We start from the raw sequence: 41616 nt of genomic DNA on the forward strand, positions 1-41616 counted from the left end.
GTGCAGCTCGGACAGCAAGCGACGATGGAGCCGGTCCCAGACTCCGGCCTCGCACCAGCGGCGGAACCGCCTCCAGCAGGTGATGCCGGATCCGAAGCCGAGTTCGGGTGGCAGGTGCTTCCAGTTGATCCCGGTATAGAGCACGAACAGGACGCCTTGCAGGCACTTCCGGTCATCCAACGGCACCGGACCACGTGACCCGGGGCGATGCTCAGGCAACAGCGCCGCGATCCGCGCCCACAGGCCTTCATCAATCTCCCAAGGCTTCGCCATGCCCGTTCAACGAGCAAACCCGAAACCCTGCACCGGACAACCAGTCCGATCGCCAACGAACTTGAAACCAGTTCTATGGCTCAGGCTCGTCCGAGTCGTCAGGGGCTGATGCCCGAGCAGCCCAGTTGAAGCCGCAACGCCGTCTTCCAAATCTATTCGCCCAGTGTTGCCAGCGTCTCCTTGACGGACGCGCTCACTGGAAGGTCGTCCGTGACCTCGCACCATTGGAAGTCGTCATGCTCGGTCAGAGCGACGGGCTCGATGGCACCGACCTCAATGGCGAAGTTGAACTGACGGCTCAGCTTGCCGCTGCCACTGGTGTAGTCGAAGTGGCCGAGGTAGGCAGTCACTTCGGAGAGGTCAAGACCGGTCTCCTCCTTGGCCTCACGGGCGAGAGCGGTGTCAAGTCGCTCGCCGGGGTCAACTTTCCCGCTGGGGAGTTCCCACAGGCCGCCCATGAAGTCGTCGGCCGGACGCTTCAGGAGCAGCACCTGGTCGCCATCGGCGATGACGGCGCCGACAACGAGCCGGGCGATCCCGTCCTGTTCGGCTGCAGCGGTGAGATTGTCGACCAACTGGTCATCCATGTTCGGCTTCTGTCTCGATGAGATCGGTGTGGTGGGCGCTGACTTTCCGGAACGCCTCAAGGTAGGCATCGGCGGTCTCCTCGCCGTCCTCGCAGTGCCAGACGGGGAGCTTGATGATGCTGCCATGGAAGGTCTCAGCTTTGGGGAACTGCCCTGGAGCATAAGCGAAGCGGCGTGAGAGGGCAGGGAAGAGCGGGCCGGGTTCTTGGAAGAGCGGCAGGAGGTTCAGCGGGCAGGTCGAACCGGGCCTGTCGGCCTCGGTCGCACCTTCCGCTTGTAGGGCGGCGAAGTAGCGGTCGAGCGGGTCCGTCCAGCTGCTCGGGCCGGTAGCGAAGGATCAGGCCGTACCAGGAGGAGCGATCGCTCTGAGCGGGAACGATCGGCTCAACGCCCGGTACGTCCCGCAACCGTTCGCACAGGTAGTCGGCAATCCTGTGGCGGCCGGCGAGGTAGGTGTCGAGGTTGCTGAGCTGGTTGAGGCCGATCGCCGCGGCGAGGGGGTGGATGCGGTGCTTGAGGCCCATGCCGGTGACCGCGTACCGGTGGAGCGGATAGGTTTCGGGGATCTCGTTGCGGCAGCGCTTGTTGTACTGGCCGTGGAGGAGCGCGCGGTGGTAGACCTCCGCATCATCAGTGAGGAGAAACCCACCCTCACCTGCTGAGAGAGGCTTGGGGCCGTTCATGCTGAAGGCCGCCGCATCGCCGAACGAGCCGACCCTGCGGCCGGAGACGGTCGCGCCGTGGGCATGGGAGCCGTCCTCGAACAATTTGAGCCCGTGCTGATCGGCGAGGTCGCGAAGCTGAGCGACCTGCGCTGGGGTTCCCCACATATAGGTGACGGCGATGGCCCTGGTGCGGTGGGTGATCCGGGGGGCGACGTCGGCCGGGTCGAGATTGCCGCGGTCGTCACACTCGGCCAGGACCGGGTCGCGCCGAGGTGCAAAAGCGGTGTGACCGTGGCGAAGAACGTGTAAGCCGGGACGATCACCTCCATGCCCGGCCCGATCCCGGCCACGGCGTACATCGAGTACAGCGCGGCCGTCCCCGAGCTGGTGAGCACTGCGTAGCGGACGCCGAAGTAGTCGGCGAGCGCGTCTTCCAGCTCGGCGACGACGCCGGAGCAGTCATAGATCGACACTGCCCGGTCGAGTTGGTCGGCCACCGCTTTGCGAGTCGCGTCGGTGACCGGCGGCCAGGTGAAGTGCGGTTGAGACATGAGCACAGCGGGTGTGCCGCCGAGCAGCGCGAGCGGGGACGAGGTCACAGCAGCTCCTTCGGGTTGACGGCCGCGCGGGTGCGCGCAGAGGTGTAGCAGGCGGTGATGAAGGCCAGATGCGCCAGGTGCTCGGCCGGGCCGCTGGGGTTGGTTCTGGTGCCAACGATGACACGTGCGAAGTGGTCGATCTGCGCGGTCGCCGCGGCCGGCCAGGACTGCTCTCGGGTCAGAGACTCGATGACCTCACCATGGTTGTCAAGGCGGCGCAAGCGGCCCCGTTCGAGGCTGACAATGCCTCTGGAGCCGACGAGGCGGATCTGCTCGCTCTTGGGACCGATGAACCGCGACAGCAGCGCCGATCCGTACAGGCCGGAGTCGTAGCCGAAGTGGATGAGGGCGGTGCCCTCGGCACCGTAGGTCCGGTCGGACCGGGCGGTCGCGGAGGTGTCGGCCAATACGCGATCGGGCATGCTGCAGCACCACAGGAGCATGTCGATGACGCCGTGTTCGGCGGCGATCTCAATGACTTCGCGGCCGACGTGGTGGGGGACGCAGACCACGACCAAGTCGAGCGCTTCGGAGTCGAGCATTTCGCGGAAGTCGTTGTAGCCCTTGATATACAGTTGGTACTGGAGTTCGCGAACCAGAAGTTCCCCGAGTACGAGACCCTGGAGCCGTTCGCCGACCGCGTCGCGAAGCGCCTGGGCACCATCGAAACCGAGACCGGCCGGGCCGCCACGCCCGCCGAGATCGCAAACGTGAAGCGGGAGGAAGCCTCCCGGCAGCGCACGTCCGTGGTGGGCTACAACCTCGTGTTCTCACCCGTCAAGTCGGTGTCGATCATCTTCGGCCTCCACCCGGATGAACGCGTCCGCACCGCGGTGAAGGCCGCGCACGACGCCGCCGTGGCTGCGGTGATCGACATGCTGGAGCAGCACGCGGCATTCACCCGCTCGGGGTCGGCGGGGTCGCGCAGATCGAGACGAACGGCTTGATCGCCGCCGCCTTGACCACTTCGACTCGCGCGCTGGCGACCCCGACCTCCACACCCACCTCGCGGTGGTCAACAAGGTGCAGGGCAAGGACGGGAAGTGGCGGTCCCTCGACGGATCGGCGCTGTGTGCGCTCGGCGTGGCAGCCTCGGAGACCTACAACTCGGCGGTCGAGGCCGAGATGACGCCCTGGCTCGGGGTCGCCTTCGCGGACCGTCCCGGACCGACGCGCAACGGCCGCCCGGTGCGCGAGATCGTCGGCATCGACCCCGCAATCATTAAGCACTTCTCGGCACGACGCAGCGACATCGAGTCCCGCTACGCCGAACTGCGCTCGAACTACCAGGCCACGCACGGGCGCGAACCGGATGCGAAGGCCGCGTACGAGCTGGCGCAGCAGGCGACGCTGGAGACGCGCGGCGCGAAGGACATGGTCCGCTCACTGGAGCAGATGCGCGCCGACTGGACCGCCAACCTCACCGGCCGATTCGGGCCGAACGCGCTCGACCAGATCACCGCCACGGTGAACGCCGCCCTGGAACCGGTCGCAGCGTTGGAAGCCAAGCAGATCAACGAGCTCGCTGCGCGCGTCGTGGAGGTGATCGGTGAGGCACGGGCGACGTGGACGCGGTGGAACATCCACGCTGAGACGATGCGCCAACTCCGCACCGAGCACGTCTTCACCACACCGCAGGCGCAGCGCGAGGCCGCCGAGCAGATCGTCGCCGCCGCGCTCGGCGAGGGCGTCTCGATCCGGATCGGCATGCCCGCTCCCGTCGAAGTCCCCAAGGTGCTGCGCCGCTCGGACGGCGTCTCGGTGTTCGAGAAGCACGAAGGCCACCGGTTCACCTCGCAAAAGATCCTCGACGCCGAGACCCGCCTGGTTGACGCCGCGAGCACCGCCACCGTGTACTCCGCCAGTGCCGAAGCGGTCCGCGGGCAGCCCGATGCGTTCGAATCCGACTCCGGTCGGACGCTCGACACTGGCCAGCGGCGCCTCGTCGAAGCGTTCGCGACCGACAACCGGCTCCTGGCAGTCGGCATCGGCCCCGCAGGGTCGGGCAAGACCACCGCGATGCGCGCCTACGGGGACGTGCTCGACGCCGAAGGACACCGCCTGATCGGACTCACGCCCTCAGCGAAGGCCGCCAAAGTCCTCGAGCACGAGCTCGGCATCCGCTGCACCACCATTGACAAGTTCCTGTGGGACATCAGCCCCGGCAACCGCCGCTCCGGCCCCGAACTCGTCGCAACCCTTCGGCATGAGGACACCCGCCTCGATGCCGAGCAAGACATGGGCGCGGGCCGGGTGCGCTCCAGCGCGGATCGATCCGCCCCCTTTGGGTCCGGCCAGCTGGGACTGCGCCCCGGAGATGTGATCCTGGTCGACGAGGCGTCGATGGCCGGGACGTTGAACCTCGACCGGGTCACCGCCCTCGCCGCCCACGCGGGTGCACAAGTCCGGCTCCTGGGCGACGCCCACCAGCTCGGCGCCGTCGCCTCCGGCGGCGCCCTCCGGTTGATCGCCGCCAAGGCCGGCGCGACCGAACTCAACGAGCTCCACCGCTTCAAAGACCCGGCCTTCGCCACCGCGTCACTGGAGCTGCGCGTGGGGAGCGGGAACGCCCTCGACTACTTCCAGAACCGCGGCCGACTCGTCGGAGGGACCGAAGACGCCATGGCCGGCGCGCTCTATGCGGCGTGGAAAGCCGACACCACCGCCGGGAAGCGCAGCCTCATGCTCGCCAAGGAGAACAAGGCCGTCTCGGCCCTGACCGCGAAAGCAAGGGCCGACCGAGTCGCGGCAGGCGAAGTCAAGGACCATGGCATCGCCCTGCACGACGGGAACACCGCCGGGCGCGGGGACTGGGTCGTCACCCGCGAGAACGACTCTCGACTGCGGTACTGCCGCGGCAAGGACACCGTCCGCAACGGCGAAACCTGGACCGTCATCCGCACGTTCAAAGACGGGTCCATGAAGGTCAAGAACCACACCTCGAAAGCCACCACTACCCTGCCCGGCTGGTATGTCAAGCAGCAGGTCGAGCTTGCCTACGCCTCTACGGTCGCCCGGTCGCAGGGCATGACCGTCGACACCGCGCACCCGCTCATGACCGCGGGCATGGACCGCAACGCGCTGTATGTGGCCGCGACCCGCGCCGCCGAGACCACCACGCTCTACGCCGTCACCCACACCCCACTCCCCGCCGCACCGGACGACCGGACCTGGCGGCCCGGGTGAGACCCCGACGCCACCGCCGCCCGCGAAATCGCCGAACAGATCCTCAACACGCAGCCCGACGACGCCTCCGCAACGGAAGCGATCGAGCTCGCCGCACACCAGGCCGAATGGCTCTCGACGCTGGTGCCGCAGTATCGGTATGCCCTCGGCCGGATCGCCACCGCCCACTACACCGAGCTCATCGAGCAGAAGGTCAAGCCGCACTTGAGCGCCGACGCTTAGGCCGACCTCCAGGGCAACGGGCACGGCGCGCTCGCCCGCACCCTCGCGACCGCCGAAACCAAGGGCTGGAACGCCGAACAGCTCCTCGACCTCACCTGCCGCCGCACCTTCGACGACGCAATCTCCCCCGCCGCAGTCTTGACCGCGCGGGTCCAGAAGCTCACCACCGACCACCCCGCGCCCCCGCCCGGCATACAACCCGAGGCCCGCGATGTCGTCTACTACGCGCGGCTCATCAACGACCACCACCCACGCATCCACCTCGACCCCGACACCGCGCTCAACCCGCCCGCCACGAAGTACCCCGCGACCGACGCGAACCGGATTGCCGCACAGCCAGATGCTGACCGGTACAGCGCCGAGCTCACCGAAGTCCTCGGCGATCAGCAGGCCTCGCGGATCGGCAATGAGCGGGCCTGGCCCGCCGTTGTCGGGGCGCTCGGCCGGGCCGAAGACACCGGCCAGCACTCCCACGAAGCCCTCCGCCGCGCCCTCGCGCAACGCGACCTCGACGGGCTGGACTCCATGAGCGAGCTCCTGGCCTGGCGGCTCGACCGCCAGACCCGCCTCATCGCTCACGATCCCACCCATTCCGGCCAGGCGCGGCCCGCGATCGCGTGGACGTTGAAGGCATGGGAGACCCGTACCGGGTCCGATGCCGCCTACCTCGTCGACGCCCTCGCCCCCGGCCGCGGACTCGACAACCTCGCCCTCGCAGTCAGTCACGCCACCACCGAATCCATGCGCCGCGAAGCGAAGGACGAGAACCCGACCGGCCTGCCCTGGCTGGCCTACCCCACCCACGTCCTCGACAACGACACCGCCGAAGAAGGCATGCGCGAGTTCGCCGCACACCTCGCCAGCGCCATCCGAAGCCGTGCCGGAGCACTCGCCGAGGCCGCCGTGGACGACCTGCCCGAATGGACTCGCGCCTTCGGACCCGAACCAGCCGACTCCACCGAACGCGAGGCCCGCGAAGCGGCTCTCCGCCTCGCCGCCGCCCACCGCGACCAACACAACATCACCACGGACGACCCCGCCAACTCGCTCGGCCCCTACCCGATCACCGGCCGTGCCGGACACCGCGAATGGTGGGCATCAGCATCCGCCGTCCTCACCCGCAACACCATCGACGAGACAGCCACCCCGACCGGACTCGGTGCCTTCGTGGAGCAGCACCTTGCCGGCGCCATCGCCCACGACCTCTACAAGGCCATCCCCGAAACCGAACGAGCCGAACTCCACGCAAGCCTCGCCGCCAAACTCGACTCGATCACCACCACCGCGCTCGAAAGGGACCCCGAAGCCGTCGTGAACCATTCGGCTGCCGCATCCGCACTCCTCGCTTCACTCGCTGATGCCGGCCACCTCACCCCACGGACCGCCGCCGACCTCGGCATCACCAAACCGCACCTCAACCAGGATCAACCCGACCAAGCCGGAAGTATCACGGTCTCTCCCAATGCGGTGCGGGTCGAAATCGGTGGTCCCGAATTCACCTCCTCGGTCACGCCGATATCGAGCCCTCGGCTTCTCTACTGAGACCATTACAACTCGGTTGCAATCGGTTGGAGCGCGACATGTTCAGCGGGCCACCCAAACTCTCAAATACACAGCCAACCCCCAAGACACCGTTGATTCATCGTCTCTCGAGGCCGGTGGAAGTGAGGTCAGCCGAGTACACAGACCCTGCTCAAAGTCGGTTGCCAAGCACGATCGTGAGAACGACGCGTACTTGGACTTTTCCGGTTGACGAGTGCTTGAAATCTAGGAACCTGAGGCCTCGGAGTGCACTGCGATCCGCTTGGCAGTCGTTGCTCTTCCTACGCAAGGCAGATCGTGAAACAATTCCGTCCGACGCCTCTGGTACACATCGAGTGAGCCGAGAGGTCCCTGACTAAGCCGAACCGAGGTTACAAGTTGAAGCACAAGGTCATCGAGGCGCCGCTACCCGTGGGCGCGACCGACACCGCATTCGCCGGAACGAATTCGGTTCGCCATGATCCGCCCTCTGTGCGCCATATGCGAGTCGATTTCGGCCAGAGCGCCGTCGAGGACGCCGACCAGTGACCGCCTTCGATGACGTGGTTCGGCGCATCACCCTCGCCCCCGACGCCGGGCTGGTCAAGAGTCTCGGGGCCAACCACACCTTGGAATCGGCGATCGCCGACCTCATCGACAACAGCATCGACGCCGGAGCGACGCGAGTGTCGATCCGTCTGCTGACACGTGACGATCGGCTCGTACAGGTTGAGGTTCTCGACGACGGTCACGGCATGGACGACGATGTCATCAACGCCGCCATGACGATCGGCCATCAGCGTGAGTACAACGACGACGATCTCGGCCATTTCGGGATGGGTCTGAAGGCGGCATCCTTCGGCCACAGCGACGCGCTCACCGTGTGGTCGAAGAAGGAGGGGGTCGGGCCAGTCGGACGACGGATCCAACGTGCCGACTTCTCCAGAGACTTCACCTGTGAAGTGCTGTCCACCGACGCCGCAGCGGAGCACTCAGCCAGCCGAATGACGATTCTAGGCTCCGAGAGGGGAACTTCCGTCGTCTGGACCGACGTGAGAAATACCTACCGCGGGCGCAATCCTGACGAGGCCCGCAGTTGGCTGGCGACCTGCAACCAGGCTTTGCGTTCACATCTCGGCGTCACATTCCACCGTCTCCTGACCGATGGCCGCCTCAAGGTCGATGTGCTCGTCGACGAGCTGGAGGAAGCACTCGCATCTCCCGGTGAGCCGATCCTCCCCATCGATCCGTTCGGCTACGCCAGCTCAGGACATCCGAGGTACCCGAAGGTCCTGATCGCCAAAGCCGGCGAAACGCGGGTCGAACTGACGTGCCATGTGTGGCCGGCGAAGGCTGACGTCACCGGCTTCCGGATCGGCGGCATGCCAGGGGAAGCGTTTCAAGGCTTCTTCATCTATCGCAACGACAGGCTCCTACAGATGGGCGGATGGTCGAACACCGCCAACCCGGGCCCTGCACGTCAATTGGCACGCGTCGTGCTCGAGGACAGCACGGCAATCGGGTCGTTCCTGACGATGAACCCGGAGAAGAGCGGTCTCAAGTTCGAACCGATCTTTCACGACGCGATCAACCACGCGGCAGCGTCCGATGGGACCAGTTTCATCGAGTATCTGCAGGACGCCGAGTCCATCTATACCGACGCGAGGAAGCGTCGACGCCAGCGAAAACCCGTGATCATGCCCGACAAGGGCTTCGCGCCGACAATCCGCAGGCGAATCGGAGCCGAGCTCCAATTCATCGAAGATGATCCGATCCAGATCAAGTGGAGGCGGATGGAGGCAGGAGAATTCTTCGACATCGACTTCGCTGCGAAAACGCTGTGGCTCAACAGTCTCTACCGCTCACTGTTCGCTCCGAACGGAGGCAGTCTCAACGACGCCCCGGTCCTCAAGGCCCTGATGTTCCTGCTGACCCATCATGTCTTCGAGGGCAGGCACCTCGGGGCGAAGGACAAGGACGAGATTGCACTGTGGAAGAGCATCCTCGGCGCCGCGGTGGTCGCTGAGGAGAACATGCGCAACAAGTAAGGTCGTGCCCGATGACAGCATCGTCTGACGACGCAAGACACCTCACCTTCACCACCCTCGATGAACTTTGGGGCAGCGGAGTCCCGATGGTGTTGCCCATCAAAGGGGAGCCGCCCTGCCGACTTCAGTTCGATCCCAAGAACAGGATCCTCACGCTCGTTACGCTCTATGAGGCACCTGAACCTGATGTGGCCAGGCTCAAGAACGTCAAGTTCAACGCCTTCGTCTCAGGGGACGAAGACTTGGCCGAGCTGGTCGTCCAGGTCGAGGGCAACGTCCGCGGAGCATACGGACTGCTCGCCGGCATCGCCGACGAGCTCCAAGTCGAGAAACTGCCGTTGGCAGCCGCCGTCGCGACGGGCGTGGCTCGACATCGCAACATACTCGCCGGCCGCGGCGCACTCACGACCGAGCAGGAGGTGGGGCTGTTCGGCGAGCTGTTGTTCCTGGAGTTCCTCATCCACGCGATCGGCCCCGGTCCCGCAGTGTCCGCCTGGCAGGGACCTGCCGCTGAGGAGCACGACTTCACACTCGCTTCCGCGCACATCGAGGTGAAGACAACCACCTCAGAGCGCCGAAGACATGTGATAAACGGACTTGAGCAGCTCGTACCCCTGCGGGACGTGCCGCTGAGCCTGCTTTCAATCCAGCTCACTCGTAGTTCACCTGACGGCGGACGATCGTTGCCACAAATCGTGGCCGAAGTCAGAACCCTGGCCGGCGGGCACCAGGTGATCGTCAACGCCATGCTCGACACCTTCGGTTGGCAGGCGGAAGACGCTGACCTTTACTCGACTCATTGGGCCGTGCGATCCATCCCGAGGGCTTACTCGGTGAACCATGAGTTCCCCGCAATGACCCCCGACTTGATCGGCCCTGTCGTGCCGAACTTCGCACTCCTATCAGACGTCTCATACAAGGTAGATCTGACCAACCTGGACTTCGACACGCTGCCGAAGCCGATAGCTGGCTTCGTAGAACTGAAGGAGAACCGACTCACATGACCTTTCAGCGCCCTACTTGGTCAGATGCGCTCAAGTATGCATTCAGCGCCCTCTCGAACCTAGAACCGGCTCCCCTGTCCCCGATTCTGGACACCATGGCAGGCGCCCCGGTTCCGGACGACGAACTGATCGAGTTCGTCAGGAGCGCCGACGAGAACGATTCAACCCGCACCCAGATCAGAATGGCGCTGGCGAAGTGGGACGCAGACGAGGCACCCGGGCGCGACACTGTTGCACGCTCGGACGCTCGACGTGCGGAAATCTATGCAGCGCTTGGACTCTCTGACTCAGTGGCAGCGGCCTTCGCGGAACACTTTCCCGTCTTCGAGGCACCCGCCATCGTCATTTCCAAGGCATTTCAGCCCTGGTACGCCGATGCACGGAAACGACGCACGAACGTCTACTGGGACGACTATGAGTCCTACCTCCGCGACGTCAAGAAGTGGTCTGCCCCCTCAATCGCGTCTCTCGAACAAACCACCACGGAGATCGTTGAGCGGCTAAGCGATCCGGTCCGTACCGACATCAAGCAGACCAAGGGACTGGTCGTCGGGTATGTACAGAGCGGGAAGACCGCCAACTTCACCGGTGTGGTTGCCAAAGCCGTTGACGCCGGATACCGACTGATAATCGTTCTCACAGGAACGATCGAGATCCTACGTGCACAGACCCAACGACGGATGGACATGGAGCTCATCGGACGCGAGAATATCCTCCGCGGCCTGGACCCATCCGACCCGAAGGTTGCCAGGGAACTGGACTACCAGCATGACGAGGACTGGCACGCCGACAAATTCGTCAGGCACGGTGCGATGCTCGACCAACCGCACGTGGTCCACATCGACCGAGTCACCACACATCGAAGCGACTACAAGCGGCTCCCGCAGGGACTGACGAAACTTCGATTCTTCCGCACGGACAAACAGCGACTGCTCAACGATCCGATCAACCTGTTCAACGCCAACGCCTACGTCGCCGTCATAAAGAAGCACAAGGCACCGCTGGAAAAGCTGCTCGCCGACCTGAAGCCGCATAAAGGAGACCTGGCCCAGCTACCGGTGCTGATCATCGACGACGAGTCGGATCAAGCATCCGTGGACACGACCAATCCAGCGAAGTGGAACAAGGATTCCACCACGATCCGTGAGCGCACCAAAATCAACGAGCTGATCACCGAGATTCTCAAAGTCTGTCCTCGGGCCCAGTACGTCGGCTACACGGCGACTCCGTTCGCAAACGTGCTTGTGGATCCCGATGACGGACGGGACCTCTTCCCGGCTGACTTTGCCCTGTCGCTTCGCCCACCACCGGGATACATGGGCGTCAAGGAATTCCACGACGTCGGCAAGCGCTGGGACGACGAAGACAAGACCTTCCGCACTTCAAACGAGAAGGCGCACGTCCGAGCTTTGATCGGAGACGTGTCGAGCAACCCAGATGCTCGGGTCAAGGAACTCCAGGAGGCTCTCGACGCATGGGTGCTCTCCGGCGCCATCAAGAAATTCCGTGAAAGCAAGGGCGCCAAATCTTACCGCCACCACACCATGCTGATCCACGAGTCCGCCAAACAAGCTGAACACGACGTGGCTGCCAGCGACGTTCGTACGCTATGGCACCGCTCGAAGTTCAACTCCACCGAAGGACACGCTCGTCTCAAGTCCCTCTATGACGACGACTATCACCCCGTGATGATCGCTCGGGCGAACGGTGAGGACGTCCCCAACTCATTCGACGAGCTCAAGCCTTTCATCGGTGAGGCCCTCGCTCAGATCACTATCGACGGCGACCCGATCCTGATCGTCAACTCCGACAAAGAGATCAAGAAGCAGCAGAAGAAGCTCGACTTCGAAGCTGACAAGGTCTGGAGGATCCTGGTCGGCGGCAATCAGCTGAGCCGAGGCTTCACCATCGAAGGACTCACGATCTCCTACTTCCGGCGCAAGGCCGGTCAAGCCGACACGTTGATGCAGGCTGGCCGTTGGTTCGGCTTTCGACCCGGCTATCAGGACCTCGTCCGCCTCTACATCCGGCGTGACGAGACGGTCGACCTGTACGACGCGTTCGAAGCTCTTCTGCTCGACGAGGAGGCATTCCGAACGGAGCTCAAACAGTACGAAGGCTTCGACGAGGATGGCATGCCGTGCATCGAGCCCCGCCAGATCCCGCCGCTCGTGAGCCAGCATCTCCCTGGGCTCAGGCCCACGGCGCGAAACAAGATGTGGAACGCCGTCATCGCGGCCAAGGCCACCGCAGGCGGATTCCAGGATCGCTACAGCCTGCCTCGACGCGGCGACGCAGCCAATCTGGCGAATCTCCACGAGGTCGGGGTGCCACTGCTCAGTCACGTTCGTAGAACAGTCTCTCTCCCGTTTAAGTTGAACGATGGACCCACCGGGAACGAGACCTTCATGATCGGTACCGTCGGAAGTGCCGACTTCTTCAGGACCCTGTCGAAATACAGTTGGCACCCGGAATACGACGAGGTAATCACCCCCTTCAAGGCATTCCTGGAAAGGGCGACGGCCGACGGCCGCATTTCAGAGTGGGTCATCGCATGGCACCAGCCCTCGAAGCACGCAAATTTGGTCAACTTGGATGGCCTGGGCGCCTCGCCCATCGTCACCCGCAAGCGTCGTGCGGCTCCGCGAACCGACTTTGCCGGCTCCGACCGCAAGCACACCGCAGCGCTTGAACCAATTGCCGCGGGCAGTGATGTTCCGGGACTTCCGGGCGCCGAGGCGCGAGGGGTCGTGCTCGTCTACCTCGCCGACGACAGGCCCGAGGATGCACGGATGAAGACAATCGGAGACGTCGACGCAGACCATGTCATCCCCCTGCTGTCATTTGCAACCCCTCGTTCCGCAACACCGCACAGGAGGGACCTGATCCAGTGGACGGTGCAAGTGAAAGAACAGGAGAGCGATGCCGCCGTTTGGCGTCCGCCCAATTAATTGCGAGGCCCTAGGCCACAGGCCGACCAGCTGAGAATGTGGGCCGGCCAGCCAACAAGTGACCGGAACCGTCGGACAGACTTGATCGGGGAGCGACCTTCTGGGTAATCGGGATCCGGTGCCCATACGATCTGTGACTCAGGCCGTCGTGAGGTCATCAACTAGATGGTTGAAATCCTTCAGACGGCGCTGTTCGCGCATTTCGGTCCACGCGTTCCGCTGTTCCTTATTGCCATGTGCTCGGACGGCGGACTCCATCTCCTCGAACGCAACGTGGTACACGGCGTCAGTCTCACCCGTTCCTCTCGTCAGAGCCAGCAACCTCGTGGGGAATGGCTCCGCGGTCACCGCGACAAGGTGAGGCGTCCGGCCCCTCCTGGCGACTATGAGCTGCTTGAACTCCTGACGCACATTCTGAGCCCGATCCGACCGCATGGTCCATTTACACGAAACCACGGCATGAAGCATTCGCACGCCGGCGAGCTCCTTTCCCACAGTCACATCCGGTTTGATCTGGTAGTCGGAGCCAAGCAAGGTACGCAAGCTCGGCTGCTCTGCGAACAGCTTCGCCATATCTGCCAGGTGTCGATATTGTTCGAAGACCTCGATCTTCTCCGACCCGACCACCCACCCCGAGTCGATGTCGGCGACCTTGAGCGGACCGGCGGGGTTATTCGGCAGTTGCTCTCCGAACCGCCGGAACGTGCCTTCAGGCAGTCGCTCGCGGAGGTGTTCCCTCACGGCCGCCTCCAGCGGCGACCCGAGCGAGTTGCCCTTCTCGCCCTCCCTGACCTCAAGTTCGATCTCAACACCGATCGACCTGTAGACGTCATGGGCAATCGCCAGGCTCTGCTGGTTGTCGACGTCGGAGATGTTCGGTGCCGCTGGACTTCCCACCACCTCGATCGACTTCCGGTTGTTCGTCTTCTTGTAGTAGAGCAACGGTCGAAGCCATTCAGGTGCCACCATGGAGATCCTTCCTTAGAGGCAAATACCCGTGTCACGCTCCAGAATTTCGGTCATTCAGCGCTGAGGAGGTGGATCATGACGAATTCGTACAGGAGCGGCGACGCCATCCTACACTTCACGACCGCATCGTTACGACTACGAGTGGGGGCACGGGTAACTGCGTCCGCGGCCATCTGATATTCGGGGCCGTTCAGGACCGAGAACCCATTGAGATGGCCGCGCGGCCCGTGGGCACGTGGCAGCCGCTGCCAGCGACGCCGATCCCGGTCGCTAGTAGGTTCCAACCGGCAACGATTGAACCGGCTCGTATTCCCGCGCCACGACCGAGGGTCTGCCTTTGAATATCGTCACAGGTCGACCATCGCCGGTGTCAGGCACCAACCGCACAGAGATCCACTCCCCCTTGCTTGGCACTGGCAGTGCGAGCTCCCGCGCGATCCGAGGGTGGTCGCTCTGATGGCCGAGGATCACGATCCCCTCCAACCAAAGTTGCAGCCGGCTGTCACGGACCCGCTTCGCGACGTCCGTCTGCATCGCGACAGGCTCGACCGAATCCCTGCCTATGATCTCGCCCTGTACTCGGCGAAACAGCTCATTCACCCGTTGCTGCCCAGACCGGAAGGCGAGAATCCGATCCCTCGTGTTCTCCGGCAGATGAAGAAGGCGGTTGACCGGTAGCTCTCCGTCGGGAACGAGCCAGTGGATCATCTTCTTACCCTCCTTGGACACGCCACGCTTGCTGTCCCGATTCCCTCCGCCCCTCAACACCGCTTCGGTGGTCCTGATGAGTCCGACTGTGAACCTGGACCCTCGATCATCCGCATGGAGCAACAGGCACAGATGCCCCACGGCCTCCATCGGAATCGTCCAGCCGCTCGCGGAAAGCGAGAACTTGGCGTCTACCTGACGGTCTTCGATGACGTAGTCCATCGGTCGGCCTTTCTCCAAGCCGAACTCTGAGCGGACTACGATCTCGACCTTCGTGCCGATGTAGGTCTTCTCGGTCTTCTCGAGCTCGGCGACGTCGTATCGTCCGGTTCGCACTCCGTCGAGAACCTCGTTGAAGGACCGACGGAACACCAGGCCGAATCGCCTCTCGAAGTCCTCTTGAGCCCGGAACCAGTCCGCAACCGCCGCCAGATCGGGATCTTGCTCGTAGACGAGATCAGATCGGTTGGGCCACACAGCATCAATACCGGGAAGTCTTTCCATGAGGACACCCTGCCACACCCGGCCGACGTCCGGTTACCGTCTGACCGCCGGTGGCCCCGCTCGAGATTCAGAAGCTCGAAGCCGCGGTGAGCCGTCGCGGTCACCTCTTGGTTCGTTCCGCCTCGACGATCTCGACGAGACGGCGAGCGGCGGACACCGGGTCCTCATGTTCCCAGAAGCGCACCACGGTCCATCCGGCTTGACGAAGCGCCTCGTCGGTCTCCTGGTCGCGTTCTCGGTTCCGTCGGACCTTCTCGGCCCAGTACTCCATATTGGTCTTGGCTGCGGTGTGGTGTTCGGGACATCCGTGCCAAAAGCATCCGTCGAGGAACACCGCGATCCTGGTCCTGGTGAACACCATGTCCGCGGTACGTCTGACTTCGGGCAACGGACGGATCGATACCCGATAGCGCAGACCGAGCGCGTGAGCCTCCCGTCGGAGGCGGAGCTCCGGTTTCGTGTCGCGCCCTTTGTTCGACTGCATGCTTCGGCGCACGCCCTCATTCGAGGCCCACGAAGTCGAAGCCGCCATCTTGCTACGCCCTACTCGTCGCCGTTCTTCGAACCGTGATCCGGGAAGGCGACCCTGTGAACGTGTTCGGCGATCGCCTTGCCCAACAGCGGCGGAACCGCGTTGCCGATCTGGCGGGCGACTTCGATCTTGCTGCCCTCGAAAACGAATTCGTCGGGGAAGGACTGTAGACGTGCGGCCTCGCGGTGCGTGATGGGCCGATCGGCTACCGGGTGGAGATAGCGCCCCTTCTCCGGCTTGTAGAACTCGGTCCGGATCGTGACCGAGGGGCGGTCCCACCACAGTCGGCCCATGACGTCGGTCGTGCCGGTCGGCTTGTTTCTCCAGCAGTCGGGAAGAAGGTCGGGCCGGTTCCTGGCCAGATCGAAGCGGTTGCCGCCTTCCGGAATCGCCTTGTAGCGCTCAAGGGACATAGGACGCGGGTTACGGCGAAGATGTAGATCCTGCCGTTCACCGTCCCATCCGATCTCGTCGGCTTTCGGCTTCGCCGGAAGGTTTGCTATCACGTCTCGAACGGTGGCATACGGCCGTTCTCCCGGAGATTCCGGTCCGTGCGTCGGAGGTGGGGGCCACGGAACCTCGTCGACACCCCGAACCGCCATGAAGATGCCGCGACGCCGGCTTTGCGGAACACCGTAATCGGCGGCGTGCAGCACTCCGTAGCCGAAGGAGTATTCCTTCAACAGGGGGTCGGACTCCATGAGATGCAACAGCTCGGCGAACTGAGCCGAACGTTGGAACTCCGGCACGTTCTCGATCACGAACGCCTTCGGCTTCACCTCGTGGACGGCTCTGAGGTACTGCTGCCATAGTTCGTTCAACTGCGCACGGGATTCGTCGTCGCGGTTTCGCCCGAGAGGTGAGAAGCCCTGACAGGGGGGCCCACCGATGATGACTTCGCCCTCACGGAAGTCCTCCACCATCTCGATATCGCCGGTGTAAACCTCACAACCGAAGTTCCGCTTGAAGGTACGGGCAGCCGCATCGTCGATCTCGACTGCGAAGACCGGCTCGTATCCTCGACCAGCGAGCTCGAATCCGTGGCTGAGCCCGCCCGCGCCAGCGAAGAGGTCGATCGTTCGGATCACGTTCGCCATCGGTCCCGCCTCTCTTTGGTCGATCACACGCGATCGATCATACGAACCACCTGTGACAAGATCTTCTCGAACGGCTCCCTGCATGATCACATCCTAACCGAGGTGTATTACACCCGTCGAGGGCGGCGATCATGGCGTGTCGTGAGCCTAATGCTCCGTGGGCGAAAGCGGGTCGTCACTCGTATAGGTAGGGTTCAAGGCATGCCCAACCAACCCAAGACCCCGGCACGCACCTGCCGCATCCGGGATGAGGAATGGGAGACTCTCGGCGAGCTCGCCGCGGCTCAAGGGCTCACTCGCGGCCAGATCATTCGAGACCTGGTGCGCTGGTACATCGGTGAATCCGACGTGCCTCCACGACACCCGGCTGGCGGGGCCGGACGACCGTGATCAGGGGTTCCGAGGCGCCAGAACCGCGCCGATGAGCGAAGACATCTACGTGTTCGAGGCGATTCTCCTCAAACCGGCCATCACCGAAGCAGAGATCGAGGTCCGGATCAGGGCTGGCGAGTACCAGAAGGTCACCTGGGAGGACGACGGGCGGATCGGGGATGGGTACTTCGTCAAAGTCGGTGAGCACGGCATGATCGGGATCGCGATGAGTCCCGTGCTCGATGAGAACGGGAAGCATCGCCATCGCGGTATCGCCGTCGAGGCCAATCCTCTAGAGGAGGACCACCGGGACTCGACGATCGAGGTCGAACTGCGCAAGATCGTGGATGACTTCGGCTCCACCCCTGACGGCACTCCGCGTCGCTTCGAGCGAGCCGTCTACATCGAGAAGGGCGACGTCGAATTCAAGGTCTTCGTCAGCGGTAGCGAGATTGTTCGGGAGCAGGTCGAGCCGGCCAAGCCCACCACGACGCAGTCTGAGTCGAGCTAGGAGGACACGTGAGCACAGATGAGCCGCTGTTTACCTTCGAGGTCACCCGATATGAGGCCGAACTCCTCCGCCAGATGGTCGCGCTCGAGATCCATGACTACAAGTCCGGCTCGATTCCGGGTGACCCACAGGATCCGGAATTCGCCCGGCGACGCGTCGCGGATTGTGAAGCCCTGCTGTAGAAATTGAACCGCGCACTGGATTGAGGCTGTATTCACCGATGACTGGAATCGAACATGATGGCATCTCTGCGCTGCTTCGGGGAGCGCTGACCGACCACGAACCTGGGGCGGATCCAGTCTTGTTCGGCATCTGGCGCGAGGACGACGACATCACGATGATGGACCTTGGCTCGCTGACCAAGCTCCTGTTGACGGCCGAACAGAGCGGCCAGCCGATCGGAACCGCACTCGGGCTAGTGGCCAGGTTCGCCCAAGACGAAACCCTCGACGACCTCGGAGTCTCCGATCCCACGAACCTGATCGCCATAGTCCTACGAGTCGAGACCTGGATGGTGGACGCCGCCGACAACGACATCTCGCTCGATCTCGCCAAACTGCTCACCGGCGAACATCGCATGAAGGAGCATCCCAATGCCACAACGGCATTCGCCTGCTGGGCTCATTGTGTCGACGGTACTGGTCACGAGGCTGTATGGCGCGAACTCGAATCCGCGCCCAGATCGCGTGTCATCCCAGCTGGAAATCGCCAGTGGCGCACCGATCAGATTCCGAAGGGCCTGCAACAACTTCTGAAGACGATCATCGATTTGCGTCGCCGGGGAACCGGCCCAATCTGACCATGACATCCATAGCGGCAAGCAAGCCTGGCCACGCTCGCACAGCTTCACGTAGGCGCACCCAAGTTCAGCGCGTCACGGTGGATGGTGTCCGCCGTTCAATCACCAGTACGCCCGACCGATCGACCTCGACCTCAGCACAGCACAGCAACGTTGTCGGCGCTCGCCGTTACAGTGGTGATGAAGCTTCGAAGAAGCAACTCCAGGAAGGGAATCGGCCGTGAGCGGCAAGCTACAAGTGGGGCAGGTGTACCGCTATGCCGGTGGCAAGGACCCGAAGCCACCCTTGCTGGACGGCTTTCCGAATTTCCACCATGTCACCCACACTCCAGGTCAAAAGCGCGCCTTGTTGGAAGCTGGCATCAACGGGATGGCTAAGGTCATGACCTCCGACGGGCCCCGTCGTCCGGCGATCTTCATCCGCTCCAGCCCTTGGAAGGCCGGCACGGAGCAAACCCCCTGGCATGATGTATTCGACTTGGACAACGGCCACGTCAGATACTTCGGCGATCATAAAGCAGGTTTGAACATCCCACCCGGCACCACCACCGGCAACGCCGCACTGCTCGACGCCTTTACCGACCATCAGGGACACACTCCGGAAGAACGGGCTGCAGCAATCCCTCTGTTGTTGTTCCGCGCAGTCTCGCAAAACGGAAAGCCCAAGGGCCATGTTGAGTTCTGCGGAGTCGGAATCGTTGAGCGCGCCGAACGGCTGATGCAATGGGGAGGGGGCGAGCACACGCCGTTCGTGAACTACGCCTACGACGTGGCCCTCATCGACCTGACCTCGGAGAACGACACGGTCGACTGGGAATGGATCGAAGCGCGGCGGGAAAGCACAGTTTCCCATGATCAAGCTCTCAACCTGGCGCCGCGCGCATGGCGTGAGTGGGTCAAACACGGGTCCACGGCTCTTCCCAGACTTCGCCGCCGAATTGCCCGGGCGCAAGTGACCAAAGTGCGTGACCAGCGTCCAGCGCCGGGCAGCAGGGAGGAGACTGACCTGGAGATGGTTTACAAGTACTTTGACGGCCGCAAACACGACTTTGAGGCGTTGGCCGCCACAGTGGCAGCTCGCCTGCTTCGAGGAGCCGGCAATCGATATGTCGATGGCTGGCTGACACGCCGCTCCGGTGACGGCGGAGCTGATTTCGTCGGAAGACTCGATCTCGGCGGGGGCAACGGACTCGCTGGCACGAGCCTTGTCGTTCTCGGGCAGGCGAAGTGCATCAAACCCAGCACGCTCATCACCGCGGAGCAGATCGCGCGGGTGGTCGCCCGGCTCCGTCGCGGGTGGGTCGGCGTCTACGTCACCACGGGTGCCTACTCTGAGCCTGCGCAAGCCGAAATAGTGGAGGACCAGTACCCGATCAGTCTCGTAAATGGAATGAAACTGGTCGAAGAGCTACGCAGCATGGCAAGGGATGACCACGGCGGAAGCCTGACAGCATGCATTGAGCACATACTCGATGGTCGGTCGACCGTGATAACGAACCGACGTCCAGAAGAAATTCTGCTGCAGTAGCTTCGGAGAATCACTGTGGGACCTCAGCACATTCATACAGAACCGGTCAAAGAATCTATATGTGTTCCAAGTCACTTAGGCGATTGATTGGCTGTCGCGTACTGTCGGCCTCGGATGTCCTGTCTCACGGACGAATGACGGACGAGCTCGTTTCCAGACAAGAAAAAACCCTGGCCAACTCGTCGTTGACCAGGGTCTTCGTAGTAGCGGGAGGCGGATTTGAACCACCGACCTCCAGGTTATGAGCCTGGCGAGCTACCGAGCTGCTCTATCCCGCGCCGTATGTACAAAGCTTACACGCCACTGCAACTGCCCGCCAGCGAGGGTCCGGTGAGCGCTGTCACCGCTCATTCCCGCGCCGTTTCCCGCATACGGCGCGGGCCCCAGGCCCCGCTAGAACCCGAGGCGTTCGAGCATCTTCGGGTCCCGCTGCCAGTCCTTGGCGACCCGCACGTGCAGGTCGAGGTACACCCGGCTGTCGATGAGCTGCGCGATGCCCTTGCGGGCCTTGGTGCCCACCCGCTTGAGGCGCTCGCCGCCCTTGCCGATGATGATGCCCTTCTGGCTGTCGCGCTCGACGTAGATCTCGGCCCAGATCTTCTTGCGCGGACCGCCGTCGGAGTCCTCGTCCTCGACGTCCTCGATCACGACCGCGAGAGAGTGCGGCAGCTCGTCGCGGACGCCTTCGAGGGCTGCCTCGCGGATGAGCTCGGCCATCATGACCCGCTCGGGCTCTTCGGTGATCATCCCGTCCGGGTACAGCTGCGGCGATTCGGGCAGCTTGTCCGAGAGGACCTTGACCAGCTCTTCGAGGTTCTCGCCCGTCTTGGCCGAGACCGGCACGATGTCGGCGAAGTCGCCCAGCGCGGCCACGTTCGTCAGGTGGCGCACGAGGGTGTCCTTGGAGACCAGGTCGATCTTGGTGACCACGGCGACGACCTTGGCGTGCAGTTTGGCGATCTCACCGGTGATGAACTTGTCGCCGGGGCCGGGCTTCTCGTTGGCGGGCAGGCACAGTCCGATGACGTCCACTTCGGACCAGGTCTGGCGGACGAGTTCGTTCAGCCGCTCGCCCAGCAGCGTGCGCGGGCGGTGGAGGCCGGGCGTGTCGACCAGGATGAGCTGGGAGTCCGGGCGGTGCAGGATCGCGCGGACGACGTGGCGCGTGGTCTGCGGGCGCTTGGACGTGATGGCGATCTTCTGGCCCATGATCGCGTTGGTCAGCGTGGACTTGCCCGCGTTGGGGCGTCCTACGAAGCAGGCGAAGCCCGCGTGAAATGCGTCTTTGGAAGCGGAGCTTCCGGCGTTGCTAGACAAGACGGGTCACCTCTTTGCGAAGGACCGCGTACGCGGTCAGGTCGGCACTGATCTCCCGGGCGGCCTTGAGGCCGTCCTCGTCGGACTCGGCGCCGAAGACCACGGCCGCCTCGATCTTGTCGGCCCCGGCCGCGTACGCCTGGGCGACCGCCGCCTGGAGGGCGGTGAGGCGCAGCGACGGGAGGTCGACCGCCGCCGAGGCGTAGGTGCGGCCGATGCCGTCGCGGACGGCCGCGCCGGTGGCCTGCTGGACGCGGCCAGCGGCCCCGCGGGCCAGCGTGGCGAGTTTCGCGTCCTCGGCGTCGAGGTCGGTCAGGTCAGACATTCAGTTCGTGCCTCTCATCGTTCTCGGTGGCCGCCTCGGGGACGGTCTCATCGGCTTCGGGCAGCCGCGCGACGCGGACGGTCTCGATGCGGTTGCGGCGCCCGACGGTGCCCTCGGCGGTCAGTTCGAGCCCGGCGAGCCGGGCCCGGTCGCCGGCGAGCGGGACCTTGCCGAGCTCGGCGGCGAGCAGCCCGGCGACGGTGTCGACGTCGACTTCGGGCAGGTCGACGTCGAAGGCCTCGGCGAGGTCTTCGACGGAGAGCCGGGCGGTGACGCGGGCGGTGCGGTCGTCGAGCCAGGCCACGGGCGGCAGCTCCTGGTCGTACTCGTCGGTGATCTCGCCGACGATCTCCTCGAGGATGTCCTCGATGGTGATGAGCCCCGCCGTGCCACCGTACTCGTCGACGACGGCGGCGATGTGGATGCGGGCGGTCTGCATCTCGCGCAGCAGGTCGTCGACGGGCTTGGAGTCGGGGACGAAGGAGACGGCGCGCATGACGTCGCCCGCGGCGGGGTTGGCGCCGTCGTCCAGGCGCACGAGGTCCTTGAGGTAGACGACGCCGCGCAGGTCGTCGAGGTCCTCGCCGATCACGGGGATGCGCGAGAAGCCCGAGCGGAGCGCGACCTGCTTGGCCTCGTCGGCGGGCGTGTCGGCGCGGACCCAGACCATGGCGGTGCGCGGGACCATCACCTCGCGGGCGACGGTGTCGCCGAGGGCGAAGACGGAGGCGATCATGTCGCGCTCCTCGTGGTCCACGGTCCCTTGGGCTTCGGCGGCGTCGACCATTTCGCGGATCTCGATCTCGGAGGTCGCGAACGGGCCCTCGCGGAAGCCCTTGCCGGGGGTGACGGCGTTGCCGACCAGAATCAGGAGCTTCGCGAGCGGGCCGAGCGCGGTGCCGAGCAGGGCCACGAAGCCGGCCACGGCGAGCGCGATCGGATAGGCGTGCTGGCGTCCGAGCGTGCGCGGGTTGACGCCGACGACGACGAAGGAGACGACGGTCATGACGGCGGCGGAGATGCCGACGGCCGTCCAGGAGTCGTTCCAGGTGTCGAAGGCGACGACGGCGACGATCGCGATGGCGGCGGCCTCGCAGGCGAGGCGCAGCAGGATGAGCAGGTTGAGGTGGCGAGGCAGGTCCTCGCTCACTTTGACGAGCGATTCGGCGCTGCGCCGGCGCTGCTCGGCGAGTTCGTGGGCGCGGGCGGGCGAGACGGCCGTGAGGGCCGAGTCGACCATGGCGGCGCCCCCGGCGACGAGGATCAGCGCGACCGCCGTCGCCAGGAGCGTGTAAGGCACCATCGCGGTCTCACTCACCGCTTGCGGCGACGCGTTTGGCGCGCCAGGCGTCGAGCAGGCGGTTCTGGAGGCCGAACATCTCCTTGGCCTGCTCGGGTTCGGCGTGGTCGTAGCCGAGGATGTGGAGCACGCCGTGGACGGTGAGCATGTGCAGCTCGTCGTCGGTGGAGTGCCCCGCCTCCTTGGCCTGGGCCTCGGCGACTTCGGGCGAGAGGACGAGGTCGCCGAGGATGGGCGTGCCCGGCTCGGAGGAGTCGGGGCGGCCGGGCATGGCGTCGTCCATCGGGAACGAGAGGACGTCGGTGGGCCCGGTACCGCCCATCCAGCGCTTGTTGAGCTCGGTCATGTGCTCGATGTCGACGATGAGGATCGAGAGTTCGGCGAGCGGGTTGACGCCCATCTCGTGCAGGGCGAAGTCCGAGACGGCGCGCAGGCCGGATTCCTCGACGTCGCGCCCGGACTCATTGATGATCTCGATGCCCACGGTTCCCTCGTTGCCCCTTCTTCGGGTCGCCCTGTCTGGCGTCCCACTTCTCGTAGGCGTTCACGATATCGCTGACCAGCTGGTGCCGTACGACATCGTCCGCCGAGAGGGTGGCGAAGTGCACGTCGTCGATGCCGTCGAGGATGTCGCGGATGATGCGCAGCCCGGAGGTGGCGTGGCCGGGGAGGTCGACCTGGGTGATGTCGCCGGTGACGACGATCTTGGACCCGAAGCCCAGCCGCGTGAGGAACATCTTCATCTGCTCGGGCGTGGTGTTCTGCGCCTCGTCCAGGATGATGAACGCGTCATTAAGGGTCCTACCACGCATGAATGCCAGGGGCGCGACCTCGATCGTGCCGGCCTCCATGAGCTTGGGGATGGTGGCGGGGTCGATCATGTCGTGGAGCGCGTCGTAGAGCGGGCGCAGGTACGGGTCGATCTTCTCGAAGAGCGTGCCGGGCAGGAAGCCCAGCTTCTCGCCGGCCTCGACGGCGGGCCGGGTCAGGATGATCCGGGTGATCTCCTTGGACTGGAGCGCCTGCACGGCCTTGGCCATCGCGAGATAGGTCTTGCCGGTGCCGGCCGGGCCGATCCCGAAGATGATCGTGTTCTGGTCGATCGCCTCGACGTAGCGCTTCTGGCCGATGGTCTTGGGCCGGATCGCCTTGCCGCGCTTGGAGAGGATGTCCTGCGTGAACACGTCGACAGGGCGCTCGCCGGGAGCGGACTTGAGCATGTTCTCGGTGCGCCGGATGATGTCGGTGTCGACGTTCTCGCCGTTCTCGATCAAGGCGAGCAGCTCCTTCACGAGTCGTTCGGCGGCACGCGGGGCGCCGTTGATACCGGTGAGGGTGATCGTGTCCCCGCGGACGTGGAGGTCGACGCCCGGGAACTGGCGTTCGATGAAGCGGAGGTTCTCGTCGGCGCGGCCCAGCAGTGCCATGAGCGAGCTCTGGTCGCCGACGGTGATCGTGGACGTGATCGTCGAGAGGTTCTGGACGTTGTCAGAGCGGTCGGTCATAGGCTTCGCCCGTAGGGCTGTTCGCCACCTGCTTCCTCAGATCGTGCTTCGGCGCCGTGCGCAGGCGCTGCTTGCGGTCTCTCAATGGTAGTTGCCTCCTGCGACAAGGGACAACGAGTAATCGCGCCTGGGGTGTGATTTCAGGCCGAGACCATCGGCCCGAGCGGTTTGCCGCCGAGCACGTGGAAGTGCACGTGGAAGACGTCCTGACCGCTGTCGGGCCCGGAGTTGGCGATGAGGCGCCAGCCCGAGTCGGCGATGCCCTCGGCGACGGCGACCTCGGCCGCGGCCGCGAGCACGTCGCCGGCCAGCGCCGGGTCGGAGGCGGCGAGTTCGGTGGCGTTCGCGTAGTGGTCCTTGGGGATCACGAGCACGTGGCTGGGCGCCTTGGGGTGGAGGTCGCGGAAGGCGAGGACCCGTTCGGTCTCGGCGATCTTGGTGGAGGGGATCTGCCCCGCGGCGATCTTGCAGAAGATGCAGTCGGCGTCGTTCATGCCGTGGATCTTAAGAGGCACAGCTTCGTCACCAGCGGCCGAGTCGGGCCTGGAGCACGGCGAGTGCGGCGGGTCCGGCGGTGGAGGTGCGCAGGACGGTGTCGCCCAGGCGGACCGGTTCGCCGAATTCGCCCAGTGCGGCGAGCTCGTCGGGGCTGATGGAGCCTTCGGGGCCGATGACGAGGGCGATCTCGCCGGTCTCGGGGAGGTCGGCTCGGGAGAGCGGGAGGGTCGCCTCCTCGTGGAGGACGAGGACGCGGGCGGCGGTGCGCAGGCGCTGCACGAGCTGCTTGGTGGTGTGGAGTTCGGCGACGTCGGCGAGGCGGGCGCGGCGGGCCTGCTTGGAGGCCTCGCGGGCGGTGGCGGTCCATTTGGCGCGGGCCTTGTCGCCGCGCGGGCCCTTCCATTGGACGATGGACCGCGATGCGGCCCAGGGGATCACTTCGTCGACGCCGATCTCGGTGAGCATCTGGACGGCGCGTTCGCCGCGGTCGCCTTTGGGCAGGGCCTGGACGACGGTGAGTCTCGGGTCGGGGGCCGGGAGGGTGCGCCGGTCGAGGACGGCCAGGCGCAGGGAGCCGCGTTCGGCGGATTCGACGCGTGCGGTGGCGATGGCGCCGGCGCCGTCGGCGAGCTGGAGGGTCTCGCCGGGTTGGAGGCGCTGCACGTCGGCGGCGTGGTGGCCTTCGGGCCCGTCGAGGGTGCAGTGGTCGCCGTCCGGGAGGGCGTCGACGAGGAATACGGGATCGCTCACCCGGGCAGTTTAGTCAGCCGATGAAGTCGGTGGCGCGGTCCCAGCGGAGCCGGCTCGTGATCTGGCGGTACAGGGCCGGGCTGTCGAGGCGGCCCTGCCTGCGCTGGAGGAGGCGGCGCGGGAGGTGGAAGGGCACGAGGTCGACGTAGCCGTCCTTGTCGGCGGGCGGGCTCCATCGTCCGGCGCCGGCGGGGACGCGCCATTCGGCTTCGCGGGGGGCCTGGGTGGTGCATTTGAGGACCCAGTAGCCCTTGCCGGAGTAGCCGAGGACCAGGCAGGGCCTGGCCTTGGAGCGCGAGGGGTCGTCCTGGTGCGGGAAGTCGGCCCACCAGCGCTCGGCGGGCTGCGGGCCGCCGGGCGGTGCGGGGGCGTCGAGTCGGACTCCCGCCGGTCCTGCCGGCGCGGCGCGGCGCTTGTACTGGCGGTACAGGACGAGGCCGATGACGGCCAGGACCGCGAGGCAGGCGAGCGACGGCAGGACGGCGTCGATGTCGAAGGAGATCACGGCAAGGGAGTGTAGCAGCACTCGCATTCGGGTCTAAAGTTCGCGAACCGCCGCGATCTCGCGGGCTACGCGTGTCCGTTGAACGCGTCCCTCATGCGGCTAAAAAAACCGGAACCGCCCTTGACCTCTTTGATCTCCTCGTCGCGCAGGCTCGCGAGCTTGCGCAGCAGCTCTTCTTGTTCGGCGTCGATCTTGACGGGGGTGCGCACGTCGAGTTCGACGAAGAGGTCGCCCCGGGTGCCGCCGCCGCGCAGTTTGGGGACGCCGTGGCCGCGGACCTTCTTGATGGTGCCGGGCTGGGTGCCGGGGGCGAGTTCGACTTCGACCTGGTCGTCGAGGGTGTGGATGTTCAGCTTGGTGCCGAGGGCGGCCTGCGTCATCGGGACGCGGACGCGGCAGCGCAGGTCGGAGCCTTCGCGGGAGAAGACCTCGTGCGGCTTCTCGTGGACTTCGACGTAGAGGTCGCCGGCGGGGCCGCCGCCGGGGCCGACCTCGCCTTCGCCGGAGAGGCGGATGCGCATGCCGTCCTCGACGCCGGCGGGGACCTTCACGGTGATGCGCCGGCGCGAGCGGACGCGGCCTTCGCCGCCGCACTTGCGGCACGGGTCGGTGATGATCGTGCCGTAGCCCGAGCAGGCCGAGCAGGGGCGCGCGGTGCGGACCTGGCCGAGGATCGTACGTTGTACGACTTGGACTTCGCCGGAGCCGCCGCAGGTCGTGCAGGCCTGCGGTTCGGCGTTCCCCTCGGTGCAGGAGCCGTTGCACGAGTCGCACAGGATCGCGGTGTCCACGGTCAGGGTCGACTCGGTGCCGAAGGCGACCTCTTCGAGGTCGAGGTCCAGGCGCAGGAGCGCGTCGTTGCCCGGGCGGGTGCGCGAGCGCGGGCCGCGGCGGCCGAAGCCGCCCATGGAGCCGCCGAAGAAGGCGTCCATGATGTCCTCGAAGCCCATGAACGGCGCCCCTCCGGCGCCGCCCGCGGTGCGGGAGAACGGGTCGCCTCCGGCGTCGACGATCGCGCGCTTCTGCGGGTCCATGAGGACCTCGAAGGCGGCGTTGATCTCCTGGAGGCGCTCCTGTGCGTCGGGCTCGTCGCTGACGTCCGGGTGGTACTTGCGTGCCAGCTTCCGGTACGCCTTCTTGAGCTCGTCGTCGGCGGCGTTCCGGTCGACGCCGAGAATGCCGTAGTAGTCCTTAGCCACGTGCGCTCTGTCCTGTCAGCGGTTCTGTTCCAAAATCTCGGACACGTACCGGGCCACGGCGCGAACGGCCGCGATGGTGCCCGGGTAGTCCATGCGGGTGGGCCCGAGGACGCCCATGTGGCCGACCACCGAACCCGGTCCGTATCCGGCGGTGACCACGGTGGTCTCGCGGAAGTCGTCGATCTCGTTCTCGTCGCCGATGCGGACCGTCAGGAGCGCGTTGGAGTCGGCGCGGCCCAGCAGCTGCATGAGCACGACCTCCTCTTCGAGCGCTTCGAGGATGGGCCGCAGCGACCCGGAGAAGAAGTTCCCCGGCCTGGTGAGGTTGGCGGCGCCGGCGACGGCGACGCGCTCCTCGGTGCGGGAGACCACGGTCTCCAACAGGACGCGGGCGAGCGCCGAGGCGCTGTCGCGCAGTTCCGGGCGCGCCAGGGAGGCGAGGTCGGCGATGATGCGGGGGGCGTCGGCCAGGGCCTTGCCCTGGAGCTGCTCGTTGACCAGCCGGCGCAGTTCGAGGATGTGGTCCTCGCTGAGCTCGGCGGGCGTCTCGACGTAGCGCTGCTCGACCCGGCCGGTGTCGGTGATCATGACGATCATGAGCCGGGCCGGGGTGACGGCGACTATCTCGAGGTGGCGCACCGACGAGCGGTTGAGGCTCGGGTACTGGACGACGGCGACCTGGTGGGTGAGCTGCGCGAGCAGGCGCACCGTGCGGGTGACGACGTCGTCGAGGTCGATGGCCTCGGAGAGGAAGCGGTGCACCGCGCGGCGCTCGGCCGTGGAGAGCGGTTTGATCTTGCCGAGCCGGTCGACGAAGAGGCGGTAGCCCTTCGGCGTGGGGATGCGCCCGGCGGAGGTGTGCGGCTGCTGGATGTAGCCGGCCTCCTCGAGGTAGGCCATGTCGTTGCGGACCGTCGCGGCCGACACGCCGAGGGCGTGGCGCTGCGCGACCGCCTTCGAGCCGACCGGCTCCTGGGTCGAGACGTAGTCCTCGACGATGGCGCGCAGCACTTCGAGCTTGCGATCGTCCATCGCCGCCACGTCCCCTCGATCTCGAAACCACTCGGTGAAACCCGCGAACCGAGCTTAAGCTCAGTCGGCCGGACTCAAGTTTGGCACTCCCGGCCCGGGAGTGCCAGTCTACGTGTGCGGTCAGGCTGCCGGGAGGACGAGCGCGCCGTCGTCGTCGACGGTCACTCCCGCGTCCCCGAAGTCCTCGGCGAGCTCGTTGAAGTCGTCGAAGGCGCCGTTGTCGTCGTCGAGGCGCGGATAGCCGTCGCCGTCCATGATCGTGGCCACGGCGCCCGCGGAGACGAGGGTGCCGTCCTCGCGGAGCGTGACGGACATGATCGCGGAGCGCCCGAGGGGCCCGTCGGTGCTGAACAGGTTCTGGCCGCCGCCGAAGTTGCCCAGCGAGTGGACGATGAGCTTGCCGTTGTAGAGCTCGATGCCGCGCAGCACGTGGGGGCCGTGGCCGAAGAACACGTCGGCGCCGTTGTCGATGCAGGCGTGGACGAAGGCGCGGGTGTCGCCGCGGTCCTCGCCGTAGTAGACCTCGCTGCCCTCGGGGACGTGCCGGTAGTCGGTGCCCTCGGCGCCGACGTGGGCGGTGGCGACCACGAGGTCGGCCTGCTCCTTGGCGGCGGAGACGAGCGCGGCGACGGCGTCGAGGTCGCGGTTGTCGGTGTAGAAGCTGTAGGGCGCGAAGCCGACGATGCCGACGGTGAGGCCGCTCTCGGTCTCGAAGAACGCGACCTCGTCCTTGACGCCGGTGACCTCCATGCCGGCGGCTCGGATGGCCTCCTGGGTCTCGGAGGCGCCGTCGGGGCCGGCGTCCCAGCCGTGGTTGTTGGCCTGGTTGAGGACGTGGAAGCCGGCGTCGGCGAAGACCTGGGCGTACTCGCCGGGCAGGCGGAAGTAGTAGGCGTCGCAGCCGCCGCACTTGTCGTACTCCTGGGTCGACAGGGCGCCTTCCATGTTGGCGATGACCAGGTCGCCGACGAGATTGTCGCGCACGCCGTCGAAGAAGCTCGCGCCCTCGTCGGAGGGCAGCTGGTTCGGGACGGAGCCGGGCATGGTGTCGCCCACGTGCGTGATGGTGATCTCGCGGGGCGGCTCGGGCGAGGGCGACTCGGAGGGGGTCTCCTCGGCGGCGCCTTCGCCGCCGTCATCGGCCGGGGGCGGCTCCTCCTCGGAGCAGGCGGCGGCCGCGGCGAGGCCCGCGACGGAGGCGACGAGCAGTCCGCGGCGGCGCAGGGACGTCGCGGCGGGGAGTGGCGTGTGCATGGGTGCTGGGCTCCGGTATGGGGGACGGGGAGGGGTCGGGGCGGCCGCGGGGTGGGACCGCTGGGGCGCGGACCGGTACGGCCGTGAGGCGCCCGCGAACATGAGGGCACCTCGATGACGGAGTCAAATCTACGGGCCGCCCGCTCAGGCGTCGTCAGGCGGTGAGGTCTCTCACCACGGCGTCCGCAAGGAGACGACCGCGGAGCGTGAGCTTGAGCCGGTCGCCTTCGAGGACGCCGAGCCCGTCGGCCACAACGCGTTCCACCGCGGCCGCTCCCGCCGGGCGCAAGGCGTCCACGGGCATGCCGCTCGCGAGCCTGGTGAGCAGGAGCACCCGCTCCAGATACCGGTCGTCGTCGCTGAGGACCTCGTGGCCGGCCACCGGCATGCCCTCGGCCAGCGCGGCCGCGTACGTCGAGGGGTGCTTGTGGTTCCACCAGCGCACGCCCGGCAGGTGCGAGTGCGAGCCGGGCCCGGCGCCCCACCAGTGCCCGCCCTCCCAGTACAGGAGGTTGTGGCGGCAGCGCGCCTCCGGGGTCTTGGCCCAGTTCGAGACCTCGTACCAGGAGAATCCGGCCGCCGACAGGGCCGCCTCGGCCGCCAGGTAGCGGTCGGCGGCCACGTCGTCGGAGGGCTGGGGCACCTGGCCCGAGCGGATGCGGCGGGCCAGCGCGGTCCCCTCCTCGACGATGAGCGCGTACGCCGAGACGTGGTCGACGCCGGCGTCGACGGCCGAGGCGAGGCTGTCGGTGAAGTCGGCCGCGCTCTCGCCGGGCGTCCCGTAGATCAGATCGAGGCTCACGTGCTCGAAACCGGCCCGGTGGGCGTGGGCGACGGCGTCGAGGGCCTTCGCCGGGGAGTGCTCGCGGTCGAGGACCTTCAGCACGTGGGAGGCGGTGGACTGCATGCCGACCGACAGGCGCGTGAAGCCGCCGTCGTGGAGTTCGGCGAGGTAGTCGGCGTCCACGGACTCGGGGTTGGCCTCGGTGGTGGCCTCGTAGCCGTCGGCGAGTCCGAACTCGCGGTCGATCTCGGCCAGGATCGCCGCCAGGTCGGCGGCCGCCAGCAGCGTGGGCGTGCCGCCGCCGAAGAACACGGTGTCGACCTTGGGGCGCACGTCGAACGCGGCGGCGGCCTTGCGGATCTCGGCGCGCACGATCGCCGCATAGGTGTCGCGGGAGACCCCGGCGCCCAGCTCGGCGGCCGTGTAGGTGTTGAAGTCGCAGTAGCCGCAGCGGGAGACGCAGAACGGGACGTGCACGTAGAACCCGAAGCCGGCCTCCAGTGGCTGGACGGCGGCGGCGGCGATGGCCGAGGTGGGCGAATTCACGGCGGCGGTTGCGGGACTGGTGGGCACCCTGACTACGGTACTGGCATGAGCGGCAACGACGCACCGATCGCCTACGAGGCCCACGAGGCCGTGGCGACCATTACCCTCGACGACCCCGAGCGGCGCAACGCCCTGTCCACGCACCTGATCGCCGAACTGCGCCGGGCCCTGGCCCGTGCCGTCGGCGACCCGGACGTGCGCGTGATCGTGATCGACCACACCGGGCCGGTGTTCTGCGCCGGGGCCGACCTGAAGGAGTCGGCGGCGGCGCAGACCGCGGCCGAGCTCCCGGCGACGCACCTGGCGGAGGCGCTGGCGGACATCGCCGAAGCGCCCAAACCGGTGATCGTGCTCGCGCGGGGGGCGGCGCGCGGGGGCGGGCTGGGTCTGATCGCGGCGGCCGATTTCGCGATCGGGCTGGGCGAGGCCGAGTTCGCGTTCAGCGAGGTGCGGCTGGGCGTGGTGCCGGCGGTGATCGCGCCGGTGGTGATGCGCCGGATCGGCCCGGCGCGCACGCGCGAGCTGTTCCTGGTCGGCGGGGGCCTGGTCATCGACTTCGCCGACTGCTTCACCGGCGCGGACGCCGAGGAGTGGGGGCTGCTGACGTTCGCGTCCCCGGAGAACTTCTTCAAAGCGTGCGTGGACGACCTCGTCCACCGGCTCAAGATGGGCGGCCCTGCCGCGCAGGCGGGGATCAAGGTGCTCACGGCCACACCGGGACTGCGCGGGCAGCTGCGGGCCGAGGCTGCCCGAACGGCGGAGTTCTTCTTCTCCGAGGAGGGCCGCGAAGGCGTCCGTTCGTTCCTTGGGAAGCGGCCGCCCTCCTGGGTAGGCTTAGCGGCCCCGACCGACCTGATCGGAGTTCCGCTTGCGTCTTCTCCCCGCTTTGACCTCCCTGTTCCTGGCCGCGGCCGTGGCCGGCTGCACTGAAGACGCCGGGGACCTGCTGCGCCCCAGCCCGACCGGGTGCTATTTCGGCTCGGGCGATGACCGGACCCACCTGTCGGCCGAGCAGGCCGCGAACGCGGCGACGATCGCGGCCGTCGGACAGCGCGACGGCATGGACGAGCGGGCCGTGGCCGTGGCGTTCACCACCGCGATGCAGGAGTCGGAGCTCATCAACGTCGACTACGGGCACGACGACTCGCTGGGCCTGTTTCAGCAGCGCCCGAGCATGGGCTGGGGCACCGAGGAAGAGCTCATGGACCCGGTGTACTCCTCGTTCAAGTTCTACGAGAAGCTGCGGCGCACCGACGGCTGGCAGGACATGACGCTCGCCGAGGCGGCCCAGGCCGTCCAGATCAGCGCGTACCCCGACCTGTACGTGAAGTGGGAGGACGAGGCGACGGCGATCGCCGCGGCGTTCGCGGGCGGCGCGGAGTCGGGCCTGATGTGCGTCAGCGGCGCCGCCGACGAGGTCGCGGCCGACCCGGCGGTCCTCGCCGAGGCGTACGCGTACCAGTGGGGCATCGAAGCGACCAGTGTGGACGATTCGACGGTCGTGATCGGCCCCTACGACGCGGTGCCGGGATGGAACCGGGCCGCGTGGGCGGTCGCGCGGGCCTACGACCACTCGATCGCGAGCGTCGCGTACGCCGGCATGGTCTGGACCCCCGGCGAGGACGGCTGGGTCGCGGCCGAAGGCGAAGCGACCGAGGTGAGCGACGAGCCCTCCCAGATCGTCGTCACCTTCGCGACACCGGAATAGGCACTCCCGCGTCACAGCGGCACCAGAGTTAGGCGGCGGTTCACCGCAGCGTCGTCCGACGGTTCCGGACCATCCACGCTCGCTTGGTGGTCTGTGTGGGTCAAACCCGCACAACCCCCATCAAAGCGAGGTCCACATGCGCCTGTCGCGCCGTATCCTGCTCGCGTCCTCCGCCGCCACCGCCGCCACGGCGGTCCCCGCGGCGGCCTGGGCCGAGACCCGGATCCACCCCACCCTCACCGCCGACCCCTTCACCCTGAGCGTCGCCTCCGGCGACCCCGAGCCCGACGGCGTGGTCCTGTGGACCCGCCTGGCCCTCGACCCGCTCGCCGAGGACGGCATGGGCGGCATGCCGAACGGGTCCTTCGACGTCAAATGGGAGGTGGCGAAGGACGAGCGGTTCCGCCGCCGCGTCGCCTCCGGGTGGAAGGAGACGGCCGCCGAGATCGGCTACAGCGTCCACGTCGAGGTCGACGGCCTCGAACCGGGCCGGGAGTACTTCTACCGCTTCAAGACCGGCAAGTGGACCTCCCCGGTGGGCCGCACCGTGACCGCCCCCTCCCGCCGGTCGATGCCCTCGGAGCTGCGCATGGCCTTCGCGTCCTGCTCGCAGTTCGAGCACGGCTACTTCACCGCCTACCGCCACCTCGCCGAGTCGAACCCCGACCTGATCCTGCACCTCGGGGACTACCAGTACGAGTACAAGGCCGGGGTGTACAACTCCCCCGACGGGAACGTGCGCGACCACGAAGGGCCCGAGACCGTCACGCTCGCGACCTACCGCCAGCGCCACGCCCAGTACAAGGCCGACCCCGACCTCCAGGCCGCGCACCTGGCGGCCCCGTGGCTGGTCGTCTGGGACGACCACGAGACGGAGAACAACTGGGCCGACGAGGTCCCCGAGTCCGGCTCGGACACGCCCAACCCCGAGGACTTCCTGGCGCGCCGGGCCGCGGCGTTCCAGGCGTACTGGGAGAACATGCCGCTGCGCAAGTCCTCGGTGCCCCAGGGCATCGACATGCAGCTGTACCGGCGCGTCCAGTGGGGGCGCCTGGCCACCTTCCACATGATGGACACGCGCCAGTACCGCGACGACCAGGCGTGCGGGGACGGCACCCAGACCGACTGCGCCGAGGCGTGGGACGAGTCGCGCACCATCACCGGTGCGGCGCAGGAGGAATGGCTCATCGACGGGTTCCACGACTCGCGGGCGCGCTGGGACGTCCTGGGCCAGCAGGTGTTCTTCACCCAGCGCGACGCCGACGCCGGCGGCCCCCTGCGCACGAGCATGGACGGCTGGGACGGGTACGCGGCCTCGCGGCAGCGGATCATCGACGGCTGGGTCGACGCGGAGGTGCGCAACCCGGTGGTGCTCACCGGCGACGTGCACACGCACTGGGCCGGCGAGATCCTCGCGGACTTCCCCGACGCGCAGGGCCCGTCGGTCGGCGTGGAACTCGTGGCCACCTCGATCACCTCGGGCGGCAACGGCGCGGACTCGGTGCCCGAGGACAACGCCGCGCTGAAGATCAACCCGCACATCAAGTTCCGCAACGCCCAGCGCGGCTACGTCGAGACGGTCATCACCCCCGACCAGATGGACGTGCACTTCCGGGTGGTGCCGCAGGTGACGGTGCAGGACGCCCCCGTGTACACGCGGCGGTCCTACACGATCGCCGACCGCGAGCGCGTCCTCCACCAGACGTACGACCGCCCCGTGGACCCCTCGACCATGTCCACCAACGAGAACCCGTTCGCCGACTCCGACGAGAACGCCGACGACCACCTGAACTAGCTTCTCCCGCAAGACGAAGGCGGGCCCGATCCGCGGACGCTACTCCGGCGCGGAACGGGCCCGTCTTCCATTCCGCCCCTGCACTTCGGACCCTTTCGGACCGCACTCGGAATTGCCACGGAATGCCAGATCAGGCATGGGATTGCACGGAAACTCCGTATCCCCGCCGATGGCGCGACAAGGCTAGAGTGATCCTTGAAAGCACACCCTTCTCTTGCCCGGAGCAGCGACTATGACGTATCCGCCGCAATCGCCCGAACCCCATCAGTACCCCGGCGCACCCGGTCCCGGCGTCCCCGGACCGCAACCGAACCCCTCCGGCGACTTCGCGACCGAATGGGGCATCAAAGAGCACCCGGGCCGCCCCAAGAAGATCAATCAACTGACGCAGTTGATGTGGGCGTTCGCCGCCGCGACCGTGTTGAACCTCGTCTTCGCGATCATCGCCTCGGCCACCGCGCCCTGGTGGTACGGCACCGGCTTCTTCACCGGGGCGGCCGTCTTCGGCCTGATCCTCGGCGCCGCCGCGGTCGCGATCGCCTGGTTCGTCATCAAGGACAAGCTCGGCGCCTTCGGCGCCAACGACCCGCGCCTCCCCCTGTACATCACCCTGGGCGTCCTGGGGTTCTTCTCGCTCGGCGGTTTCGCGAGCGGCTGGAGCATCGGCTGGTACGCCGCGCTGAGCGCCCTGCTGGCGCTGGCGAAGCTCGGCGCCGTCGTCGCCGCGTTCTACCTGCTGCTCCAGCCCGAGACCGAGCACTGGCTGAAGTCGCGGCCCGGGAACCAGCCCAAGCCGCCGGTCCCGCCGCAGCACCCGGGCGGGGGCTACCCGCAGCAGCCCGGCGGCCCTCAGCAGCAGCAGCAGCCCCCGGGCGGCGGTTACCAGCAGCCCCCGGCCGCGGGCCAGCAGATCCCGCCGGGGTACCCGAACGAGATGTAACGCTTGCAACACGAAGGGGCGGAACCGATCCGGTTCCGCCCCTTTCGCATTGCCGCTAGTCGTCGTCGGTCCGCAGCGCGGCGATGAACGCCTCCTGGGGGACCTCGACGCGTCCGATGTTCTTCATCCGCTTCTTGCCCTCCTTCTGCTTCTCGAGGAGCTTGCGCTTGCGGGAGATGTCGCCGCCGTAGCACTTCGCGAGCACGTCCTTGCGCAGCGCGCGGATGTTCTCGCGCGCGATGATCCGGGACCCGATCGCGGCCTGGATCGGCACCTCGAACTGCTGGCGCGGGATGAGCTTCTTGAGCCGCTCGGTCAACCGCACCCCGTAGGAGTACGCCTGGTCCTTGTGCACGATCGCCGCGAACGCGTCCACGCGCTCGCCCTGGAGCAGGATGTCGACCTTCACCAGGTCGGACTCCTGGGTGCCGTCGATGTCGTAGTCGAGGGACGCGTAGCCCTTGGTGCGCGACTTGAGATGATCGAAGAAGTCGAAGACGATCTCCGCGAGCGGCATCGTGTACCGGATCTCGACCCGGTCGGTCGACAGGTAGTCCATGCCGATCTGGACGCCGCGCTTGGTCTGGCACAGCTCCATGACCGTCCCGATGTACTCCTTCGGCGTCAGGATGGTGGCCTTGACGACCGGCTCGGTGATCGAGTAGATCTTCCCTTCGGGGAACTCCGAGGGGTTCGTGACCTCGATGTGCTCCCCGTCCTCCTTGACCACCTGGTACACCACGTTCGGCGCGGTCGAGATCAGGTCGAGGTTGAACTCGCGCTCCAGGCGCTCCTGGATGATCTCCAGGTGCAGCAGGCCCAGGAACCCGACGCGGAACCCGAAGCCGAGCGCCGCCGAGGTCTCCGGCTCGTACTGGAGCGCGGCGTCGTTGAGCTGAAGCTTGTCGAGCGCCTCGCGCAGGTTCCCGTAGTCGGAGCCGTCGATCGGGTAGAGCCCGGAGAACACCATGGGCTTGGCGATCGTGTAGCCGGGCAGCGCCTCGGTCGCGGGGTTCTTGTTGAGGGTGACGGTGTCGCCGACCTTCGACTGGCGCACGTCCTTCACACCGGTGATGAGGTAGCCGACCTCGCCGACGCTCAGCGCCTTGGACACCACCGGCTCGGGGCTGATGACGCCGATCTCCAACAGCTCGTGGTCGGCCCTGGTCGACATCATGCGGATCTTGTCGCGGGCGTTGAGCTTGCCGTCGATGACCCGGATGTACGTGACGACGCCGCGGTAGACGTCGTAGACGGAGTCGAAGATCATCGCGCGGGCCGGGGCGTCCGCGTCCCCGACGGGCGCCGGGATCTGCTCCACGACCGCGTCCAGCAGCTCCGACACGCCCGCACCGGTCTTGCCCGAGACGCGGTAGACGTCCTCGGGTTCGCAGCCGATGAGGTGCGCGATCTCCTCGGCGTACCGGTCGGGGTCGGCCGAGGGGAGGTCGATCTTGTTGAGCACCGGGATGATCGTGAGGTCGTTGGCCATCGCCAGGTAGAGGTTCGCGAGGGTCTGCGCCTCGATGCCCTGCGCGGCGTCGACCAGGAGGATCGCGCCCTCGCAGGCGGCGAGGGAGCGCGAGACCTCGTAGGTGAAGTCGACGTGGCCGGGGGTGTCGATCATGTTCAGGACGAAGCCCTGGCCCTCGAGCTCGCCCGAGCGGGCGGTCCAGGGCATGCGCACGGCCTGCGACTTGACGGTGATGCCGCGTTCGCGCTCGATGTCCATCCGGTCGAGGTACTGGGCGCGCATCTGGCGGGCGTCGACGACCTCCGTGATCTGCAGCATGCGGTCGGCCAAGGTGGATTTACCGTGGTCGATGTGCGCGATGATGCAGAAGTTCCGGATCGTCTCCGGAGCGGTCGAGCCTGGCGCGTTGGTCACGTTGACCTTCCTTGATCGGACGGGTGGGCGTGCCAATTCTGCCTTACGGACCTGAGGAACCCCGCACAGCCAGCGAGAAAAGGCGCCCCGCTCACCACAGCCGGAGCACAGGCCCCCGAGCACCCCGAACACCCGCGCCCGCCGAGCCGCACGGCTTCCGCCCGAAACCGTCGCACCCGCCGGGCACCATGGAAACCGGGGGCGGCGCGAAACTCCCCCATTCGACGGACCCCCCGGGTCGGTCTGCCCCGCGAACGCCTCACCGTGACCTGTCGCACCCACCAGCCGTGACCTGTCGTACCCACCAGGCACTATCGAAGCCGGGGCGGCGCGAAACTCCCCCATTCGGGCGACTCCCACCTCACCGTGCCCGCCGCCTCCCACACACACGAAACGGCCGCCCCGCCTTCCGGCGAAGCGGCCCCGGCCCTCGCACCGCTACGCGGCGACCTCGGCCTTCTCGCGCTCCTCGACGCCGACGCCCTTCACCTTGGCGCGGACCGCACCCAGGACGAACAGCACCGCACCCGCCGCGAGCCAGGCGCCCAGCACCCACACCGCCGTCGCCGCCCCGTTCCCGTCGAAGTACGCGGTCGACCGCAGCAGCGTCCCGCCCGCGCCCGGCGTCAGGAACTGCCCGAACCCGCCCCAGGGCGCCGGCAGCATCTCCGGCGCGCTCGTCATGCCCGACAACGGATTCCCGATGAGCATCACGATCACCGCACCGACCGCCAGACCCGCGCGGCCCAGCAGCTTCACCAGGCCGAGGATCGACCACGAACTCGCCGCCATCGCCAGCGCCAGCGCACCGGCGATCGGCAGGAAGTCGCCGTCGAGCGACTCGAGCACGTACAGCAGGACCGCCGCGACGGCCGCACCGACAGCGGGCGGCGCGAGCACCGCCGCCACGACCTGGCGTCCCGTACCGCGGATCGTCAGCCCGATGAGCGCGGCGACCACGATCCCGCCCATGGCCAGCGGCAGCGCCGAAGCTGCCAGCCCGGCCCCGTTCGGGTCGTCGGCCGGCAGCGCCACGAGGTCCTCGACCGTGACCTGGACGCTCCCGGGCTCCCCGGCGGCCTGGCCCATCTGGGCCGCGACCTGCTCGGCGATGCCGGTGATCAGGCGCGCGACCGTGGGCGAGGCGGCCGAAGCGGTGTAGACCGTCACGCCCTCGGGGGCGACGGCGAGCGCGGCGTAGACCTCGCGCTCCTCGATGAGGGTCGCCGCCTCGTCGGCGTCGGCCGCGGCGGCGGCGTCGAAGCCGTCGGGCTGGGCCTCGTCGAGCTGGCCCTGGACCTGCTCGGCGACCTCGTCGGGTCCGACCACGGCGATCGGGATCTCGTTGGGGCCCATGTCGGCCGAGGGCCAGGCGAAGGCGAGGGTGATGACGCCGACGATGACCGCGAGGCCGACGCTGACGCCGATCACCCGGCCGATCGGGGTGTGCTCCGGGGCGGAGGCTTCCATGATGGTTTCCAATCATCCGCAAGATACGGACCGTATCTTGATAAGCTCAAGCTAACATAAGAAACGATGAGTATCTAGGGGGTCCCGGTTGGAGCGCAAAGTCACTTCCCGTCGCCGCGGCGAGGAGCTCGAACAGGCGATTCTCGAGGCCGTCTGGCTGGAGTTCCAGGAGGGCGGGTTCGCGAAGCTCAGCATGGAAGGGGTCGCCAAGCGGGCCGGCACGAGCAAGCCGGTGCTGTACCGGCGCTGGCCGAACCGCCTGGAGATGATGATCGCCTGCGCCGCGCACCGGATGCCCACGGCCGACTCGCTCCGCGACACCGGGTCGCTGCGCGACGACACGATCGAATTGCTCACACACCTGCGCAAGCGAATGCTGCTGATCGGGTCGAGCGCCATCCTCGGCATGCTCAGCGAGATCAGCAACGATCCCGAGGGCCGCGACCTGTTCGTCAAGGGGCTGGTCCAGCACCTGCTCACCCTCACCGACGTGGTGATCGACCGCGCGGTCACACGCGGCGAGCTGCGGCCCGAGGCGCTCACCGAGCGCCTGCGGCGGGTCCCGATCGACCTGGCCCGCAACGAGTTCCTCATCACAAGCGACCTGCCCGACGCGGCGATCCACTCGATCGTCGACGAGGTGTACATCCCTGCGCTGCAAGGCAACGGCGCACTCGTCACCACCTGATCCGGCCATGTCCCGGCCGGTACCCGCGACCCGGGGGAACACGCGCCGGGTAACGCGGGATACAGCCGGGCACCGGGCCGAAGGCGGTACCCGCGACCTGGTGTAATCTGGTCTGCGGTCATGCTCCCAGGGCGTGTGCGATGCTCGGCTCCTGGTAACGTTGACAGGCGCTCGGAGTGCCTTCTGCCTCCGTCGCGATCAATTAAGGAACCAAGCAATCACGAAACTGAGGCTTCACGCGTGGCGAACATTAAGTCCAAGGAAAAGCGGATTCTGACGAACGAGAAGCGCCGTCTCCGCAACAAGTCTGTGAAGTCGTCGCTGAAGACGTCCGTCCGGAAGTTCCGTGAGGCGTCGGCCACTGGCGACGTCGCCGCTGCCGAGACCCACCTGCGCGCCGCCAGCCGTGAGCTGGACAAGGCTGCCACCAAGGGTGTCATCCACAAGAACCAGGCCGCGCAGCGCAAGTCCAAGCTCGCCGCGTCCTACAACAAGCTTTCCGCGTCCGCCTGAGCGAGCGCGCGAAGAGCGACAAGCTTCAGAAGGCCCGGGGCCGAGCCCCGGGCCTTCGGCGTTCCTCGGGACCGGACGATCAGTTGTGGCGTTCGACGGACCCGGCGATGAAGTCGTTGAGCTTGACCATCGCGGCCACCCCCAGCGGCAGGATGAGCACGACCCACCACGACACCAGCTCGGTCAGCGCCATGAGCACCGCGATCGCGATCGAGCCCTCGAAGAGCACCACGCACCACAGGTTCGACAGGTACAGGTGCTTCAGGCGCAGCGTCCGCGCGTACCAGGGCCTGCGGGGCCTGGCGACTCGTCCGTGGCGGTACTCAGACACGGCTGCCCTTCCCTGCGGCGCTCAACCGGGTGATCTCCAGGATCGCGTGCTCCAGGGCCCAGCCGCGGTCGTCCGCGCCGCCCTTGACCTCGCCGTTGAGCCTGGCGCACACCCGCATCGCCTCGGCCAGCGCGTCGGCGGTCCAGTTCCGGGCCTGCTTGCGGGACTTCTCGATCTGCCAGGGCGCCATGCCGAGCTGCCCGGCGAGCTGGGCCGCGCCGCCGCGCTCCGCGGCGACCCGGGAGAGGTTGCGCACGGCCATCGCCAGCGCGTCGGCGATCGGCACGGGGTCGACGCCGACCTGCATCGCCCAGCGCAGCGCCCCGAGCGCTTCGCCCGTGTCGCCCGAGATGGTCGCGTCGGCGACGGCGAAGCCCGAGACCTCGGCGCGGCCGGAGTAGTAGCGGGCGACGTTCTCGTGGGTGATGTTCCCGTCGGTGTCGGACACGAGCTGGGCGCACGCTGAGGCGAGTTCGCGCAGGTCGGAGCCGACGGCCTGGATGATGGTGTCGGCGATCTCGGCCGAGGCGGAGCGCGGGGACGCGCCGGCGGCGCGCAGCTCGCCGCGCACGAACGCGACCCGGTCGGGCTGGCGCTTGATCTTCGAGACCCGCACGACCGGCACGTCGATCTTCTTCAGGCCTTCGGAGAGGCCCTTGCCCTTGTTGCCGCCGTTGTGGCACACGGCGAGGTAGATGCCGGGGGCGGGTCGCTTCGCGTAGGCGATGACGGCGGCGGCGAGGTCCTTGTCGACGTCCTGGCCCGACTCGATGACGCCGACGACCGCGCCGCCGAACAGGGTCGGACTGGTCAGCTCGGCGAAGGCGCCGCTGTTGAGGTCGCCGCCGCTGATGCGGTTGACGGCGGGCGCCGGATCGGTCTCGGGCATGTCGGCGCGCACCGCCTTGACGTACTCGGCGGCGGCGCGCTCGGCGAGGAATTCGTCGTCGCCCAGAATCAGGCGGATGGGTTCGAGTGCAGCCACCGGACCATCCTCCCACGCCGCCGGGGACGGCCGGGGTTTCGACTGGGCCGACGTCTTCCGCGCAACCCCCGTTTCCTGCCGGTTCGTGATTCCACCGCACGACGTGTCCCCGTCCCCATCACCCAATCGGTGTCGTCTCCGTGATCAGGACTCATCACAGAGGGTCCCCGAACGACCCCGGCAGCGGCAGCTTCTCTCTCTCTCCCC

At 66.8% G+C, this 41616-nt stretch carries 40 protein-coding genes, 1 tRNA gene and 2 pseudogenes; 18 read left to right on the forward strand and 25 right to left on the reverse strand.

Annotated elements, in window-relative coordinates:
- On the reverse strand, positions 1–273 hold a 273-nt coding region (locus BLQ63_RS27155; protein ID WP_143015124.1), incomplete at its 3' end, for a transposase.
- Positions 274–425: 152 nt separating this feature from the next.
- The gene (locus BLQ63_RS27160; RefSeq protein WP_091040679.1) at positions 426–860 is read right to left on the reverse strand and encodes an NUDIX hydrolase; all 435 of its coding nucleotides are present in this window, start codon (positions 858–860) and stop codon (positions 426–428) included.
- On the opposite strand from BLQ63_RS27160, the gene BLQ63_RS28970 reads away from it, so the two are divergent.
- Positions 859–1038: a hypothetical protein gene (locus BLQ63_RS28970; protein WP_218125542.1), complete on the forward strand. Its 180-nt coding sequence runs from the start codon at positions 859–861 to the stop codon at positions 1036–1038. The genes BLQ63_RS27160 and BLQ63_RS28970 overlap by 2 nt on opposite strands.
- On the opposite strand, the pseudogene BLQ63_RS29920 reads toward BLQ63_RS28970, so the two are convergent.
- A pseudogene (locus BLQ63_RS29920) lies at positions 995–2076 on the reverse strand (DegT/DnrJ/EryC1/StrS family aminotransferase). The gene BLQ63_RS28970 and the pseudogene BLQ63_RS29920 overlap by 44 nt on opposite strands.
- 44 nt (positions 2077–2120) lie before the next feature.
- Positions 2121–2666, reverse strand: coding sequence for a Gfo/Idh/MocA family protein (locus tag BLQ63_RS27170; RefSeq protein ID WP_245681111.1), 546 nt, complete (start codon positions 2664–2666; stop codon positions 2121–2123).
- A 222-nt stretch (positions 2667–2888) separates the two neighbouring features.
- Between BLQ63_RS27170 and mobF the strand changes: the two are divergent.
- The 7 genes and pseudogenes from mobF to BLQ63_RS27200 form a co-directional block, all read left to right on the forward strand.
- Positions 2889–3486, forward strand: a pseudogene (mobF, locus tag BLQ63_RS29510) (MobF family relaxase); the annotation flags it as partial.
- A gap of 33 nt (positions 3487–3519) precedes the next feature.
- Positions 3520–5310 (forward strand): ATP-dependent DNA helicase, encoded by a 1791-nt coding sequence (locus tag BLQ63_RS27180; protein WP_419774946.1) that lies wholly within the window; start codon positions 3520–3522, stop codon positions 5308–5310.
- Between the two features lie 360 nt (positions 5311–5670).
- Positions 5671–7074 (forward strand): hypothetical protein, encoded by a 1404-nt coding sequence (locus BLQ63_RS27185; protein ID WP_091040683.1) that lies wholly within the window; start codon positions 5671–5673, stop codon positions 7072–7074.
- Positions 7075–7452: 378 nt separating this feature from the next.
- A complete protein-coding gene (locus BLQ63_RS28705) occupies positions 7453–7602 on the forward strand; it encodes a hypothetical protein (protein ID WP_177155130.1) in 150 nt (49 codons plus the stop codon).
- Positions 7599–9101, forward strand: a complete 1503-nt coding sequence (locus BLQ63_RS27190; RefSeq protein WP_091040684.1) for an ATP-binding protein — start codon at positions 7599–7601, stop codon at positions 9099–9101. The genes BLQ63_RS28705 and BLQ63_RS27190 overlap by 4 nt, the downstream gene beginning before the upstream one ends.
- 11 nt (positions 9102–9112) lie before the next feature.
- Positions 9113–10105, forward strand: a complete 993-nt coding sequence (locus BLQ63_RS27195) for a PD-(D/E)XK motif protein (protein WP_218125544.1) — start codon at positions 9113–9115, stop codon at positions 10103–10105.
- The gene (locus tag BLQ63_RS27200; RefSeq protein WP_091040686.1) at positions 10102–13056 is read left to right on the forward strand and encodes a Z1 domain-containing protein; all 2955 of its coding nucleotides are present in this window, start codon (positions 10102–10104) and stop codon (positions 13054–13056) included. The genes BLQ63_RS27195 and BLQ63_RS27200 overlap by 4 nt, the downstream gene beginning before the upstream one ends.
- A 138-nt stretch (positions 13057–13194) precedes the next feature.
- Here BLQ63_RS27200 and BLQ63_RS27205 read toward each other — a convergent pair whose 3' ends face one another.
- The 4 genes from BLQ63_RS27205 to BLQ63_RS27220 all read right to left on the reverse strand — a co-directional run bounded on the left by BLQ63_RS27205 (position 13195) and on the right by BLQ63_RS27220 (position 16866).
- The gene (locus BLQ63_RS27205; protein WP_091040687.1) at positions 13195–14025 is read right to left on the reverse strand and encodes an NgoMIV family type II restriction endonuclease; all 831 of its coding nucleotides are present in this window, start codon (positions 14023–14025) and stop codon (positions 13195–13197) included.
- Between the two features lie 270 nt (positions 14026–14295).
- A complete protein-coding gene (locus tag BLQ63_RS27210; RefSeq protein WP_143015126.1) occupies positions 14296–15237 on the reverse strand; it encodes a NaeI family type II restriction endonuclease in 942 nt (313 codons plus the stop codon).
- A gap of 100 nt (positions 15238–15337) precedes the next feature.
- Positions 15338–15769, reverse strand: coding sequence for a very short patch repair endonuclease (locus BLQ63_RS27215; RefSeq protein WP_091040689.1), 432 nt, complete (start codon positions 15767–15769; stop codon positions 15338–15340).
- 11 nt (positions 15770–15780) lie between these two features.
- Complete coding sequence (locus tag BLQ63_RS27220) at positions 15781–16866, reverse strand: DNA cytosine methyltransferase (protein ID WP_091040690.1); 1086 nt, start codon at positions 16864–16866, stop codon at positions 15781–15783.
- A 421-nt stretch (positions 16867–17287) separates the two neighbouring features.
- On the opposite strand from BLQ63_RS27220, the gene BLQ63_RS27225 reads away from it, so the two are divergent.
- From BLQ63_RS27225 to BLQ63_RS27235, 4 genes are all read left to right on the forward strand, one after another.
- Positions 17288–17749, forward strand: a complete 462-nt coding sequence (locus BLQ63_RS27225; RefSeq protein ID WP_091040691.1) for a hypothetical protein — start codon at positions 17288–17290, stop codon at positions 17747–17749.
- 8 nt (positions 17750–17757) lie between these two features.
- The gene (locus tag BLQ63_RS28710; RefSeq protein WP_177155131.1) at positions 17758–17931 is read left to right on the forward strand and encodes a hypothetical protein; all 174 of its coding nucleotides are present in this window, start codon (positions 17758–17760) and stop codon (positions 17929–17931) included.
- Between the two features lie 38 nt (positions 17932–17969).
- Positions 17970–18548: a hypothetical protein gene (locus tag BLQ63_RS27230; protein WP_091040692.1), complete on the forward strand. Its 579-nt coding sequence runs from the start codon at positions 17970–17972 to the stop codon at positions 18546–18548.
- 220 nt (positions 18549–18768) lie between these two features.
- A complete protein-coding gene (locus BLQ63_RS27235; RefSeq protein ID WP_091040693.1) occupies positions 18769–20076 on the forward strand; it encodes a restriction endonuclease in 1308 nt (435 codons plus the stop codon).
- Positions 20077–20280: 204 nt separating this feature from the next.
- On the opposite strand, the gene BLQ63_RS27240 is transcribed toward BLQ63_RS27235, so the two are convergent.
- The 13 genes from BLQ63_RS27240 to hemW form a co-directional block, all read right to left on the reverse strand.
- Positions 20281–20354, reverse strand: a tRNA-Met gene (locus tag BLQ63_RS27240).
- A 115-nt stretch (positions 20355–20469) separates the two neighbouring features.
- Positions 20470–21393 carry a GTPase Era gene (gene era / locus BLQ63_RS27245; protein ID WP_091040694.1) on the reverse strand — a complete coding sequence of 308 codons (924 nt, stop codon included), beginning with the start codon at positions 21391–21393 and terminating at the stop codon, positions 20470–20472.
- Positions 21386–21709, reverse strand: coding sequence for a cytidine deaminase (locus tag BLQ63_RS27250; protein ID WP_091040714.1), 324 nt, complete (start codon positions 21707–21709; stop codon positions 21386–21388). The genes era and BLQ63_RS27250 overlap by 8 nt, the downstream gene beginning before the upstream one ends.
- 1 nt (position 21710) lies before the next feature.
- Positions 21711–23021, reverse strand: coding sequence for a hemolysin family protein (locus BLQ63_RS27255; protein WP_091040695.1), 1311 nt, complete (start codon positions 23019–23021; stop codon positions 21711–21713).
- Between the two features lie 7 nt (positions 23022–23028).
- Positions 23029–23502 carry an rRNA maturation RNase YbeY gene (ybeY, locus tag BLQ63_RS27260; RefSeq protein ID WP_091040696.1) on the reverse strand — a complete coding sequence of 158 codons (474 nt, stop codon included), beginning with the start codon at positions 23500–23502 and terminating at the stop codon, positions 23029–23031.
- Positions 23480–24523, reverse strand: coding sequence for a PhoH family protein (locus BLQ63_RS27265; RefSeq protein ID WP_091040697.1), 1044 nt, complete (start codon positions 24521–24523; stop codon positions 23480–23482). Before BLQ63_RS27265 ends, ybeY begins: the two co-directional genes overlap by 23 nt.
- 140 nt (positions 24524–24663) lie before the next feature.
- On the reverse strand, positions 24664–25017 hold the full coding sequence (locus tag BLQ63_RS27270; protein WP_091040698.1) for a histidine triad nucleotide-binding protein: 354 nt from the start codon (positions 25015–25017) through the stop codon (positions 24664–24666).
- Positions 25018–25045: 28 nt separating this feature from the next.
- The gene (locus BLQ63_RS27275; protein WP_091040699.1) at positions 25046–25771 is read right to left on the reverse strand and encodes a 16S rRNA (uracil(1498)-N(3))-methyltransferase; all 726 of its coding nucleotides are present in this window, start codon (positions 25769–25771) and stop codon (positions 25046–25048) included.
- Positions 25772–25784: 13 nt separating this feature from the next.
- Positions 25785–26276: a hypothetical protein gene (locus BLQ63_RS28715; protein ID WP_091040700.1), complete on the reverse strand. Its 492-nt coding sequence runs from the start codon at positions 26274–26276 to the stop codon at positions 25785–25787.
- 65 nt (positions 26277–26341) lie between these two features.
- On the reverse strand, positions 26342–27475 hold the full coding sequence (dnaJ, locus tag BLQ63_RS27285; RefSeq protein ID WP_091040701.1) for a molecular chaperone DnaJ: 1134 nt from the start codon (positions 27473–27475) through the stop codon (positions 26342–26344).
- 15 nt (positions 27476–27490) lie between these two features.
- Positions 27491–28507, reverse strand: a complete 1017-nt coding sequence (hrcA, locus tag BLQ63_RS27290; protein ID WP_091040715.1) for a heat-inducible transcriptional repressor HrcA — start codon at positions 28505–28507, stop codon at positions 27491–27493.
- Positions 28508–28627: 120 nt separating this feature from the next.
- Positions 28628–29761, reverse strand: a complete 1134-nt coding sequence (locus tag BLQ63_RS27295; protein WP_143015127.1) for a CapA family protein — start codon at positions 29759–29761, stop codon at positions 28628–28630.
- Positions 29762–29915: 154 nt separating this feature from the next.
- Positions 29916–31118, reverse strand: a complete 1203-nt coding sequence (hemW, locus tag BLQ63_RS27300; RefSeq protein ID WP_091040703.1) for a radical SAM family heme chaperone HemW — start codon at positions 31116–31118, stop codon at positions 29916–29918.
- 18 nt (positions 31119–31136) lie between these two features.
- Here hemW and BLQ63_RS27305 point away from each other — a divergent pair, with 18 nt between their 5' ends.
- The 4 genes from BLQ63_RS27305 to BLQ63_RS27320 all read left to right on the forward strand — a co-directional run bounded on the left by BLQ63_RS27305 (position 31137) and on the right by BLQ63_RS27320 (position 35534).
- Entirely contained in the window at positions 31137–32021 is an 885-nt protein-coding gene (locus BLQ63_RS27305; protein ID WP_091040704.1) for an enoyl-CoA hydratase-related protein, read from the forward strand.
- Positions 31978–32799, forward strand: a complete 822-nt coding sequence (locus tag BLQ63_RS27310; protein WP_091040705.1) for a hypothetical protein — start codon at positions 31978–31980, stop codon at positions 32797–32799. The genes BLQ63_RS27305 and BLQ63_RS27310 overlap by 44 nt, the downstream gene beginning before the upstream one ends.
- 136 nt (positions 32800–32935) lie before the next feature.
- Positions 32936–34594 carry an alkaline phosphatase D family protein gene (locus BLQ63_RS27315; protein WP_091040706.1) on the forward strand — a complete coding sequence of 553 codons (1659 nt, stop codon included), beginning with the start codon at positions 32936–32938 and terminating at the stop codon, positions 34592–34594.
- A gap of 232 nt (positions 34595–34826) precedes the next feature.
- Entirely contained in the window at positions 34827–35534 is a 708-nt protein-coding gene (locus tag BLQ63_RS27320) for a hypothetical protein (protein ID WP_091040707.1), read from the forward strand.
- 55 nt (positions 35535–35589) lie between these two features.
- On the opposite strand, the gene lepA is transcribed toward BLQ63_RS27320, so the two are convergent.
- Complete coding sequence (lepA, locus tag BLQ63_RS27325; protein ID WP_091040708.1) at positions 35590–37422, reverse strand: translation elongation factor 4; 1833 nt, start codon at positions 37420–37422, stop codon at positions 35590–35592.
- A 438-nt stretch (positions 37423–37860) separates the two neighbouring features.
- The gene (locus tag BLQ63_RS27330; RefSeq protein WP_091040709.1) at positions 37861–38892 is read right to left on the reverse strand and encodes a hypothetical protein; all 1032 of its coding nucleotides are present in this window, start codon (positions 38890–38892) and stop codon (positions 37861–37863) included.
- Between the two features lie 88 nt (positions 38893–38980).
- On the opposite strand from BLQ63_RS27330, the gene BLQ63_RS27335 reads away from it, so the two are divergent.
- Positions 38981–39580, forward strand: coding sequence for a TetR/AcrR family transcriptional regulator (locus BLQ63_RS27335; protein ID WP_091040710.1), 600 nt, complete (start codon positions 38981–38983; stop codon positions 39578–39580).
- Positions 39581–39820: 240 nt separating this feature from the next.
- Positions 39821–40093 carry a 30S ribosomal protein S20 gene (gene rpsT / locus BLQ63_RS27340; protein ID WP_091040711.1) on the forward strand — a complete coding sequence of 91 codons (273 nt, stop codon included), beginning with the start codon at positions 39821–39823 and terminating at the stop codon, positions 40091–40093.
- Positions 40094–40172: 79 nt separating this feature from the next.
- Here rpsT and BLQ63_RS27345 read toward each other — a convergent pair whose 3' ends face one another.
- Together BLQ63_RS27345 and holA are read right to left on the reverse strand one after the other, a co-directional pair.
- Positions 40173–40424, reverse strand: coding sequence for a hypothetical protein (locus BLQ63_RS27345; RefSeq protein ID WP_091040712.1), 252 nt, complete (start codon positions 40422–40424; stop codon positions 40173–40175).
- Positions 40417–41409 (reverse strand): DNA polymerase III subunit delta, encoded by a 993-nt coding sequence (gene holA, locus BLQ63_RS27350; RefSeq protein ID WP_091040713.1) that lies wholly within the window; start codon positions 41407–41409, stop codon positions 40417–40419. The genes BLQ63_RS27345 and holA overlap by 8 nt, the downstream gene beginning before the upstream one ends.
- Between the last annotated feature and the right edge of the window lie 207 nt (positions 41410–41616).

The organism is Glycomyces harbinensis, from assembly GCF_900101745.1.
In the GTDB taxonomy this organism is placed as follows: Bacteria; Actinomycetota; Actinomycetes; order Mycobacteriales; family Micromonosporaceae; genus Glycomyces; species Glycomyces harbinensis.

Coding starts and splice junctions, on each gene's coding strand:
- BLQ63_RS28970 (WP_218125542.1), top strand. CDS start 859: ATGTTCGGCTTCTGTCTCGATGAGATCGGTGTGGTGGGCGCTGACTTT.
- BLQ63_RS27160 (WP_091040679.1), bottom strand. CDS start 860: ATGGATGACCAGTTGGTCGACAATCTCACCGCTGCAGCCGAACAGGAC.
- BLQ63_RS27170 (WP_245681111.1), bottom strand. CDS start 2,666: ATGCTCGACTCCGAAGCGCTCGACTTGGTCGTGGTCTGCGTCCCCCAC.
- BLQ63_RS27180 (WP_419774946.1), top strand. CDS start 3,520: ATGCGCGCCGACTGGACCGCCAACCTCACCGGCCGATTCGGGCCGAAC.
- BLQ63_RS27195 (WP_218125544.1), top strand. CDS start 9,113: ATGACAGCATCGTCTGACGACGCAAGACACCTCACCTTCACCACCCTC.
- BLQ63_RS27200 (WP_091040686.1), top strand. CDS start 10,102: ATGACCTTTCAGCGCCCTACTTGGTCAGATGCGCTCAAGTATGCATTC.
- BLQ63_RS27205 (WP_091040687.1), bottom strand. CDS start 14,025: ATGGTGGCACCTGAATGGCTTCGACCGTTGCTCTACTACAAGAAGACG.
- BLQ63_RS27210 (WP_143015126.1), bottom strand. CDS start 15,237: ATGGAAAGACTTCCCGGTATTGATGCTGTGTGGCCCAACCGATCTGAT.
- BLQ63_RS27215 (WP_091040689.1), bottom strand. CDS start 15,769: ATGGCGGCTTCGACTTCGTGGGCCTCGAATGAGGGCGTGCGCCGAAGC.
- BLQ63_RS27220 (WP_091040690.1), bottom strand. CDS start 16,866: ATGGCGAACGTGATCCGAACGATCGACCTCTTCGCTGGCGCGGGCGGG.
- BLQ63_RS27225 (WP_091040691.1), top strand. CDS start 17,288: ATGAGCGAAGACATCTACGTGTTCGAGGCGATTCTCCTCAAACCGGCC.
- BLQ63_RS27230 (WP_091040692.1), top strand. CDS start 17,970: ATGACTGGAATCGAACATGATGGCATCTCTGCGCTGCTTCGGGGAGCG.
- BLQ63_RS27255 (WP_091040695.1), bottom strand. CDS start 23,021: ATGGTGCCTTACACGCTCCTGGCGACGGCGGTCGCGCTGATCCTCGTC.
- BLQ63_RS27265 (WP_091040697.1), bottom strand. CDS start 24,523: ATGACCGACCGCTCTGACAACGTCCAGAACCTCTCGACGATCACGTCC.
- BLQ63_RS27270 (WP_091040698.1), bottom strand. CDS start 25,017: ATGAACGACGCCGACTGCATCTTCTGCAAGATCGCCGCGGGGCAGATC.
- hrcA (WP_091040715.1), bottom strand. CDS start 28,507: ATGGACGATCGCAAGCTCGAAGTGCTGCGCGCCATCGTCGAGGACTAC.
- BLQ63_RS27295 (WP_143015127.1), bottom strand. CDS start 29,761: ATGCACACGCCACTCCCCGCCGCGACGTCCCTGCGCCGCCGCGGACTG.
- BLQ63_RS27305 (WP_091040704.1), top strand. CDS start 31,137: ATGAGCGGCAACGACGCACCGATCGCCTACGAGGCCCACGAGGCCGTG.
- BLQ63_RS27315 (WP_091040706.1), top strand. CDS start 32,936: ATGCGCCTGTCGCGCCGTATCCTGCTCGCGTCCTCCGCCGCCACCGCC.
- BLQ63_RS27320 (WP_091040707.1), top strand. CDS start 34,827: ATGACGTATCCGCCGCAATCGCCCGAACCCCATCAGTACCCCGGCGCA.
- BLQ63_RS27330 (WP_091040709.1), bottom strand. CDS start 38,892: ATGGAAGCCTCCGCCCCGGAGCACACCCCGATCGGCCGGGTGATCGGC.